Below are 55,491 nucleotides of genomic sequence, written 5' to 3'. Positions count from 1 at the left end.
CCGGCGGCGGCGGCAATTTCCCCGACATCAATGCCTCCAAGATCATCTACGAAGCGCCCGACACCAACCGCGACGTCATCGTTCGCTATATTGTGAGCCAGGGCACGATCAACCCGTCGGCCGACGGCAACTGGTCGTTCGCGCCGCTGCCGGGAACCAGCGTCGTGTTCGAGACGGGCGTCAAGGCAAAGGACTTCATCGCCGATGTGAAGTCGCTGAAGATCGAACCGGCGGGCGAGGGCGAAGCCGGTTTTGCCAGGTATCGCATCCTGCTTTGATCCGGTGGCCTGAAACGGTTCGGCATTTCAGGGAAACGCCGAACCGCTCCATCTCTCGATTGAAGGCAATTCCGGATCGTTTTCACCGGTTTCGGAATTTGCCTTGTTTCCCGGGATTGCTCCGGCCGGTGCGCATGGCGCGGCCCTTAGTTTTCGGGGGTCAGCGGCAGTGCCGTCGCGGGGGCTTGCGGGCTGACCGGCTGCGTCGGCTCGAGCGACATGCCAGTCGGGTCGCTGGGCACGGTCAAGGGCGTCATCCCGGCCGGAGCATGCACCTCGTGGATGGTCGAGGTTGGTGTGTTGTCGATGAGATCGCCGGCACCAGGCGTCGTGGTTGGACTGATGCTGGCACCCAGCGGATCGTTCATGACGGTCGGTGGGGTTATGCGCCGTGCATCGGCAGCGGATATCGCGGCAAGCAGGATGGCAATGGCGGTAAGTGTTCGCTTCATGGAAGCCTCCTATGGTCAGAGGCGCTCGGCGTAATCTTGGCGCGGGGCGTCCGATGCGTGAGAACGGCCGACGCACGATCGCGGTTTCATCACGTCGCATCAAGACGCCGCGATTGGCGCTTTGGCTTAACCTCGTAAGCTCGACGGTGCGGGGATGTTCACCAAAAGGCGGCCCACTGGCATATCGACCTACGCCTTGTAGACCACCTGGCGCACGTCGATGTAGCTGGCGCGGAAACCGGCTTCGCAATAGTGCAGGTAGAACTCCCACAGCTTCTTGAAGCGATCGTCGAAGCCGAGCGGTACGATCTTCTCCCACGACGCCCAGAAACGATGCCGCCATTCGGCGAGTGTGCGCGCATAGTCGTCGGGGAAAACGCGCTCACGCAGATGCGCAAGGCCATGATCCTTGCCGAGCGCCTTCAGGATCGACGGTGTCGGCAGCATGCCGCCGGGAAATACATAGCGCTGGATGAAATCCGGCCTGGCGCGATAGGTGTCGTAAGCGGCTTCGTTGATGGTGATGATCTGCAGACCCGCGGTGCCGCCGGGTTTCAGGCAAGCTTTCATCTTCGAGAAGAACACCGGCCAGTATTTTTCGCCGACCGCCTCGAACATCTCGATAGACGCAATGCGGTCGTAAGTCCCTGTTTCGTCGCGGTAATCCTGCAGCTTGATGTCGACCTTGTCGGCAAGCCCGGCCTTGGCGATGCGTGCCTTGGCGAAGTCGTGCTGTTCGCGGCTGATCGTCAGTCCCGTAACGCGGCAGCCGATTTCGCGTGCCGCGAATTCGGCAAAGCCGCCCCAGCCGCAGCCGATCTCCAGCACATGATCCTTTCCGCCGATACCCGTATCCCTGGCCAGTGCCCGATATTTGGCGGCCTGGGCGCTTTCAAGATCATTGGCGCCGTTGGCGTAGAGCGCCGAGGAATAGGTCATGCTCGGGTCGAGCCACTCCTTGTAGAAGGCGTTGCCGAGATCGTAGTGCGCCGAGATATTGCGCTTCGAACCGGTGCGCGTGTTCTCGTTGAACCAGTGGCGGATGCGCTGGACGGTATTGATGAGCCAGCTGGCGCCGCCGGCGACGCGTTCGCCGATCGCCGAATTGACCACGAACAATTCTAGGAAGCTGGTCACGTCAGGGCTTTCCCAATCGCCGTCCATATAGGATTCGGCAACGCCGATCGTGCCGCCGGAAAAGGCGCGGCCTGGCAGGCGCCAGTTCTTCAGCACCAACTCGGCGTCGGGGCCAGGCCCCTTGCCGCCGACCAGAACGGCGCGACCGTCCGGCATCCTGACCTTGAGCGAACCGCGCGGCAGGTTCATCGCCGCCGAAAGCACCATGCGCGCCTTGGCCGGCAGGCCCTTGACGATCTCGGCGAAATTGAATTCGTCGAGCCTGACTGCTTCGCTCAGCGCTGCGCTGTGATGTTCCCCATGTGCCATTTCACGCCCCTGGATTTTCGTGGTTTCGGCGCAAATTGCCGAGCCACGATTCTCTTGGATCATGCGCCAGGTTCGAACGCCCTTGCCTGGTCCCGTTAGCTCATGGGTTCGGCGCGAGGCGGGCTCGAACGAAAGCGCGTGCCTGTTAGCCAAAGCTTCAGCGCTTCCCAGCGAATGCCTGGTCACAATCTTCCACGTCATGAGGGGGAACTTCAAGAGGCAGGCCATTGGCTGGGCTGTGCCACGTGTCGCTTGGTATCTCTCCCTTGCGTCGAGTTGCTGCCCGAACTCAAAAACGGCTATGGCCGCCGCCACGCCTGTGCGATAGTTTTAGCCATGCGTTATGTAATCGTCATCGCCGCCATCGCATTCTTCCTGATCTGGGATGGCCTGTACAATCAGGGCCGGTATCTCGACATGTCGGTCAGGGAACTCTCCCATGTCGTTCGTTACGTCACCGGCAAGGCCTGAATAGTCCCTCCCAACCTGGACATTCCTTCCGAAGATCCGAGCCGTTCGTCATCGCGAGATGAGGTCCGGCACCGTGCGGGCGCGTCGCAAGGACGCGTGGCTCCATGAACGGTTGACGCCAGGGGACCGCCGTCACTAAAGACCCCTGCATTCAGATCGAGGAGGCGGAATTGATCCGGCATATCGTTTTCTTCAGCGCCCGGCGCAAGGAGGATGTGGAGGCTGTGCGCAGCGGGCTTTTGGCGCTCGGCAACATTCCTCATTCCAGCCTTTTCGAGGTCACTTTGAACACCAAGGTCGACCCGCTGTCGGATGAAGTTGATGTTGTCGTCTACGCTGAGTTTGCCGATGACGCGGCGCTGGCCGCTTACAAGGCGCATCCGCTCTATGCGCAGACCACCAGCAAGGTCAAACCCTTGCGCGAACTGCGCTATTCCGCCGATGTCGTGGCCGGCAGCTGATCAAGTGCCTGCTCCAGCAGGTGCCGTGGTCGACGCCCCATCAGATAACCCGGCAGTACATGAAGGCCGCCAGGCAGATTGGTGGCCTTCCGCCAGGCCTTCAACTCGGCCAGCACGACGCTGGAATGGCCCTGCGCCGCCGCTTTCAGCGCGCCGCGCACCGTCAGATAGTTGAGGATCGACCCGTAGCCGCTTCGATCGATAATCGGGACAGCGGAGCATCCCCCGCGCGGGGGGATGCCGCCGCGTCAAATCCTGCGGCGGCGGATGAGAAGAACCTTGAACGGTTTTGCGGAATGATGCACATCGCGCCTGCATGACCCGAACAACAGCAGCCGGCATTCATCCGCTCGATCATCTGGTGCTGCCGACGCAGAACCTCGATGTGGCGCGAGCCCGGCTCACTTCGCTCGGCTTCGTCGTCGCCCCGACCGGCATCCATCCCTTTGGAACGGAAAACTGTTGCGTTTTCCTCGCCGACGGTACCTATCTTGAGCCGCTTGCGATTGGCAGCGAACAGGCCGCGATCAAGGCCGCCGCCGAAGGCAATGTCTTCGTCGCGCGCGACCGCCTCTACCGCGAAAGCCACGGCGATGAGGGGTTTTCCGCGGTGGTGCTGGGGACCGACAATGCCGATGCCGATCATGCGCGCTATGTCGAGGCCGGCCTGTCGGCGGGAGGCACGCTGAGCTTTTCACGCGCTTTCACCGATACATCAGGCAAAAGCGACGTGGCGTCATTCAAGCTGGCCTTCGCCTCGGCCAATGACACAACCGATGCGTTCCTTTTTGCCTGCCAGCGCATCAATGCGCCTGATGTGGACCGCGCGGCTTTGCAGGCCCACGCCAATGGCGCGACAGGCATCGTGGAAGTGGTGGCGATCAGCGACCACCCAGCCGAACAGTCTCGGCTGATTTCCGTGGCGGTGGGGAATCCCGCTGCCGGCGTGCAGGGCTCAGCGTTTCATTTGCCAAATGCAACGCTGAGCGTGCTCGATCCCGTGTCTTTCGCCGAGCGTTTTGGTGTCTCGGCCGGTTTACCCACGAAGCTTCGCTTCGCGGCGGTCGTCTTCGCGGTCCGCAGCGCCAATGCCACATCGAGCCTGCTTGCAGCCAATGCCATACAGCACGATATAGCGGGGACTGACATTGTCGTGCAGCCCGCATCCGGACAGGGCGCGGCTTTCATCTTCCGGGAGATCCAATGAGCAAGCCCCAAGCGTCCAATTCGACGACGCCCAATTCGTCGGTAACGGTCGGCAATGTCGTCTTCGACAACAATGCGGCCTTGGCGCTGATCGCCGGCCCGTGTCAGTTCGAATCGCGCCAGCATGCCTTCGACATGGCTGGCGCGCTGAAGGAACTGACCGGCAGGCTCGGCATCGGCCTCGTCTACAAGACGAGTTACGACAAGGCCAACCGCACCTCGCTGTCGGCAACACGCGGCGCCGGCATGGATGCCGCGCTTCCCGTCTTTGACGAACTGCGCAAGGCGTTTTCGCTTCCCGTGCTGACCGATGTCCACACCGAGGAGCAGTGTGCGATCGTCGCTCCGCATGTCGATGTGCTCCAGATACCTGCCTTCCTGTCGCGTCAGACCGACATGCTGGTCGCCGCGGCAAGGACCGGCAAGGTCATCAACGTCAAGAAGGGGCAATTCCTTGCGCCCTGGGACATGAAGAACGTGGTCGCCAAGATCACAGGTTCCGGCAATGCCAATGTCCTGACCACCGAGCGCGGCGCGTCCTTCGGCTACAACACGCTGGTATCCGACATGCGGGCCCTGCCCATCATGGCCGAAATCGGGGCTCCGGTGATTTTCGACGCCACGCATTCGGTCCAGCAGCCGGGCGGGCAGGGCGGTTCGTCAGGCGGCGAGCGTCGCTTTGTCGAAACCTTGGCTCGCGCGGCCGTCGCCGTCGGCGTTGCCGGCGTCTTTATCGAGACCCACCAGGATCCCGACAATTCGACCTCTTCCGACGGACCGAACATGGTGCCGCTGAAGGACATGCCAGCGCTTCTCGAGAGACTGATGGCCTTCGACCGGATAGCCAAGGGCCGCTGAGCGGGCGCGTCCCGCCGCCGCTTGTGGTGGATAGGGGCCGGTTGTACGCTTGGCCGGCAAATGAGCGTCTTGGCAGGAGGAAAGCCATGTCTGTCGCCCGCGTCACCGAAATTACCTCGTCATCGAAGAAGAGTTTTCAGGACGCTATCGAGAAGGGAATCGCCCGCGCGGCGAAAACCCTGAAAAACGTGGAAGGCGCCTGGATCCAGGATCAGAAGATCGTCGTCGAGGACGGCAAGATTTCGGCCTACCGCGTCAACATGAAGGTGACTTTCATTCTCGCGGAGTGACTGTCCGAAGCATAGAAAGTCGGGAACTTTCGCCCGTCCTCCTCATTGTCAAAGCAGTGTTCAACGACAACGAGGAGCAGATCATGACAACACAGACAGGCCACACCGAAGCCATTGCCGCTTCGCGAGTCATCGGCACATCCGTCTACAACACAGAAGGCAAGAGCATCGGAAGCATCGAGGACATCATGCTCGACAAGACGTCGAACGGCATCATGTTCGCGGTGATCGGGTTTGGCGGCTTCCTTGGTATCGGCGAGAAGTATCACGCCGTTCCCTGGGCGAGTCTCGACTATGATGAAGACAAGGGCGGCTACGTCGTGCCCTTCTCGAAGGAGCAGCTGAAGGCGGCGCCCGCCTATTCCATCAATGAACTGGCCGGCGCGGACGGTGAAAGCGCGCGTGACGCGTCCTATGAGTATTATAAGGTCACGCCCTACTGGCATTGATCCCACAGGCAAAAAGGGCCCCGTTTCGACGGGGCCCTTTTTTGATTCCACATCGTCGTCACTCGTTGATGCTCAAGGCCGGCAAAGTAACAATGGCCTTTGGCGGCGACTGCTGATTGTCGCATGATGTCAGCAACGCGACCGCGATCAGAAACAGACTGACAATACCACTCAACTCGGACATGGCGAAACTCCTCCTGTTTCGCCCCGCGCGACAATAGCCATAACCCGAAATTGATGTCCGGGCGCATGACTTATGATGACAGAAATTTGCGCTTCGTGAATCGGGCCGGCGGCACTATTCGGCCATGGCTGGATTGCCTTTTGCGTCGCTTTGGCTAAGACGGGCGCGACCTTTCGTCAGATCAATCGGGGACATCGCAATGACCGCCATCATCGACATTGTCGGACGTGAAATCCTGGACAGCCGTGGAAACCCGACCGTCGAGGTCGATGTTGTACTCGAAGACGGTTCGATGGGCCGCGCCGCGGTGCCGTCAGGAGCCTCGACCGGCGCCCATGAGGCCGTCGAGCTTCGCGATGGCGGTGCGCGCTATCTCGGCAAGGGCGTGCTGAAGGCCGTGGAGGCGGTCAACGGCGAACTTTTCGAGGCGATCGGCGGCATGGAAGCCGAAAACCAGATCCACATCGACCAGACGATGATCGAACTCGACGGCACACCCAACAAGAGCCGGCTCGGCGCCAACGCCATTCTTGGCGTTTCGCTGGCGGTGGCCAAGGCCGCGGCCGATGCCGCCGGCCTGCCGCTCTACCGTTATGTCGGCGGCACCAAGGCGCATATCCTGCCGGTGCCGATGATGAACATCATCAATGGCGGCGCGCATGCCGACAACCCGATCGACTTCCAGGAGTTCATGATCCTGCCGGTCGGCGCGCCGACGCTGCGCGAAGGCGTGCGCTGGGGCTCGGAAATCTTCCACACGCTGCGCAAGAAGCTGAAGGATGCCGGCCACAACACTAACGTTGGCGACGAAGGCGGCTTCGCCCCGAACCTGAAGAGCGCGCCGGTGGCGCTCGATTTCATCATGGAATCGATCGAGAAGGCCGGCTTCAAGCCGGGCGAGGAGATCGCGCTCGGCCTCGATTGTGCCGCCACCGAGTTCTTCAAGGACGGCAATTATGTCTATGAAGGCGAGAAGAAGACGCGTGACCCCAAGGCGCAGGCCAAGTACCTTGCCAAGCTTGCCGCCGACTATCCGATCATCACGATCGAGGATGGTTTGGCCGAGGACGATTGGGAAGGCTGGAAATACCTGACCGACCTGATCGGCAAGAAGACGCAACTGGTCGGCGACGACCTTTTTGTCACCAACACGGCGCGCCTGCGCGACGGCATCCGCATGGGCGTTGCCAATTCGATCCTGGTCAAGGTCAACCAGATCGGCTCGCTGACCGAAACGCTCGACGCGGTCGAGACTGCCCACAAGGCTGGCTACACCGCTGTCATGTCGCATCGTTCCGGTGAGACCGAGGATTCGACCATCGCAGATCTCGCCGTCGCCACCAATTGCGGGCAGATCAAGACGGGTTCGCTGTCGCGCTCCGACCGCATGGCCAAGTACAACCAGTTGATCCGCATCGAGGAAGAGCTCGGCAAGCAGGCGCGTTACGCCGGCAAGTCGGTGATCAAGGGCTGATCCGAAAACACTGAACTCGGATGTTGCACGAAGGGCGGGATCATTCCCGCCCTTTTTCATTTCGTTGTCGCCGGGCAGGGCTCCGTAACCGTCCGTTAAGCACAATCGGGTGAAAAAGATCGTGAGCCGCCTGAGTTCGCGGCTGCGAGGAACGGGCGATGTGGACGCGTCAGCACAAGCAGAGAAATACCGGCCGGCTGATCATCCCTTCGCTTTGCGTCGTGTTCCTGACCTATTTCGGCTTCCATGCCTATCACGGCGAATTCGGCATCAATTCGAAATATCAGCTGGAAGCCCAGGCGGTCGCGCTGCAGGCGCAGCTTGATGCCGTCAAGGCGCGCCGGATGGAGCTCGAGCGGCGCGTTCGGCTTATGCATGACGGCACGCTGGAGAAGGACATGCTCGACGAGCAGGCGCGCAGGGCGCTCAATCTGTCCCAGGCCGATGAGATCACCATCATGTTGCCAGCTTCGGTGAAATAACCGTATTTCAGTTAATCAGCAATATTTTCAATGATTTTAATCGCTTAGGCGCATGCCAGCTATGCAAATTCGTCATGGCGCAACGCTGTAACGCGTGTTAGCCTTGCATAAATCGGTGGGGAGAGCTGATCTTCCCAGGGCGGATTCATCCTGCCCTAATGTCCGCCAAGAGACGCCAACAGGGAGTGATGCATGGCCACCGCAGCCAGAAAAGCGCCTGCCAAATCGAAATCCGACGGCAAATCGGGTCTTTCCGCGCCCAAGCCCGCTGAATTCACCAAGGACGAAGAGCTTGCCGCCTACCGGCATATGCTGCTCATCCGCCGCTTCGAGGAAAAGGCCGGCCAACTCTACGGCATGGGCTTCATCGGCGGCTTCTGCCATCTCTATATCGGCCAGGAAGCGGTCGTCACCGGCATGAAGATGGCGCTGATCGAGGGCGATCAGATGATCACCGCCTATCGCGACCACGGCCACATGCTGGCGATGGAGCTTTCACCGCGCGGCGTCATGGCTGAACTGACTGGTCGCCGTGGCGGCCTGTCGCGGGGCAAGGGCGGCTCCATGCATATGTTCTCCAAGGAGAAGCATTTTTACGGGGGCCACGGCATTGTCGGCGCACAGGTGTCGCTCGGCACCGGACTGGCCTTCGCCAATCGCTACCGCGACAACAACAATGTCTCGCTGACCTATTTCGGCGATGGCGCCGCCAACCAGGGCCAGGTCTATGAAAGCTTCAACATGGCCTCGCTATGGAAGCTGCCGGTGATCTACATCATCGAGAACAACCGCTACGCCATGGGCACGTCGGTTTCGCGCTCTTCCGCGGAGACGGATTTCTCGCATCGGGGTGCGTCCTTCAAGATTCCAGGTATCCAGGTCGACGGCATGGATGTGCGCGCGGTCAAGGCCGCCGGCGAACTCGCCACCGAATGGTGCCGTGCCGGCAATGGCCCGCTGATCCTCGAAATGCAGACCTATCGCTATCGCGGCCACTCGATGTCGGATCCGGCGAAATACCGCTCGAAGGAAGAAGTGCAGAAGATGCGCTCCGAGCATGACCCGATCGAGCAGGTCAAGGCGCGGCTGATCGAGAAGAAGTGGGCGACCGAGGACGAATTGAAGACCATCGACAAGGAGGTTCGCGACATCGTTGCCGACGCCGCCGAGTTTGCCCAGAACGATGCGGAGCCGGATCCGTCCGAGCTCTGGACCGATATCGTATTGTAAGGGAGGGCCAGGACATGCCGATCGAAATTCTCATGCCCGCTCTCTCGCCGACCATGGAAGAGGGCAATCTTTCCAAGTGGTTGAAGAACGAGGGCGACAAGGTCGTCGCCGGCGACGTTATCGCCGAGATCGAAACCGACAAGGCGACGATGGAAGTCGAAGCTGTCGATGAAGGCACTCTGGCCAAGATCGTGGTTCCAGCCGGCACTGAAGGCGTCAAGGTCAATGCGGTGATCGCCGTGCTTGCGGTTGAAGGCGAAGACACCGACAAGGCCGGCGAAGGCATCGGCGAAGAGCCCGCCAAGGCTGAAACGGCTGCACCGGCACCGGTTGCGGCCAAGAGCGCGGCCGCGGCACCAGTCGCGGCGGCACCGAAGACCGAGATCGCCACCGATCCGGATATTCCTGCCGGCACCGAGATGGTCTCGACCACGGTGCGCGAAGCGCTGCGCGATGCCATGGCCGAGGAGATGCGCCGCGACGGCGATGTCTTCGTCATGGGCGAGGAGGTCGCCGAATACCAGGGCGCCTACAAGATCACGCAAGGGTTGCTGCAGGAATTCGGACCGCGTCGCGTCGTCGACACGCCGATCACCGAGCACGGTTTTGCCGGCGTCGGCGTCGGTGCGGCGATGGCCGGGCTGAAGCCGATCGTCGAGTTCATGACCTTCAACTTCGCCATGCAGGCGATCGACCAGATCATCAACTCGGCCGCCAAGACGCTCTATATGTCGGGCGGCCAGATGGGTGCGCCAATAGTGTTTCGCGGACCGAACGGCGCTGCCGCCCGTGTCGCCGCCCAGCACTCGCAGTGCTACGCCGCCTGGTACAGCCACATTCCGGGCCTGAAGGTTGTGATGCCGTATACGGCCGCTGACGCCAAGGGCTTGCTGAAAGCAGCAATCCGCGACCCCAACCCGATCATCTTCCTCGAGAACGAAATCCTCTACGGCCAGTCCTTCGACGTGCCGAAGCTCGATGATTTCGTGCTGCCGATCGGCAAGGCGCGCATCCACAAGCAAGGCAAGGACGTCACCATCGTCTCGTTCGGGATCGGCATGACCTATGCGGTCAAGGCGGAGGCGGAATTGCGCGGCATGGGCATCGACGCCGAGATCATCGATCTCAGGACCATTCGCCCGCTCGACCTCGACACGATCATCGCCTCGGTCAAGAAGACCAATCGGCTGGTCGTGGTGGAAGAGGGCTTCCCGCAGAACTCGGTCGGCGACCACATCGCCAACCAGGTCTCGCAGCGCGCCTTCGATTTCCTCGACGCGCCGGTCATCACCATTGCCGGCAAGGATGTACCGATGCCTTATGCGGCAAACCTCGAGAAGCTGGCATTGCCGAATGTCGGCGAGGTCATCGAGGCGGTCAAAGCCGTCGCATATCGCTGAACCGGGCGGGAGGACAAAATGCCAATCAACATCACCATGCCGGCGCTCTCGCCCACGATGGAAGAGCGCAATCTGTCAAAATGGCTGGTCAAGGAGGGTGACAAGGTTTCGCCGGGCGATGTCATCGCCGAGATCGAGACCGACAAGGCGACGATGGAGGTCGAAGCCGTGGATGAGGGCACGGTCGCCAAGCTCGTCGTTCCGGCCGGCACCGAAGGCGTCAAGGTCAACGCACTGATCGCCGTCCTCGCGGCCGAAGGCGAAGACGCGGGCGCCGCCGCGAAAAGCGGTGGCGGTGCCGCACCGGCGAAAGCCGAGGCGCCGAAGGCGGATGCCAAGGCTGAAGCACCAAAAGCCGAGGCACCGAAGGCCGAGGCGCCAAAGGCCGAACCTGCCGCCCCCGCGCCCAAGGCGGCTCCGGCCGCCAATGGTCATGCGGCTGGCGAGCGCACCTTCGCCTCGCCGCTTGCGCGCCGTATCGCCAAGGAGGCCGGCGTCGATGTGTCTGGTGTGACCGGCACCGGCCCGCATGGGCGGGTGGTGAAGGCCGACGTCGACGCGGCGATTGCCGGTGGCGGCGCCAAGGCGGCGCCACCGGCCAAGGCTCCGGCCGGCGCGCCGGCTGCTGCTTCCGCTCCTGCCGTGAAGGCGATGTCGGACGACCAGGTGCTGAAGCTGTTCGAGGAGGGCTCCTACGACCTCGTCCCGCACGACAACATGCGCAAGACTATCGCGCGCCGCCTCGTCGAGGCCAAGACCACCATTCCGCATTTCTACCTGACGCTCGACTGCGAGCTCGACGCGCTGCTGGCGCTGCGCACGCAGATCAATGCCGCCGCCCCGGTGAAGAAGACCGACAAGGGTGAGGCGCCCGCCTACAAGCTGTCGGTCAACGACATGGTCATCAAGGCGATGGCGATGGCGCTGAAGGCGGTGCCGGATGCCAATGCGTCATGGACCGAGACCTCCATGGTCAAGCACAAGCATGCCGATGTCGGCGTCGCCGTCTCGATCCCCGGCGGCCTGATCACGCCGATCATTCGGCATGCCGACGAGAAGTCGCTGTCCACCATCTCCAACGAGATGAAGGATCTGGCGAGCCGTGCACGCAGCCGCAAGCTGAAGCCGGAAGAGTATCAGGGCGGCACCACGGCGGTGTCGAACCTCGGCATGTTCGGCATCAAGGACTTCGCCGCCGTCATCAACCCGCCGCATGCGACGATCCTGGCGGTGGGTGCCGGCGAGGAGCGGGCCGTGGTCAAGAACGGCGAGATCAGAATAGCCACCGTGATGTCGGTGACGCTGTCGACGGACCATCGTGCCGTCGACGGGGCACTTGGCGCCGAACTGCTGGTCGCCTTCAAGCGGTTGATCGAGAATCCGATGGGCATGCTGGTCTAGGCAAGGGGAGAGGCGGTGCGGAAATTCTTCACCAGCCTTTTCGCCTTCATCCTTTCCGGATTCGCCGGCGGCGTTGGTGGCGCAGCAACCGGCTGTCATCGCCAACGCACAGGAAGAGTACACCCTGGTGTTCTTGCTCTCAGCATTGGTAACGGTTGTCTCCACCCTCGTCCTCTCGTTGTGCGATGGCTTTTCGTGCGCTGGCGAGCAGGGCCCGGTTTGATTGAAGCAAGGACGGGTTGAACGGATGAAGACGGTGCTTTGCTACGGCGATTCTCTGACCTGGGGTTACAATGCCGAGGGTGGCCGCCATGCACTGCAGGATCGCTGGCCAAGCGTGCTGCAGGCTGGGCTTGGCGACGGCGTCCAGGTCATCGCCGATGGCCTCAATGGCCGCACCACGGCCTTCGACGATCATCTGGCTGGGGCGGATCGCAATGGCGCGCGGGTGTTGCCGACGGTGCTGACGACGCACGCACCGATCGACCTGATCGTCATCATGCTCGGCGCCAACGACATGAAGCCGTGGATCCACGGCAACCCGGTCGCGGCCAAGCAAGGCATCCAGCGATTGATCGACATCGTGCGTGGCCATGACTATCCGTTCGACTGGCCGGCGCCACAGATACTCATTGTGTCGCCGCCCGTTGTAAGCCGCACCGAAAATGCCGACTTCAAGGAAATGTTCGCCGGCGGCGATGATGCTTCCAGGCATCTGGCACCGCAATATGCGGCGTTGGCCGACGAAGTCGGCTGCGGTTTCTTCGATGCCGGCACCGTGGCGCAAACCACACCGCTCGATGGCGTCCATCTCGACGCCGAAAACACGCGAAACATCGGCAAGGCGCTGACACCGGTCGTGCGCGTCATGCTGGAATTGTGATTGAAGGAGAAAAACCGTGGCTGAGAACTACGACGTCATCATCATCGGCTCCGGCCCGGGCGGCTATGTCACGGCGGTGCGTTCCGCCCAGCTCGGCTTCAAGACGGCGATCGTCGAGCGGGAGCATCTCGGCGGCATCTGCCTCAACTGGGGCTGCATTCCAACCAAGGCGCTGCTGCGCTCGGCCGAGATCATGCACTATTCCGATCATTTGAAGGACTATGGCCTGAAGCTCGACGGCAAGGTCAGTGTCGACACGTCGGCTGTCGTCGACCGGTCGCGCAAAGTCTCGCTGCGGCTCAATGGCGGCGTTGCCTTCCTGATGAAGAAGAACAAGGTCGACGTCATCTGGGGCGAAGCCAAGCTGTCGAAGGCTCCTTCTGGCGACAAATTGGGCGAGATCGTCGTCTCCAAGACGGCCAAGAAGCCGATGGAGCCGCAGCCGCCAGTGCCGAAGGGCGTCAAGGGCGAGGGCACCTACACCGCCAAACATATCATCCTGGCGACCGGTGCGCGGCCCCGCGCGCTGCCTGGCATCGAGCCGGACGGCAAGCTGATCTGGACCTATTTTGAAGCCATGGTGCCGAAGGAGATGCCAAAATCGCTGCTGGTGATGGGCTCGGGCGCCATCGGCATCGAATTCGCTTCCTTCTACCGCACCATGGGTGCCGACGTAACGGTCGTCGAATTGTTGCCGGCGGTGATGCCGGTCGAGGATGCCGAAGTCTCGAAATTCGCGCAAAGACAGTTCGAGAAGCAAGGCATGAAGATCATCCTCGAGGCCAAGGTGACCAAAGTCGAAAAGGGAGCCAATTCGGTCACCGCGCATGTCGAGATGAAGGACGGCAAGGTCGAGAAGATCACCGCCGACCGCATGATTTCGGCCGTCGGCGTGCAAGGCAACATCGAGAATCTTGGGCTTGAAGCGCTTGGTGTGAAGACCGACCGCGGCTGCGTCGTCGTCGACGGTTACGGCAAGACCAATGTACCGGGCATCTACGCCATCGGCGATGTCGCCGGCCCGCCAATGCTTGCCCACAAGGCCGAGCATGAGGGCGTCGTATGTGTGGAGAAGATCGCGAATTTCCCCGGCGTGCATGCCATCGACAAGCTCAAGATCCCCGGTTGCACCTACTGCAATCCGCAGGTCGCCTCCGTCGGCCTGACGGAAGCCAAGGCCAAGGCCGAGGGCAAGGATATCCGCGTCGGCCGCTTCCAGTTCGCCGCCAACGGCAAGGCGATCGCGCTTGGCGAGGACCAGGGCTTCATCAAGACCATCTTCGACAAGAAGACCGGTCAGTTGCTCGGTGCCCATATGGTGGGCGCCGAAGTGACCGAGCTGATCCAGGGCTTTGTCGTGGCGATGAACCTTGAGACGACTGAAGAGGAGCTGATGCACACCGTCTTCCCGCATCCGACGCTGTCGGAGATGATGAAGGAAAGCGTGCTCGACGCCTATGGCCGCGCGTTGAACGCATGATAGATTCGCCGCAAGAGACTCAGCCGCGAAAGCCCTGGGAACTCGGCGGCAAGGCAGTTCATTTCCGGATGCATTTTTACGCGCGCAAGGAGAAGGCATATGCACTTGAACGGCGTGGGCTGGATCGCAGCCATCATCATTGGCGGCCTGGCAGGCTGGTTCGCCGAAATGTTCATGAAGAGCAACACCGGCATTTTCATGAACATTATCATGGGCATCGTTGGTGCGGTGGTATTGAACGCCATCCTGCAGGCGCTCAATTTCGGTCCATTCGGCGTCGGCTGGATTGCCTACCTGATCACCGGCTTCATCGGTGCCTGCCTGCTGATCTGGGTCGGACGCCTGGTGCGCCGTTAAAGGCATATCGTTGCGGCTATGCGAAAACGGTTGTAGCGGCATGCGCCGCTGCAGCCTTTTTCTTTGCGCCGAAAAGTCCTAGATGACGTTAAAGTGACGATCGCCGACAGGCGATCGCGAGAAAAGCCAAGGTTCAGATGGTCACGGTCCTCGACACGATCGCCAACGCGCCGCGGTTGCGGCACCCCGAGAAGGCGCACAAGCCCGACCAGGAAGTTTTGCGCAAGCCGGATTGGATCCGCGTCAAGGCGCCGGTCTCGAAGGGCTATGCCGAGACGCGTGAGATCGTCAAATCCCACAAGCTGGTGACGGTCTGCGAAGAGGCTGGGTGCCCCAACATTGGTGAATGCTGGGAAAAGAAGCACGCCACATTCATGATCATGGGCGAGATCTGCACCCGCGCCTGTGCCTTCTGCAATGTCGCCACCGGCATTCCAACCGCGCTTGATCCTGGTGAGCCTGCCCGCGTCGCGCATGCCGTCAAGCAGATGGGGCTCAGCCACGTCGTCATCACCTCCGTCGACCGCGACGATCTCGCCGATGGCGGCGCTCAGCACTTCGCCGACGTGATCCGGGCCATCCGGGCGGCAACGCCGTCGACCACGATAGAAATCCTGACGCCGGATTTCCTGCGCAAGGACGGTGCGCTTGAGATCGTCGTGGCGGCCAAGCCCGACGTTTTCAACCACAATCTCGAAACAGTGCCGTCCAACTATCTTAAGGTCCGGCCGGGTGCTCGCTATTTCCACTCGATCCGGCTGTTGCAGCGGGTCAAGGAACTCGATCCGTCGATCTTCACCAAGTCCGGCATCATGGTCGGGCTGGGCGAGGAGCGGAATGAAATCCTGCAGCTGATGGACGATCTGCGTTCGGCCAATGTCGACTTCATGACCATCGGCCAATATCTGCAGCCGTCGAAGAAGCACCACCCGGTGATCCGCTTCGTCACCCCGGAGGAATTCAAATCCTTTGAGACGATCGGCCGGACCAAGGGTTTTCTGCTGGTGGCATCGAGTCCGCTGACGCGCTCATCGCACCACGCCGGCGACGATTTCGCCCGGCTACGCGCGGCGCGGGAAGCGCAGCTCCAGAAATCGCTCTGATGCATGGCGCCCAAAGTGAGAACGACATGCATAAAAACGAAGATTCTGAAGCGCGTCGCGTGAATCCGTTTCGACGCGACCCGCTTTAGAGCTGGTTCATGCCGAAATTCGAAGCCACCCGCCGCGTTACCCATACGCCGCAGCAGATGTTTGCGCTGGTTGCCGATGTCGAGGCCTATCCGCAATTCCTGCCGCTTTGCGAAGCGCTGACGGTGCGCTCGCGCAAGGAGCGTGATGGGCGCACCGTTCTCGTCGCCGATATGAGCATCGGCTACAAGGCCATCCGCGAAACCTTCACGACGCAGGTGCTGCTGAAGCCCGACGAGAACGCCATCGACGTAAAGTACATCGACGGCCCGTTCAAATATCTGAGCAATGTCTGGCGTTTCGAGCCCAATGGCGCCGGCTGTGCCGTCCGCTTCTTCATCGACTATGAGTTCAAGAGCCGCATCCTGGGCGCGGTGATGGGCACCATGTTCGACCGTGCCTTTCGCATGTTCGCCGAGGCTTTCGAAAAGCGCGCCGACGTCATCTATGGGGTTGCGCCGCCGGCCTGATGCTGGCCGAGCGCACGCAGACCCAACTCCAGCGCTTGCCTGACCGTTTCGCGGCGGATGAAAGCACGGCCGTTGTCGGCGAACAGCTGGCGTTCGGCGGTCACCGTTTGCCCAGCAAGGCCGACGCCAAACCAGACCAGGCCGACAGGTTTTTCCGCCGAACCGCCGCCGGGCCCGGCGATCCCGGTAACCGCCAGGGTCAACCCTGCGCGCGAGCGGGAAAGCGCACCGGCGGCCATCTCGATCGCTGTCTCGCGGGAAACCGCGCCATGCGCGTCGAGCGTGGCAGCGGAAACGCCAAGCATGTCCATCTTGGCTTCATTGGAATAGGTGATGAAGCCGCGATCGACCACGGCGGAGGAGCCTGCAATGTCGGTCAGCGCGGCAATGATCATGCCGCCGGTGCAGCTTTCCGCCGTGGCCACCATGATGCCGCGCTCGCGGCAGGCCTCGAACAGGGCAATTGCCAGCTCGCCGTTGCTCATTCCGGCACCTCGCCGGGGAAAACCACGCTGGCGGTAGCGATCGCCGCGATGCCTTCCTCGCGGCCGACGAAGCCGAGTTTTTCGTTGGTTGTGGCCTTGATCGAGATGCGGTCGGCGGAAATCCCCAGCATCTGCGAAAGGGCCGATGTCATCGCCTCGCGGTGCGGGCCGACACGCGGCGCTTCACAGATAAGCGTGATGTCGGCATTGGCGATGCGTCCGCCGCGCTCGCGCACCACCCTCGCCGCATGTTCGACGAATATCCGCGACGCGGCACCCTTCCACTGTCGATCGGACGGGGGAAAATGCGTGCCGATGTCGCCGGCGCCGCAGGTCGCCAGCAGCGCATCGGTCAAGGCGTGCAGGCCGACATCGGCATCGGAATGGCCGGACAATTTCTTGTCGTGCGGAATGGCGACGCCGCACAGGGTCACGTGATCGCCAGCCTCGAAGGCATGGACATCATAGCCGTTCCCGGTGCGGATGTCTGGGAAGTGTATTCGTTCGCTGGAAAGTCGCTGGTGCGCCATGGCGATGTCCCGTGCCCAGGTGAGTTTGACATTGTCCGGCGAGCCCGGAACGAGCTTGACCGGAATATGCGCCCATTCGGCGATGGCCGCGTCATCGGTGAAATCGAGCTTGCCCAACTGATGGGCCTTGTCATGTGCGGCGAGGATCGGCCCGTAGGGAAAACCTTGCGGTGTTTGCGCCGCGTGCAGCCCGCTGCGGGAAACGGTTTCCGCGACCACGCCGGATGCCGACTCGCGCTTCAGCGTGTCGGCGACGGGCAGGGCAGGCAACGCCCCCTCGTGTTCGCTGATGGCGGCGATGGTGCGGTCGATCAAGTCCGCGTCGACGAAGGGGCGGACGGCATCGTGAATCAGAACCTGGCCCGGCGCGTGGCCCTTCAGCGCCAGAAGCCCGAGCCGGACGGACTCCTGCCTGGTCGGCCCGCCGATGACGGCGATGACACGCTGGGCCTGGGCACCCGCCGCCTGCCGGAACAGTTCGTGATCGTCGGCGTGGATGGCGACGACAATCTGGCCGGTTCGCGGATGGGCAAGAAACATCTCCAGCGTATGCGCAATGACCGCGCGGTCGCCGATGTTCTGGTACTGCTTGGGTCCGTTGGCCTGCCCGGCACGAGCGCCCCGGCCGGCGGCGACGATCACCACCGCAACCCCACCTGTCGCGCTCGAGTTTTCACTTCCGTCAGTCATGGCGATTGGCTTAGCGCACGATCCCCAAAAGTGTAATTGGTTTTCCGAAAAGATCGTGCGTCAAATATGAATTCCAAGGTGTCCCCGACGCGTCCTCAAGGACGCGGGGCGCCCGGGGTCGCGACAAAACCGAAGGGCCGGCATTTTCCCAATTGCGCCTTAATGTGGCGTCATTCCGCGTTGCACATTGCGGCGGTTCTGGCTAGAGAATGTGCAACGAATGGACGTGCTTGGTTTTTGTGCATGGTTAACCTGACCAAATTGGCCGCGCCTCTCGACGTTGGCGGCGTGGAAATCCGCAATCGCGTGTTCCTCGCGCCGATGTCGGGTATTACAGACGAGCCTTTCCGGCAACGCGCCCATGCGCATGGCGCTGGCCTTGTCGTGTCCGAAATGGTGGCAAGCGGCGAACTGGCCAAGGGCAGGGCCGGCTTCGACCTGCGCATACGTCATTCCGGGCTGCCCGTCCATATGGTGCAGCTTGCCGGCCGCGAGGCGGCCCATATGGCCGAAGGCGCGCGGATCGCCGCTGGCGAGGGCGCCGACATCATCGACATCAACATGGGCTGCCCGGCCAAGAAGGTTACCGGCGGCTATGCCGGTTCGGCATTGATGCTCGACCTCGACCATGCACTGTCTTTGATCGAGGCCGTGGTTGGCGCGGTGAAGGTGCCGGTGACGGTCAAGATGCGGCTTGGGTGGGACGAAGGTGCGCTCAACGCACCGGTCCTTGCGCGCCGTGCCGAGCAGGCGGGCGTCAGCATGGTGACGGTGCACGGTCGCACGCGCTGCCAGTTCTATCAGGGCAAGGCCGACTGGCGTGCCATCGCTCGCGTCAAGGAAGCTGTGTCGATTCCTGTCGTTGCCAATGGCGATGTCTGCTCCCCGGCCGAAGCGGCCACCATTCTAGAGCAATCCGGCGCCGACGCGGTGATGGTCGGCCGCGCGCATTATGGCGCGCCCTGGATCGCCGGTGGCATCGCAGCCGCGGCGGCAGGCGAAACGGCCGTCTACGTACCGCAAAATCCCGCGGCATTGGCCGACTATATTGTCGCCCACTACGAGGACATGCTGGCGCTTTATGGTGTCGAGAGCGGCTTGCGGCAGGCGCGCAAGCATCTGGGCTGGTATCTCGATCGCCATGCCGTTGGCGTTGCCGACGACGACCGGAAAGCCATCCTGACCACGTTCGAGCCGGACCGCGTCATTGCCTTGCTGCGAGATGTGTTCTCGCGCGATCCGCAACCCTTGATCCTGAGGAGCGCCGCATGAACGCCACCGCAGGCCAGGTCGCTGAAATGGCGGATGCCGCCCAGATCGTTCTCAACACCATCCGGCGTCCGGTGATCATGATCAGCGAGGAGGGGTTCATCACCTTCGCCAACGCCGATGCCGAGGACTTCTTTCGCTCCAGCGCGACCATGCTGGCGCGCAACACGCTGTCCAAGCTGATCCCCTTCGGCAGTCCGCTGCTGACCCTTGTCGACCAGGTGCGCGAGCGCCGGGCTCCGGTCAACGAGTATCGCGTCGATGTGTCGTCGCCACGCCTCGGCATCGAGAAGGTCGTCGATCTCTATGTCGCGCCGGTGCCGGAATTCCCTGGCTCCGTCGTGGTCATGTTCCAGGAACGCTCGATGGCCGACAAGATCGACCGGCAGATGACGCATCGTGGTGCGGCGCGCTCGGTGACCGGCCTGGCGGCGATGCTTGCCCATGAGATCAAGAACCCGCTCTCCGGCATTCGCGGTGCCGCCCAGTTGCTCGAACTGTCCGCCTCCGATGAAGACCGCGCGCTGACCCGGCTGATTACCGACGAGACGGACCGTATCGTGTCGCTGGTCGATCGCATGGAGGTGTTTTCCGACGAGCGGCCGATCGATCGATACCCCGTCAACATCCATGTCGTGCTCGACCACGTCAAGGCGATTGCCAAGAACGGTTTTGCAAAGAAAATCAAGATAATGGAGGACTATGATCCATCATTGCCTCCGGTATTCGCCAATCGCGACCAGCTGATCCAGGTGTTCCTGAACCTGGTCAAGAACGCCGCTGAGGCGATCGGCAGCGACCCGCAAGGGGAGATCGTGCTGTCGACCGCCTTCCGGCCGGGCATTCGCGTTTCGGTTCCCGGAACGCAGGACCGCGTATCGCTGCCGCTGGAATTCTGCGTCCGCGACAACGGCTCCGGCGTCTCGGAGGATATCCTGCCGATCCTGTTCGATCCCTTCATCACCACCAAGCCGAACGGCTCTGGGCTGGGGCTGGCATTGGTCGCCAAAATCGTCGGCGAGCATGGCGGCATCATCGAATGCGACTCGACCCCGCGCGGAACCACTTTCCGCATCCTGATGCCGGCCTGGAAGGAAACGCCGTTCGGCGCTGAAGAAGACGGTGAAGGAGACCGCAAATGACGGTTCGCGGCAATATTCTCGTCGCCGATGACGATGCGGCGATCCGCACCGTGCTCAATCAGGCCCTCTCTCGCGTCGGCCATGAGGTGCGCGTAACCTCCAACGCCTCGACCTTGTGGCGCTGGGTGGCGGCGGGTGAGGGCGACCTTGTCATCACAGACGTGGTGATGCCGGACGAAAACGCCTTCGACATGCTGCCGCGCATCAAGAAGGCGCGGCCGGAGCTGCCCGTTATCGTGATGAGCGCCCAGAACACGTTCATGACGGCGATCCGCGCATCCGAGACCGGCGCCTATGAATATCTGCCAAAACCGTTCGACCTGACCGAACTCCTCAACATCGTCAACCGGGCGCTGTCGGAGCCAAGGCGGCCGAAGATCGATGCGCGGCCGGATGAGCAGCCCGAAACGATGCCGCTGGTCGGCCGTTCGGCGGCCATGCAGGACATCTACCGCATGCTGGCACGCATGATGCAGACTGACCTGACGGTGATGATCTCGGGTGAATCCGGCACCGGCAAGGAACTGGTGGCGCGTGCGCTGCATGAATATGGCCGCCGTCGTGGCGGGCCGTTCGTCGCCATCAACATGGCGGCGATTCCGCGCGACCTGATCGAATCGGAGCTGTTCGGCCACGAGAAGGGCGCCTTCACCGGCGCCCAGAACCGCTCCACCGGCCGTTTCGAGCAAGCCGAGGGCGGCACCCTGTTCCTCGACGAGATCGGCGACATGCCTATGGAGGCGCAGACGCGCCTGCTGCGCGTCCTGCAGCAGGGCGAATACACGACGGTCGGCGGCCGCACGCCGATCAAGACCGACGTGCGCATTGTCGCCGCCACCAACAAGGATCTGCGCACCCTGATCAACCAGGGACTGTTCCGCGAGGATTTGTTCTACCGCCTCAACGTCGTGCCGCTGAGGCTGCCGGCATTGCGTGAGCGCTCCGAGGACGTGCCTGACCTCGTGCGCCACTTCTTCAAGCTTGGCGAGATGGAGGGTCTGCAGACCAAACGCATCTCTTCCGGCGGCATTGAACTGATGAAGCGTTACCCATGGCCCGGCAATGTGCGCGAACTGGAAAACCTCGTTCGCCGGCTCGCCGCGCTCTATTCGCAGGACGAGATCTCCGCCGAGATCATCGAGGCGGAGCTCAAGACCGGGGAACGGCCCGTGGTCCCCGGCGGCGGCAACCTCATCCCCGACGACCTCTCCATCGGCCAGGCGGTTGAGCATTTCCTGCAGCGCTATTTCGCCTCGTTTGCCGGCGAATTGCCGCCCGCCGGACTCTATCAGCGCATCCTGTCCGAAGTCGAATATCCGCTGGTCCTGGCCTCGATGACGGCGACTCGCGGCAACCAGATCAAGGCGGCGGAGCTGCTGGGCCTGAACCGCAACACGCTGCGCAAGAAGATTCGCGAACTCGGCGTCAATGTCTATAAATCATCGCGGCCAGGCTGAGCGCTGATCCGATCCCGCTCTTTTCAGGGGACTGAGCGGCGAAAGATTTCCGCCATTGTCACACTTGTTGCATAATCGCCACAATGCGTTGCATAGATCGGACGCAATCATTGGCTCCAAGGCGATATGGCTCCGCAGGCACCTGTACTCGACCAACCGCTCTTCAGCGAACCCGGCGCGCGCGACGGGCGCCGCTTGCTGGCGCTGCCCGGAGTGGTGGCGGTCGTCGGCGCGCTGGTCATGGCGGCCATCTCCTTCACCATCCTGGTCGGTGCGACGCCGATCGCGCCTGACGCCAGGACGACCTGGGCGCTGATCGCGCTCAACGCCGCTTTCGTGATCTTCCTCAGCGCCCTGGTTGGGCGCGAGGTGCATCGCATCGTCATGGCGCGCCGGCATGGCAAGGCGGCCTCGCGGCTGCATGTGCGCATCGTCGCCATGTTCGCGCTGGTTGCCGCCATTCCCGCCATCATGGTGGCGATCATTGCCTCGATCACGCTCGATATCGGCCTCGATCGCTGGTTCGAGATTCGCACCAAGACGATCGTCAATTCCTCGCTGTCGATCGCCGATGCCTATGTCCAGGAAAACGCCCGCAATCTGCAAGGCACGACGTTGTCGATGGCCTATGACCTCGATGCGTCGCGCACGCTCTACGGCCTTGACCGGACGGGCTTTCTCGACCTCCTCAACAAGGAGGCGGTGGGCCGGTCGCTGGCCCACGCGGCGCTGATCAAACCCGACGGCTCGTTCGTCATGAGCGCCCAGACCGATGCCGATTTCGCCATGCCGGAACCGCCGGAAGGCTCGGTCAGCAGCGCCACCGACGGCAGGCCGGTGCTGATAGAGCCGCGCACCCGCAACATCATGGGCGCCATCGTCAAGCTGCGTGAGATCGAGGGCCTTTACCTCTACACCATCCGATTGGTCGATCCCGAGGTGATCAAGGCGCGACAGATCGTCAGGTCCAACACGGACGAGTACCGCAATCTCGAAGACAACAGGCGCACCTCGCAAGTGGCCTTCGCGCTGCCTTATCTGTCGCTGACCCTGATCATCATCCTGTCGGCGATCTGGACCGGCATTGCCGTCGCCGACCGTCTCGTGCGGCCGATTCGCCAGCTCATCGGTGCCGCCGACGAGGTGGCGACCGGCAATCTCGACGTCGCTGTCCCCGTCAGGCCTTCCGATGGCGATGTCGCCTCGCTCGGCGACACCTTCAACAAGATGCTGCTCGAGCTCAAATCGCAACGCAACGAAATCCTGTCGGCAAAGGACCTGATCGACGAGCGGCGGCGCTTTTCCGAAGCCGTGCTTGCCGGTGTCACCGCCGGCGTCATCGGCGTCGATCCCTACGGCATCATCACCATCGTCAACCGTTCGGCCGAATCGATGCTGGCCATCTCCGCCAGTGCCGCGCTCGGACAGAACCTTTCCGCCATTCTGCCGCATGTCGGCCGCGTCTTCGAGATCGGCCGCCAGTCAGGCAAGCCCGTCTACCGCGAGCAGGTGACATTCTTCCGCGCCGGCACCGAGCGCACCTTCAACGTGCAGATCACCATCGAGGCGGGCGATGACGGATCGGAGGAGAAATCCTACGTCGTGACGGTCGACGACATCACCGATCTGGTTCAGGCGCAGCGTTCTTCCGCCTGGGCCGACGTGGCGCGCCGCATCGCCCACGAGATCAAGAACCCGCTGACGCCGATCCAGCTTTCGGCCGAACGCATCAAGCGCCGTTACGGCAAGGTCATCACCGAGGACCGCGAGGTTTTCGACCAGTGCACCGACACCATCATCCGGCAGGTCGAGGATATCGGCCGCATGGTCGACGAATTCTCCGCCTTCGCGCGCATGCCAAAGCCGGAGATGAAGGCCATCGATTTGCGCGAATCGCTGCGCGAGGCTTCGTTCCTGGTCGAAGTCAGCCGGGCCGACATCACGTTCGAGCGGATATTCGGCAACGAACCGCTCAAGGGCACGTTCGACAGCCGCCTTCTGGCGCAAGCTTTCGGCAATGTGATCAAGAATGCCGCCGAAGCGATCGATGGACTGGAACAGAAGGATGGTTCGCACGGCATAATCCGGATTCAAGCCGGCCGTCAGAATGGCGCGATTCGTATCGACGTCATCGACAATGGCAAAGGCCTGCCGCGGGAGAATCGCCAACGGCTGCTCGAGCCCTATATGACCACACGAGAGAAGGGCACCGGGCTTGGTCTCGCTATCGTCAAGAAGATCGTGGAGGACCATGGCGGCCGGCTGGAACTTCATGATGCACCTGCGGACTTCCATGGCGGGCGCGGCGCGATGATCAGCATCATCCTGCCGCCCGCGGCCGCCACGCCGCCGCGCGGTGAGGCCAAGACGGAACACGAAAGAGAAACTGAAAAGGTCGGTAATGGCGTCTGATATTCTCATCGTCGATGACGAGGAAGACATCCGCGAGCTCGTCGCAGGTATCCTGAGCGACGAAGGTCACGAAACCCGCACGGCGTTCGACGCCGACAGCGCGCTAGCTGCCATAGCCGATCGGGCGCCGAGATTGATTTTCCTCGACATCTGGCTGCAGGGTTCGCGTCTGGACGGGTTGGCGCTGCTGGACGAGATCAAGACCATGCATCCAACCTTGCCGGTGGTGATGATCTCCGGCCACGGAAACATCGAAACGGCGGTCTCCGCCATCCGTCGTGGCGCCTATGATTTCATCGAGAAGCCGTTCAAGGCCGATAGGCTGATCCTCATTGCCGAGCGCGCGCTCGAAACCTCGAAACTGAGGCGCGAGGTGTCCGACCTCAAGCAGCGCAGCGGCGAGACCTTCGACTTGATCGGCATGTCGTCGGCGATGAGCCAGTTGCGTCAGACCATCGAGCGCGTCGCGCCGACCAACAGCCGTGTCATGATCATCGGCCCGTCCGGCTCGGGCAAGGAACTGGCGGCGCGAGCCATCCACACGCTGTCGGCCCGCAAGGGCGCGCCGTTCGTGACGCTGAGCGCCGCCAACATCACGCCCGAGCGCATGGAGATCGAACTGTTCGGCACCGAATCGAACGGTGTCGAGCGCAAGGTCGGCGCGCTGGAAGAAGCCCATCGCGGCATCCTCTACATCGATGAAGTGGCAGACATGCCGCGCGAGACGCAGAACAAGATTCTGCGCGTGCTGGTCGAGCAGCAGTTCGAGCGGGTAGGGGGCACAAAGCGGGTCAAGGTCGATGTCCGCATCATCTCCTCGACCTCGCAGAATCTGGAAGCCATGATTGCCGACGGCCGTTTCCGCGAGGATCTTTATCATCGCTTGGCTGTGGTTCCCGTGATGGTGCCGGGACTGGCCGAGCGGCGCGAGGATATTCCCTATCTCGTCGACAATTTCATGAAGCAGATCGCCCGCCAGGCCGGTATCAAGCCGCGTCGCATCGGCGATGACGCGCTGGCCGTGCTGCAGGCGCACAACTGGCCAGGGAACGTCCGCCAGCTGCGCAACAATGTCGAGCGGCTGATGATCCTGGCGCGGGGCGACGACGTCGATGCGCCCATCACCGCGGACCTGCTGCCGTCAGAGATCGGCGATGTCATGCCGCGCACGCCGAATCAGTCCGACCAGCACATCATGGCGCTGCCGCTGCGCGAGGCGCGTGAGCAGTTCGAGAAGGACTATCTGATCGCCCAGATCAACCGCTTTGGCGGCAACATCTCGAAGACCGCCGAGTTCATCGGCATGGAACGCTCGGCCCTGCACCGCAAGCTGAAGTCGCTGGGAGTCTGACAGGCGCGATGTCTGTTCAGCCACGCCTGGGCCAAGCATTTGCCGGTTACGGCCAAGGCGGAATCGCATAAGAAAGCCCGAGAGTTCTCCAGGGGTCGCCAATGCCGCGCATTGCTTATGTCAACGGGCGCTACGTCGCTCACGCGGATGCTTCCGTGCATATCGAGGATCGCGGCTATCAATTCGCCGACGGCGTCTATGAGGTCTGCGAGGTGGCGCGCGGCTTCATCGTCGACATGCCGCGCCACCTTGCGCGGCTGAACCGCTCGCTGACCGAACTGTCGATCGCCTGGCCGGTCGCGCGCAACGTGCTGCCGCTCATCCTGCGCGAAGTGGTCAACCGCAACCATGTCGTCAACGGTCTGGTCTATGTCCAGGTGACGCGCGGCGTTGCCAGCCGCGACTTTGTCTTCCCGTCGGCGGACACCAAGCCGTCCCTGGTGGTGACAGCCAAGAAGGCCGATCCCGCCGCCGGTACAAAGCGGGCCGAAACAGGCATCGCGGTCATCACCGTGCCCGAGAACCGCTGGGACCGGGTTGACATCAAGAGCGTCGGACTGCTGCCCAATGTATTGGCCAAGCAGAAAGCCAAGGAAGCGGGCGCCCAGGAGGCATGGTTCGTCGACACCGACGGCAACGTCAAGGAAGGCGGGTCGTCGAACGCCTGGATCGTCACCAGGGACGGCGTCCTGGTCACCAGGCCGGCCGACCATGGCATCCTGCGCGGCATCACCCGCACGACCATGTTCGAGGTGGCGGCAAAGCTCGGTCTGAAGATCGAGGAGCGCGGTTTTTCCGTTGCCGAGGCCAAGGTGGCGCGCGAGGCTTTCATCAGTTCCGCGACCACGATTGCCATGCCGGTCGTATCGATCGACGGCGATCCGGTCGCCAATGGACACCCCGGCTCAATAACACTTTCGTTGCGGCAAGCCTTTTTTGACGTTGCGGAAAAAAGTCCAGCCTGATAACCGCACAGGTGGAATGAACATCAATATATCTCGTTCTGCTTGTCGTTACTGACGACAAGACGGTGTTTGCGTGCTTGACATGTGCCCGACAATTTGGCGCATTGGCTAGCAAACCGAAGGGGATCGGCGAAAGACAAGAACAATGGCGGAACGATCGCAAAACCTTCAGGACCTGTTCCTGAATTCAGTTCGAAAGAGCAAGAACCCGCTCACCATCTTCCTCATCAACGGCGTGAAGCTGACCGGCGTGGTCACTTCGTTCGACAATTTCTGTGTCTTGTTGCGCCGCGACGGCCACTCCCAGCTCGTCTACAAGCACGCCATTTCCACGATCATGCCGAGCCAGCCGGTTCAGATGTTCGATGGCGAGGAAAGCCAGGGCGCCTGATTGGCACGTGAGAAAGACGCGGACGCTACGGTTCGCGGAAAACCAGCACATCATCCCGGGACGGAAGCCAAGGGGCCGACCCGGGCTGTCGTCATTGTGCCCGTGCTTACCCGCCAGCCGCGCGGCGACGACGACACCAACCGTCCTCGGTTGACGCGGTCGGCTGAAGCCCGTCACGACGAGGCGGTCGGCCTTGCCCGGGCCATTAATCTCGACCCCGTCCATACGGCCGTCGTGACCGTCAACGACCCACGCCCGGCGACCTTGCTCGGCAGCGGCAAGGTCGAAGAGTTTGCCGAGATCGTCAAGGAGAAGGACGCGGAGCTGGTCATCGTCGACCATCCTCTGACCCCGGTGCAGCAGCGCAATCTCGAGAAGGAGCTGCATGCCAAGGTGTTGGACCGCACCGGATTGATCCTCGAGATCTTTGGCGAGCGCGCCCGCACCAAGGAAGGCACGCTGCAGGTCGAACTTGCCCATCTCAACTACCAGAAGGGCCGCCTTGTCCGCAGCTGGACCCACCTTGAACGTCAGCGCGGCGGTGCCGGCTTCCTCGGCGGCCCCGGCGAAACCCAGATCGAATCCGACCGGCGGCAATTGCAGGAAAAGATCATCAAGCTGAAGCACGAACTGGAAACGGTTCGTCGTACCCGCGATCTGCACCGCGCCAAGCGCAAGAAGGTGCCGTTCCCGGTGGTGGCGATCGTCGGCTACACCAATGCGGGCAAATCGACCCTGTTCAACAGGCTGACCGGAGCGGACGTGCTGGCGCAGGACATGCTGTTCGCCACGCTCGACCCGACGCTGCGCCGCGTGCGCCTGCCGCATGGCACGCCGATCATCCTGTCGGACACGGTCGGTTTCATCTCGGACCTGCCGACGCATCTGATCGCCGCCTTTCGCGCGACGCTGGAAGAGGTGGTCGAGGCCGATCTCGTCATCCACCTGCGCGACATTTCCGATCCCGACACGGCCGCACAGGCCGAGGATGTCGAACGCATCCTGGCCGACCTCGGTGTCGACGCCGGCGATACCAAGCGCGTGATCGAAGTCTGGAACAAGATCGATCTGCTCGACGAAGGCAACAGGAACCGCCTGCTTGCCGACGCCGCCGACGGCAACAAGGGGCCGCCGATCGCCGTATCTGCCGTAACCGGCGAGGGCATCGATGCGCTAAAGTCAATCATCGAGACACGCATGGCGGGCGAACTCGAAGACCTGACGGTGACGATCGAGCCGGCGCAGTTCGGTCTTGTCGACTGGCTTTATCGCAATGGCGATATTGTTTCGCGCACCGACAATAACGACGGCAGCGCCACCATCTCGCTCAAGGCGACACAAAGTGCGCGCGAAGAGATCGAGAGCCGATTGCGTCGTAAAAACAACGGGTAGCCCGGAGTAATTCCGGGAAAGCGTGCAGCGCACTCCGTCTGGTTGACAGGTCTACTTCGCGCTCTTCGCTTCCTGCCAGAGCGCTTCCATCTCGGCCAGGGTGGCCTTTTCCAGCGTATTGCCCGACTTTTCCAGGGCCTGCTCGACATAGTGGAAGCGTGAGCGGAATTTCTCATTCGTACCGCTCAGCGCCGCTTCCGAATCGAGCTTGAGATGCCGCCCGAGATTGACGACGGCGAACAGCATGTCGCCGAACTCGTCCTTGATCGACGCCGCGTCGCCCTTGGCAAGTGCCTCGCGCAATTCCCCGATCTCTTCCTCGATCTTGTCGAGGATGGGGGCCGCCTCGCTCCAGTCGAAGCCGACACGCGCAGCCTTCTCCTGAAGTTTTAGCGCCCGCGTCAAAGCTGGCAGGGCGACCGGAACACTGTCCAGAAACCCTTTGCCATTGTCTTCGGGGTCAAGACCGCGCGCGAGGCGGGCTTGCCGCTTCTCCGCCTTCTCCTCGGCCTTGATCTTTTCCCACATGCCCTTGGCCATGCCGGCGCTGCGGGCCTTTTCGTCGCCAAAGACATGCGGGTGGCGACGGATCATCTTGGTGGTGATGGCCTGGACCACGTCCGGGAAGGCGAATTCACCCGCTTCCTCGGCCATTTGCGCGTGATAGACGACCTGCAGCAGGAGATCGCCGAGTTCGTCGCGCAGGTCATCGAGATCACCACGGGCGATGGCATCCGCCACCTCATAGGCTTCCTCGATCGTGTAGGGGGCGATGGTCGAGAAATCCTGCTCGATGTCCCAGGGACAGCCTGTCTTCGGCGCGCGCAGCGCCGCCATGATCTCGATCAGGCGCGAAATGTCTTTCGATGGCGTCATGCGGCGCATGCTATCCTGCGGCCCGACGCGCGGCCAATGTTGTCAGCCGGCGAGGGGCCCTTGTCCACAGGTGAGCCGCTTCAGTCGAGTACGGAGACGATGGCCTTGGCGAGGTCGTCCATCCCATCCTCGGGCAGTCCGGCGACATTGATGCGGCTGTCGCCGACCATGTAGACGCCATGTTCGGTGCGCAGCCGTTCGACCTGCGCTTCCGTGAGGCCAAGCCGCGAGAACATGCCGCGATGGCTGGCGACGAAGTCGAAGCGGTCGGAGTTGGACTGCCGGCGCAACGCCTCGGCGAAAGCCACGCGAAGCCTCAGCATGCGCAGACGCATCTCCTCGAGCTCGGCTTCCCAGTCGGCACGCAGGCCAGCGTCTTCCAGCACGATGCGCACCGCCGCGGCACCATGGTCCGGCGGCATCGAATACATGGCGCGTGCAGCCGAGAGCATCTGGCTCATCGCCACATCCGCCTGGGCACTGTCCCTGGCCAGGACCATCGCCGCGCCGACACGGTCGCGATAGACGGCGAAATTCTTCGAGCAGCTTGACGCGACGACCATTTCCGGAACCTTCGCCGCCAGCAGCCGCAGGCCGAGAGCGTCGGCCTCGAGCCCGTCGCCAAAGCCCTGATAGGCGATGTCGACGAACGGCAGCAGACCGCGCTCGACGACGAGGGCGGTGACGGCCTCCCACTGCGCCGCATCCAGGTTGGCGCCGGTCGGGTTGTGGCAGCAGCCATGCAGCAGCACCACGTCGCCGCTCTTGGCCGTGCGCAACGCCGCCAGCATGTCGTCGAAACGAACCGCACCCGAGGCCGCATCGAAATAGGGGTATTCGCGGATCTGGAGGCCGGCGGCGCGCATCACCGGCATATGGTTCGGCCAGGTCGGGTCCGATAGCCAGACGGTGGCATCCGAGCGCGTCCGCTTCAGCAGTTCCGCCACCAGGCGCAGCGCACCGGAGCCGCCAGGCGCCTGTGCCGCCCGGATGCGCGTCATGTCCGCGCCCGGGCCGAAGGCGAGCTTGGCCATCACCGCGTTGAAGCCGACATCGCCGGCAAGGCCAAGATAGGTCTTGGTATCCTGGCTGCTCAGCAGCCGCTTTTCGGCCTCGCGCACGGCGCGCATGACCGGCGTCTTGCCGTCGCGATCCTTGTAGACGCCGACGCCGAGGTCGACCTTGTTGGGCCGCGGATCGGCGCGATAGAGGCCGATCAAGGCCAGGATCTTGTCGGCGGGAGCTGGCTGCAGGTCTTCGAACATCACTATGGTTCCGTTGGCGCGGCGGAGTGATACGCAAATCGAGCGTGATGCACCAGCGGTTTTAGTTTTGCGAAACAGAAGGCGGTATCCAAGGGTGTGGCCTTTCGATCGAAGCGACAGCCGCTATTCTAATCGCAGCGTATGCGCCGCTTCGAAAGCGGCTTGGGGATGACTGCTTCATGCTGGTACGGCTGACGATGATCTGCAGCGGCGCCACGGCCGCGACACGCCTGGGGGCGTTTCCTGCGGACGAGCCGTTGGAGGCGCGCTCGCTGACGCAGGCGAAGGCGATACGCGGAACGCTGCGTCGCGCCGAACGCGTGTGGACAGCGCCCTCGCTTCGTGCCCGGCAGACCGCCGAGGCGCTGGGGTTGGACGCATCGGTCGAACCCCTTCTGGCGGATCAGGATCATGGAAGCTGGGTCGGCAAGAGCTTTGAGGAGGTTCAGGCGGAGGCGCCCGAGGGCGTGGCTGCCTGGCTGACAGACCCCAATGGGTCGCCGCATGGCGGCGAGTCGCAGGCCGACGTTGCCCATCGGGCCTCCAACTTGATGAACCGGCTAATCGCCGAGCGTGGCCATACGATCGCGCTGACCCATGCCAGCGTCATCCGCACCGCGATCGTGCATGTTCTGGGTGCTCCGCTTGCCGCCTGTTGGAAGATCGACATCGAGCCGCTGAGCATCACCGATTTTCGCAGCGACGGCCGCAGATGGGTGTTGCGCGCCTGCGGCGTGACTACGCCCAAACCGGCAAAACCATTTCGCCCCTGAGAGCCGCGCTGGGCCAGGGTACTGCAACTATGTCCTCCGAAGAGCCCGTCGAAGAAAAATGGCAAGGTCGGGATTAAAATCCCCACATGCTCCGTAAACAGGGCATGAAACGGTCGATGCCACGCTTTGACATCATAGGACAGCTCGGATCGCTGCGGCGCTACGCGCAGTCGCTGACCCGCGACAGTGCGGATGCCGAGGATCTCGTGCATGACGCGCTGGTGCGCGCCTATGAGCGGCGCGGCACTTTCCGCTCCGGCGGAAACCTGCGGGCGTGGCTGCTCTCGATCGTCCACAACGCCTTTGTCGACCGCATGCGCTCGCGCCGATCGGAAGCGGCGCGCATCGAACAGGCCGGATACCTCGCCGACACCGCCACGCCAGCTCCGCAGGAGCATTCGGTGCGCCTGGCGCAGGTGCGGGATGCCTTTTTCAACCTGCCGGAAGAGCAGCGTTCGGCGCTGCATCTGGTCGCCATCGAAGGGCTTTCCTATCAGCAGGCGGCCAATGCCACGGGCGTGCCGCTGGGTACGCTGATGTCGCGCATCGGCAGGGCGCGCGCCGCCTTGCGCCAGATGGAAGACGCCGCCCCGGGGCGCGGCAAGAATCATCTCAGGATCGTGGGAGGTGAGCAATGACCGCTCTTGTCGACCCCGTTACGGACACCGACCTCGACGCCTATGTCGACGAGCAACTGGATGTCACCCGCCGCATCGAGGTGGAAGCTTTCCTGTCCACGCGTCCGGAGGCTGCCGCACGCGTGATGTCGGATCTGCGGACCCGCGACGAACTGCGCGTGGCGCTCGCCGGCTCCAAGGGCATGGCGCGGCCGGCGACCGCTGACGCGGCGCGGCGTCTGGAGAGGGGGCTTGCCCGCGGCCGCATCTTCGGCGTGTTGCAGCGCGCTGCCGCCGTTGCCGCCTTCGTTGCCGCCGGTTGGCTGGCGAACGGCATCATCGGGCCGATGTCTGTGACCAAGGTCGTCGCTTCGCCGCAGCCTCCCGCTTATGTCGACGAGGCGGTGCGGGCGCACAGGACGACGCTGGTGCGCGAAGCCATGCCCTCGCAGCCGGAAGCGCCCAATTACAATGCCGGAGAGATCCGCGCCGCCACAGCGATCGTCATGCCCTCGCTGCCCAAGGATTGGAAGGTGCGCGACGTGCAGATCTATCCGTCACGCTTTGGTCCGAGCGTCGAGATGGCTTTGGACACCAAGGATATGGGGCTGGTGTCGCTGTTTGCGATCCGGCCGGGAACCTTCGACGTGGTCAAGCCGACCGTCACGCCCTCGGGCGATATTTCCTCGGCCTATTTTCAGATCGGCGAGGTTGCCTACGCGGTGGTCGCAAAGAGCGGAGTTCATGACCTCGACCGCGCCGCCGAGACGCTCGCCAGAACACTTTACTGACCGATCCAAAGGAGACTGCAGATGAATACGCCCAATCTGGGATATCGCGTTGGCACCGGCGCCCAAACCGGAGCCGTCTTTGACGAGGGCCTGCGCCAGCACATGCTGCGCGTCTACAACTATATGGGCCTTGGCCTCGTGGTCACCGGCCTTGTCGCCTTCCTGGTGTCGTCGACGCCGGCGCTCTACGTGCCGATCTTCTCCAGCCCGCTGAAGTGGGTGGTGATGCTGGCGCCGCTCGCCTTCGTCATGCTGTTTTCGTTCAAGATGCAGACCATGTCGGCGGCCAGCGCCCAGATGATGTTCTGGGCCTTCTGCGCGGTGATGGGCCTGTCGCTCGCCTCCGTGTTCCTGGTCTTCACCGGAACCAGCATTGCCCGCACCTTCTTCATCGCCGCCACCATGTTCGGCGCCACCAGCCTCTATGGCTACACGACCAGGCGTGACCTGACGCAGTTCTCGTCGTTCCTGATCATGGGCCTGATCGGCGTGGTGATCGCCAGCATCGTCAACATCTTCCTTGGCTCGACCGCGCTGCAGTTTGCCATCTCGGTGATCGGCATCGCTGTCTTCATCGGCCTGACCGCCTGGGACACGCAGACGATCAAGGAACAGTATGCCGAGAATTTCGACGCGGAATCGCGCCAGAAGCTCGCCGTCTTCGGGGCCTTCTCGCTCTACCTGAACTTCATCAACATCTTCCAGCTGCTGCTGAATTTCACCGGCGAGCGGGAGTAACGACTGTCCGCTGTGGGCAAGGGTGGGGTTCTCGCCCTTGATGCGGAGAGGTGGCCGGAGGAGAAATCCTCCGGCCACAATTCGTTCCGGCCCAATCCGTTCAGGCAAGACCCGGCTTGAGTCCCTGGGAGCTTTTGCTAGTCTGCCGCCAGCTTCAACGCCGGCCCGCGAGGACATATGGCACAGGACAGCCAAACGCTTCGTGGCGACGGCATCTCGGCTGTCATAGTCGGGCAGGGTGCCGAACTGGTCTCGCTGCAGGATGCGCAAGGGTTTGAGTTCCTGTGGCAGGCCGGACCAGAGTGGCGGCGCCATTCGCCGGTGCTGTTCCCGATCGTCGGCCGGCTGAAGGGCGACCAACTGCGCCATCGCGGCCACACCTATCCGATGACACAGCACGGCTTCGCCCGCGACAAGCCATTCACCTGGGAGGAGAGGGGGCCTCGGTCCTGCACGCTGATCCTCACCGACGACGCCGACACGCGCGCGCACTATCCTTTCGCCTTCCGCCTCGCCGTGACCTACACGCTCGACCGCCAGCAGCTTGGCGTGACCTTCGAGATCACCAACACCGGTGACGAGCCATTGCCGGCTTCGATCGGTGCGCATCCGGCATTCAACTGGCCATTGCTGCCGGAATTGCCCAAGGAGGCCTATCGGCTGACCTTTGCGGAGGCCGAGCCAGCGCCGATCCGCCGGCTGAAGGACGGCCTTTTGCTCCCGGCACCGCGGCCGACACCCATCGAAGGCAAGACGCTTTCGCTGTCCGAACGCCTGTTCTATGACGACGCCGTCATTCTGGACCGGCCCGCCAGCACCAGCGTGCGCTACGCCGCCGACCACGGTCCGGCGATCGAGATGTCATGGCAGGGAGCAGAGGAACTGGGCATCTGGTCCAAACCGGGCGGCGCGCCGTTCCTGTGCATCGAACCTTGGCGCGGCATTGCAAGCCCAGCCGATTTCGACGGCGAGTTCAGCGAGAAACCTGGCGTGATGCTGATCGAGCCGGGAGCGAAGCGTTCTCTGGGTTACCGGATCAGCCTGGAGCAGGAGCGGCGGTGATCATGGACGGCCAACCGAAGAACCAACGCCGTGGGGCATCAAATGAAACTTGGCTTCATCGGCACAGGCACGCTCACGGCTGCCATCGTTAGCGGGCTCAAATCCGTAGCCGAAGATCCGGCTTCGGTCGTGTTGTCGCCGCCTGGACGGTGTCCATCGGCGCATCTCGGCGGCCGGCGCCACATAGCGGGTAAGCCTTGTGGTCACCGTCTATTTGACGGTCAATTGCGGCCTGCTTGCTCGAAACAGAGGAAAGTCGGTTTTCAAACCTGCCTGACGATTGCGCCGATCACATTGACGAGAAGACGCGCTGCGGTCAGGGCTGACATTCCGTCGATATCGGCGGGCGGATAGAGTTCGACAAGGTCGAATCCCGCGACCCTGGCCCGCTTGCCGAGGCCGGCGATCAGGTCGATCGCCTGCGTGTAGGTGAGGCCGCCCGGCGTACGCGCCGCCACGCCCGGCATGATGCCAGGATCAAGGCTGTCGCAGTCGAAGGTGACGACGACCCGCGCGCCTTCCGGAATGTGCCTGAGTGCCGCTTCCACGCCTTGAGCATGAATTTCGCGGGCGGTCACGAAACGGCTGCCATAGTGCCGCGCCGCTTCGATTTCAGCGAGGCGCGCGCTGCCGACGCTGCGCAGGCCGACCTGCACCATGCCCGCGACATGCGCCATCTCACTCGCCCGCCGCATCGGGCTCGAATAGCCGTAGCGTTCGCCATGCACCTCGTCGCGCCAGTCAATATGGGCATCGATCTGCAGGATCCAGATCGGTCCGTGATCGGCAAAGCCGGCAAGGAACGGAGTGACGACGGAATCGTCACCGCCAATCAGGATTGGCACGGCCGGCAAGGCCAAGACTTCACGCGTCTTGGCTTCGATCCGGACCCTGTTTTCGGCATTGTCGTGCAGGATGGTCGAAATGTCGCCGGCGTCGACGCAGCAGACCGGCTTGCCGTCGAACAACGGACCGCCGAGATCGAAATCCCAGTGCTCGACGAGCGGAGCATCGCCCTGGCTGGCCGCGCGTATCGCGAAGGCGGCCAAGGCATGCCCGCTGCTGTCCTTGCCGGGATAGGTGCTGCCATGGCCGGCTCCGAAGATCACCGCGCGGGGCGTGCGGCCGTCGGCGAGGCGATCGGGAAGGCCGAGGAATGATGACGACATCTTCTTGATGGTCCTGATGACACGGACCGGGAGGTTATCGCGTAACAGCGGCTGCCGCAAAGTGGGCCGTCTTTGGGATCGAGAAGCTCGACGCCTCGATCACCCCCTGAGCTTTTGCAATCGATTGTCGTGTCGTCGCTCTCGCGATGGATCTGTTCCACGCGCCTCTCGAAAGGCGGGCTACGTCATATTGGCGGCCTCTTGTGAACTCCTTCACATACAAATTCGTGCGTGGCGCACAACATATGCCAGAACAGAAATTTATCCGCCCTTGCGAATGGATCTTGCAGAAAAGAGATCAGATAAACGAGAGGGTAAGTCTTTTGCAAATAGGATAAATTTTCGTTCTATTCATAATAATTGTGGTGGAACCAAACAAAGGAGATCAAAATGTACAAGATAATTACAGTTGCATCGGCATTGCTTATGCTTACGGCGCCTTCGTTCGCGATCGACTCGACCTTCGTCCACAGCCTTCGTGCCGACAATGGCGACTTCGAGGCCCCGGGAGAGGTCAAGGGCCAACATCCATTGGCTTCAGAAGAAGCGGTGTATGGGTTCCAGACAGGATCGATCGGGTTGGCTGGTGGCGTTTCGAACTCCAATTGCATGGGGGTTAGCCCGCACCAGTATGACCCTGTCAGCCCCAATTGCCGCAACTGAGATACAAGTGGGGAGCGGTGGTCAGCGCCACCGCTCTCCCGCCTCAGGCGGGAATGACATCCGATTTGGTGGCCCTCATTCCACCCTTGTGAATTGGCGACATCAGTTGTCGTTCTGTGACTCGGCCAAATGACGAAGAGCGCCGAAATTGGTTATTCGCAGGCCGCCGCGCTTGATTGCGATGATCGAGCGGTTGCGCCAATTGTTAAGCGTCTTGTTGACGGACTCGCGCGTGGCGCCGAGGAACTCCGCCAATTCGGACTGGGAAATCGGTATCCAGCCTGACCCATCCGCCATTACGCCAGCCAGGAAGATCAGTCGCTTTGCCAGCCTCGCCTCAATGCCGAAGAAAGCATGATCCCCAAGTTCGCTGCTGATCCAACGCAGCCGTGCGCACAACAGCTCAATCATGGCACGTGCCAGCGATGGGTTTCTTTCAATGCGATCGAAGAGTTGCGTCCTGCCCAGCGAGGCCAGATCGCAAGCGGTGAGGCAGATGGCGGTTGCGGTGCGCGGGCGCCCGTCGAGTGCGCCAACCTCTCCCACCAGGCTGTGCGCAAGCTCGATATTGGCCACCAGCCTCTGGCCTCCCTGCGAATAGATCGAGATCTCCACCGTCCCGCTCATCACCCCGTAAATGCGATCGGATTGATCTTCCTGAACGAAGAGATGCTGACCAACCGCGTAGCGTTCGACCTTGCAGCCGCTGAAGAGAAGATCGAACAGGCGTGGGTCGATCCGTGCAAGGCGCGGCAGATCATTTCCATCATTCGCGCTGCCGGAGGCCATGTTGATTTCCCAATTGCCGCCTCGCTACCCCTGTTCGAGGATCTCCTCGATCGTGGATGGAAGAAGCGTGGCGCCATGCATGGCGGAGATGCCCATGACGGTTTCGTGCTCGGCTGTCAGGGGCAGGGCGTCGATCGTGCGGTAGAGCCGGTCGCGGTGTCCGGGATCGAGCTCACCGTGGTCGATGAGCGTCTGGAAAGCCGCATGCGGAAACCCCGTTGCGGAAATCAGCGTCTGGATCAGCGTCGGTGTCGGCGGGTGTCCCTCCATCAGCGCGACGAAACCAAGGAACGCGACAGGGTGATGGTGATGGATCCAGTAGTACTGCGCTCCCACAAGGCTCGCGACCGAGGGGGATGGTATGCGGCTCAGCGCCGTCGCCCGCTTCACACCTAGCAGTTCGAGGTCATCGAGCAGCAAGTCATCATGCCCCAACTCCTCCTTGACATGCTCCTCCAGATATCGGGCCAGACCGGACGCGATAGGGTCAGCGGCCGCCATTTTCTCGGCTCGCTCCGCTGCTACTTCCGTCAACGGCACCGTTGCACGAATGATCTGGTGCTGAGTGAGCAGGAACTGCGGCCAAAAGTCAGCAAGCCTAGGATGCGTCACAAGGGTGCGACATGACTTTGCGTATGGTTGCACCACAAGATTAATCTTCCGCCGGAGACGAACGCTCGGCGTACTAGCGGCCCCAACCTCGATCCCGTTCATGCCGGCATCCCGGTGGTTAAGAAGCAGCCCGGTGGTTAAGAAGCTCGGCTAGTGAACCTTGATGACGATGCCGACATCTGCTTCCTCCAGGTCCTTCCCCAGCTTCCTTAGAAGGGCTATCTCGCCCCCCGAGAGACTGGCAAATGTCTCCCACGCGTCCTCTGGGAGGGCATCCGCCGAGACCTCCATGTCGTCGAGATACTTTTTGACGTGTGGTGGCAATTCTACTGCCATCGCCCATCCTCCAGTTATCTTAGACCATCCTAAACTATCCTAGACTAAGATGGACCTGTCAAGAGGGCGGACTTGCCCTACGCAAGGCCTGGCCGTACAGTCCATGAGCACAATGAGATATGCTCTTGGGAGCTCGATCTGTTCGACATGCGGATCTGCCAATGCAGCCGAATTGCAGTTCTGTGCGTCCTGTGCATCGCCGCTGACCCAACGAGCTTCCGGTGCCGCCGATACGCGCAAGGTGGTCACGATCCTCTTTGCTGATATTGTCGGCTCGACGGCGTTGGGAGATGAGCTCGATCCCGAGTCGCTTCGCAATCTCATGACCCAGTACTTTCGGGAGATGGCCGCGGTAATTCGTGGCCACGGGGGGACAACCGAGAAGTTCATCGGGGATGCGATCATGGCGGTGTTCGGCATCCCGCTGCTCCATGAGGACGACGCGGTGCGTGCGGTTCGAGCCGCGGTTGCGATGCTTCATGCGCTGCATCGGCTGAATGATGAATTCGAGTCGCGTTGGGGCACCAGGATCGTGATCCGGATAGGTATGACCACGGGTGAGGTGATCGCCGGGGATCCGAGCCAGGGCGAAACTTTCGCGGTCGGAGACGCGGTCAACATTGCTGCCCGGCTCGAACAAGCTGCCGAGCCAGGGCAGATCCTGATCGGAGACGCGACATATCGGCTGGTCCGCGATGTCGCGATGACGTCACCGATCGAGCCGCTTCGCGTGAAGGGGAAGTCAGAGCTCTTAGCCGCGTGGAACCTCATGGATGTCGCCCCCGCGGCCCTCGCTGCCCATGGTCTTGAATCCCCTCTGATCGGTCGCGACAAAGAAATCGCCGAAATCGGAGAGATGTTCGAAAGGACGGTCAAGTCTCGAGTATGCGAGATCGTAACGGTGATGGGCCCGGCGGGAATCGGCAAGTCCCGGCTCACGCGTGAATTTCTTCCCCGACTCGAAAGGACAACGACAGTCGTGGCGGGGCGATGCCTGCCATACGGCGAGGGGATTACCTTTTGGCCCATCATCGAGGTGCTCAAGGCCGCGGCGGGCATCACAGATAGTCACTCGCCCGACGATGCTCGCGCAAAGATTGGCAAGCTATTGGAAGGCCCCGATGCCGCGCTGGTCGTCGAACGCCTGTCCGCACTCATGGGGCTGACCCGTGCGACGCCTGGCGTTCAAGAGACGTTCTGGGCCGTGCGCAAGCTGTTCGGCAAGCTGGCAACGCATCGGCCATTGGTCGTCGTGTTCGACGACATTCACTGGGCGGAGCCGACATTCCTCGATCTCCTCGAATATCTCGCCGATTCGTTGGACGGCGTGCCGGCGTTCTTCCTCTGCCTCGCTCGCCCTGAGCTGCTCGAGGTCCGCGCCGGCTGGATGACGTCGAAGGCGAACGCGTCCCTCATCACCCTGCGCTCGCTGAGCGACGCTCATACGGACGGCTTGATCCGGAACTTGCTCGGAGGCGCGGAACTCGCGAACGAGGACCGCGCGCGGATCGCCGATGCCGCCGAGGGGAACCCTCTCTTCGTGGAGGAGACGCTGCGAATGCTGATCGACGACGGTTTGCTCATCGCCGTCGACGGGACGTGGACGGCGGCTGACCATCTGTCGAGGCTGACGATTCCGCCCACGATCAACGCCCTTATCAACGCGCGTTTGGACCGGCTCGGCGGCGAGGAGCGCTCTGTGATCGAGCGAGCATCAGTGATCGGTCGCATCTTCTGGTGGGGGGCCGTCGAGGAGATGTCGCCGGAAGAGCAGCGGCCCCGCGTTGGCGGCCAGCTCCGGTCCCTGGCCAGAAAGCAGCTGATCCGCCCGGATCGCTCGGACCTGGAGGAGGAGGATGCTTTTCGCTTCACTCACAGCCTCGTCGGGGACGCGGCCTACAATGGCATTCCGAAGGGCGTACGAGCCAACATGCATGAGCGCTTCGCATCATGGCTGGAGGCAAGGATGCGCGAGCGGGCCCGAGAGTACGAAGAGATCGTCGGCTACCACCTCGAGCGGGCCTACAGGTCTCTCGCGGAGCTCGGTCTATCGAACGAGCGCGTCGAGTCGCTGGCACGACGTGCGAGCGTGCCGCTGGCTTCTGCCGGGCAGCGCGCCTTCGCGCGGGGTGACATGCCCGCCGCGGTCAACATGCTGTCGCGCGCCATCTCGCTCGGAGCTCGCGACGATCCTGGGCGACTGGCGCTCTTGCCGGAGCTCGCATTTGCACTGCTGGAAACCGGCGACCTCGAGCGCACGCGTGGCGCGATCGCCCAGATGCGTGAGGCAGCGACCGCCTCCGCCGATCGCAGACTGCAAGCGCATGCGCTCATTCTCGATCTGTGGGTGCGCTTCCTGTCAGAGCCAGAGGGGTGGGCGGACGAGGCCTACCGCGAGGCACGGCAGGCCATATCGATGTTCGAGCAGGAAAACGACGAGCACGGCTTGGCCAAGGGCTGGTCCTTGCTTGGCTTGTTTCACCTGACAAAGTGCAATTTCGGCGCCTCTGAAGAGGCGTGGGAGAGCGCGGCGGCGCATGCGTTCGCAGCGGGCAACGACAGAGAATGGCTCGAGTCGCTATCATGGGTGCCGCTTGTCGTGTGGGCGGGCCGTATGCCGGTCAAGGCGGCGATCGGCCGGTGCAAGGATGTGCTCGCCAGGGCACAAGGTGATCGCAAGGCGATGTCGGCGGCGCTCTTCAGCTGGGGGAATCTCGAGGCGATGCGCGGCCGATTTGGCGAGGCGCGGCAGTTGATAGCGCAGGCGCGGTCAACGGTCGAGGAAGTCGCACTGACCGTGTGGAGCGCGGGACCTCTCACCGAGATGAGCGCTCTGGCCGAGCTCTGGGCGGGCGACGCGGCAGCCGCCGAGCGGGAGCTTCGCTGGGGTGTAAGGACCCTTCAACGCACGGGCGAGTTCGCATGGTTGCCTACGATTGCCGGCATACTCGCCCAAGCCATCTATGTCCAAGGCCGGTACGAGGAGGCCGAAGCGTTCGTTCGGTTGGGCGAGGGGATCGCCGGCAGTGACGACACGTACTCGCAAGGCCTGCTGCGATGCGTTAGGTCAAAGATCTCGGTCCGTGTGGGCGATGTGGAGGGAGCTCTCCGTATGTCCCGGGAGGCTGTCGCGATCGCCGAGCCGACGGACTTTCTGTTCCTCCAGTCGTTCGTTCTCGACGGTCTTGGAGAGGTTCTCCACATCGCCGGCCTCCCGGAAGAAGCGGATGCGGCGCTTGCGGGCGCTGTTCGCCTGTGCGCGCAAAAAGGCTTCGTCGTCGGTGTACGACAGGCTCGAGGGCGACTAAGGAAGCCTCCGCGGTAACAGACTCCATGCGGCTGAAACTTACCCTATCCGGGATTGCCAGGGACGAAGCGTGCCCACACAAAAGTCGCATAAGATAGATTATGGAACTGATGGGAGCAGGCGGTGCGGTAATCAGGACAGCGCTTTCCGCATCGCGCCCGCCGATGATCACAGTCCTTGGCGTCGTCATCCTAAGCAGCAACTCACGCCAGGTCGGTTTGCCGCCGGTAATCCCAGCTTGAACGATTTCACGGCTCACAGCTCGCGAGAAATTCGATCTATCACTCTGATTCAAAAGGCATTTCGATCACCATGCCATCATAGGCCGGCACCACCTTGTCAGGCGTCTCGGCCATTACGGTGGCATAGTCGAGCGGCACGTGCATATGGGTTAGCACGGCCTGTTTCGGTGCCAGCTTTTCGATCCAGCCGAGCGCCTGGCCGAGCGACAAATGGCTGGGATGGGTTTTGTACTGCAGCGCGTCGATGACCAAAATCTCCAGGCCGCACAGCCGCTCGGCGGTGGTGTCGGGAAAGTCGCTGATGTCAGGGCAATAGGCCAGCGCTCCAATGCGAAACCCGAGCGAGATGATGTCGCCATGCACCTGCGGCAATGGTTCAAGGGTGAGGGCACCCCCCTCTCCTTCGATCACCACCGGCTTCGCGTGGTCGATGATATGGGCACTGACGATCGGCGGATAGGAACTGCCGGGTGGTGTCTCGAAGCAGTAGCCGAACGCCTGGCGCAGCCGCAGCATTGTCGGCTCGTCGGCGTGAATATCGATCCGCTGGCGCTGATCGAGGACGAAGCCGCGCAGGTCATCGATGCCGTGGATGTGATCGGCGTGTGGATGTGTGTAGACGACCGCGTCAATGCGCCTGACAGAGGCCATCAGCATCTGCTGGCGGAAATCGGGGCCAGTGTCGATGACGACGGTCGTGCGGTTGCCATTCGCCGCGATCCGTTCAACCAGGACGGCCGTACGCATGCGCCGGTTCTTCGGGTTGTCCGGGTCGCAATTGCCCCAGTCGCCGGTGATGCGCGGCGCACCTGGCGACGAGCCGCAGCCGAGAACGGTTAGACGCAGCCGGTCAGTCATCGGTCAGGCGCTCAACTCGGCAGGTCGCGGCATCTTCCCGAACAGTCGGAAGAAATTGTTCGTCGTCAGATCGGCGATTTCAGCTTCGCTGACACCAATCGTCTCCGCCAGCACCTTGGCGGTGTGCGCGACATAGGCCGGCTCATTACGCTTGCCGCGGAATGGGATCGGCGCCAGGTATGGCGCGTCTGTTTCAACGAGCAGCCGGTCATGCGGCACGTCGGCGGCGATGGTGCGCAATTCGGCTGAGTTCTTGAAGGTCAGGATGCCCGAGAACGACACGTAGCCGCCGAGCGAGACGCCCACCTCGGCCAGCCGGCGTCCGGAGGAGAAACAGTGCAGGATGAAGGGGAAGGCGCCCTTCCCTGTTTCGTCTTCGAGAATGGCAGCCATGTCGTCATCGGCATCGCGCGAATGGATGACCAGCGGCAGCCCGGTCACGCGAGCCGCCGCGATGTGATTGCGAAAGCCTTGCGCCTGCGCATCGCGCGGCGCCTTGTCGTAGAAGTAATCCAGCCCAGCCTCGCCGATCGCCACCACCTTAGGATGATCGGACAGACGAACAAGGTCCGCAGCGGTGACCTCGAGCTCTTCGGCGGCATTGTGCGGATGGGTGCCGACGGAGCAGTAAACTTCATCAAAAGTTTCAGCGATTTCAATGATTTGGTGAAGTCGCTTTACGCGGGTTGATATCGTCACCATGCGGCCGATACCAGCCGCTTTGGCGCGAGCGACAATGGCCGCCCGCTCCTCGGCGAAATCTGGAAAGTCCAGGTGGCAGTGGCTGTCGACGAGCATCAGGCGTTCGCGCCCGGCTGTTCGATGTAACGCGGAAATACCCCTTCCGGCACCGGCAAGGCAGTACCCGATACAAGCGCGTGGTCAGCGTGGACATGCACGAAGTCGCGCTTGTCGGCCGGCACGGCCAGCAGGTCGAGCAGCTTCGTGGCCGATCCCGGAATGAAGGGCTGGCACATCACCGCCACGCGCCGTACCACTTCGGCTGTCGTCCACAGTACCGTTTCCATACGCTCCGGGTTGGCCTTCTTCAGCGCCCATGGCTCCTGCCCGGCGAAATAGCGATCAGCTTCCGCCACCACCGCGAAGATCGCCGCCAGCGCCAGATGGATGCCTTGCTCAGCCATTGCCTTGCGGGCGGTGGCTAGAGCGGCCGCCGCCTGATCCAGGATCACGCTGTCGGCATCGGTCAGGTCACCGCGCTTCGGCACCACGCCGCCACAGTTCTTGGCAATCATCGACAGCGAGCGCTGCGCCAGATTGCCCAGGCCGTTGGCGAGGTCGGCGTTGGTGCGGTTGACGATCGCTTCATGGCTGTAGCTGCCGTCCTGGCCAAACGGCACTTCGCGCAGGAAGAAATAGCGCACTTGGTCGAGGCCGTAATGCTCGATCATGGTGAACGGGTCGATGACGTTGCCGACCGATTTCGACATCTTCTCGCCGCGGTTGAACAGGAAGCCGTGGCCGAAGACGCGCTTCGGCACCGGGATGCCGGCCGACATCAGGAAGGCCGGCCAGTAAACCGCATGGAAGCGCACAATGTCCTTGCCGATGATGTGCGCGTCGGCCGGCCAAAAGCGCCAATTGTCAGCCTTTTCATCGGGATAGCCGACGCCGGTGATGTAGTTTGTCAGGGCATCGACCCAGACATACATGACGTGCTTCTCGTCGCCCGGAACCGGCACGCCCCAGTCGAAGGTGGTGCGCGAGATCGACAGGTCCCTCAGTCCCGACTTGACGAAGCTCATCACCTCGTTGCGTCGCTCCGCCGGACCGATGAACTCGGGCTGGCTTTCATAAAGGGCAATGAGCTTGTCCTGGTAGGCCGAAAGACGGAAGAAGTAACTTTCTTCCTCGACCCATTCGACCGGCGTTCCCTGCGGCCCATAGCGGACATTGTCGGGGCGGACCTCCGTCTCCTCTTCGCCGTAGTAGGCTTCGTCGCGCACCGAGTACCAGCCGGCATAGCCGCCCTTGTAGATATCGCCATTGGCGTCCATCGCCTTCCAGATCGCCTGCGAGGAGGCGTAATGCCGTTCTTCCGTGGTGCGGATGAAATCGTCGTTGGACGCGTTGAGCGCGATCGCCATGCGCTTGAAATCGGCCGAGTTGCGATCGGCCAGTTCGCGCGCCGAAATGCCTTCGCGCTTCGCCGTCTGCAGCATCTTGATGCCGTGCTCGTCGGTCCCGGTGAGGAAGAAGACCTGCTTGCCGTCGAGCCGCTGGAAGCGTGCGAGCGCGTCGGTGGCGATCAGTTCGTAGGCATGGCCGATATGCGGCTTGCCGTTCGGATAGGAAATCGCGGTCGTGATGTAGAATGTGTCGCGTGACATGAATGAACCGTCATGAATGTCTGAATGGAAGCCGTGGCGGTGGATATCGCATCGGAATGGCGATTGCCATCCCGGTGCCGATGCATGCCGCCCAAAAGTGGCCCCGGTTTTGGGGCAACGGCATGCACCAAAAAGGCCGTCACATTCGCATCGCAGAATTCAGGCGGTCGATCATGGTCAAGGCGTGCTGCTTCTTGTCGAGATTGTAGGTGTCGGTCTCAGATATCGCGTCCAGCGCCTCATGCCAAGTGTCCGACAGCGTTTTCGCCCATGCGAGGTCGCCTGACAGCGCTGCCTGGCTTGCGGCATCCGACAACAGGTCGAGCGCGCGGCGGTTGAAGATATCGAACTGGATCGCCTGGTCTCGGCCGGCGACGGCTTCGGCGAGCCGATAGGCTCCGCCGATATCGGTCTTTCCCGCCGCCACCAGTGCATCGAGTGTCTGGGCGATTTCGAGCCCGCCATATTGCGTCAGCAGGATCGCGTTGCGCACACTGCCCCCTGCCCGTTCGACCAATGCCGCCCGTGCGGCCGGATCGTTCGGTGGCGGCGGCTCGGCGGTTTCCAGCACCGCCAGCAGCTCGTCGGCGCCGAGCGGTGTCAGGCGCACCATTTGACAGCGCGAGCGGATCGTCGGCAGCAGGCTGCCTGGCGCATGGACGATGAGAACGAACAGCGTTCGTGCAGGCGGCTCCTCAAGATTTTTGAGCAAGGCATTGGCGGCATTGGCATTCATGTCGTCGGCTGGATCGACGATGACCACCCGATAGCTGCCGTCATGCGAGGTCATCGACAGGAAGCGGCTGACCCGGCGGATCTCGTCGACGGTGACGACCGTCTTGAAGCTCTTGGTCTTGTCGTTCATCGGCCGGGTCAGGTGCAACACGCCGGGATGCGCCCCGGTCGCGATCTGGCGAAACAGCGACGAGGCCGGATCGGGAACGGCAAGGCTCTCCGGCGCCTGCGCGAAGTCCGGGTGCTTCAGCAGGTGATGTGCGAGATGAAAGGCCAGTGTCGCCTTGCCGATGCCGACCGGCCCCGCGAAGATCAGAGCATGTGGCAGCTTTCCGGATCGGTAGGCGGCGGCAAGCATCTCGGCTGCCTGCCCGTGCCCGACCAGACGAGGCGTCTCGGCCGGCTCGGGCACGCCGTCCAGCGTATCATGCTGTTCCGGCGCGATGCGTTCGAAGGTCATACTGGTGCGGCCTGCCTGTTGCGCGCGGGCGCCCTCGCCTCCAGTGCCGCGAACACGGCGGCGGTGACGACATGCTCCACCGTATCGGGATCGGCGGACGCGTCGACGACGATGCAGCGTTCCGGCTCGGCCGCGGCGATCGCCAGAAAGGCCTCGCGCCGGGCCTGATGGATGGCCAGCGTCTCCTTTTCGAAGCGGTCGGCGCCGGCGTCGCTGCCGCGCCGCAGGGTCGCGCGCCGGAGGCCCTCGGCCGGATCGATATCGAACACCAGCGTGATGTCGGGCATCATGCCGTTGATGGCGACCTGTTCCAGCGCAGCCATGAATGCCGGGTCGATCCCGCCGGTGACGCCCTGGTAGACGCGCGAAGAATCCAGGAAGCGGTCGCAAAGAACGATGGAGCCATGCTCGACCGCGGGCCGGATGACCTGCTCGACATGGTCGGAGCGGGCGGCGGCGAAGAGCAGTGCTTCCATCTTCGGCCCGAATGGCTCCGCGGCACCCGAAAGCAGCACATGCCTGACCGCTTCCGCGCCTGGCGAGCCGCCCGGTTCGCGGGTGACAAGGACGTCATACTTCTTGGCGCGCATCTTCCTTGCCAGCCGCTCGATCTGCGTTGACTTGCCTGCGCCCTCGCCGCCTTCGAAGGTGATGAAAGATCCGCGCGCCAATCGAAACGGCCTTTGTCCATGTTGGAGTGGATTGTTGCGCTCTAGATAGTCCGCGTTCAGGGAAACGTCCATGCCGTCAGATTTTTGCTTCTACGCATGTCGTTGTCTCAAAACCGTGGCCACTTTTGAGCGACATGCATTAGCGCAGCCAGCCGATTGCCAGTTCCTTGACGGCATCGAGCGCGCGCTGTGGCAGCGTGCCGACACCGATCGACTCGGCGGCGAAAAGCGGTGTCTCCTGGCTCAGCGTGTCGCCGATCCAGACACGCAGCGCACCCACTGGTTGGCCCTCCTCCACCGGTGCGGCGACCGGGCCGTTATAGACGATCCTTGCCGTCAGCTTGTCGCGGTTGGTGATCGGCAGGAAGATGGCGATCGGCCCTTTTGCCTTCAACGTCACACCGGATTTCGCACCGCCAAAAACCTGAGCCTCGCCAACCACCTCGTCCTTGGCGAAGATCTCGGTCTTCTCGAAGGACCGCGCGCCCCAGTCGAGCAGCTTTCGCGCCTCCTCGGCGCGTTCCTTGTCATTGGCGAACCCGCTCATCGCCGCGACCACCCGCGTGCCGTTGTGGGTGGCCGAAGCGACGATGCCGAAGCCGGACGCCTCGCTCGCACCGACTGCCAGGCCATCGGCACCGATGTCCATGGCCAGCAGCGGGTTGCGGTTCCTCTGCGAGATCTTGTTCCAGGTGAAATCCTTCAGGCCATAGTAGCGATAAAATTCCGGGTAATCGCGCCACAAATGCAAGGCCAACTGCGCCAGTTCGCGCACGGTCGTCTGCTGGCCATCGGCCGGCAGGCCGGTCGAGTTGACGAAGGTCGATGTCTTGAGGCCGATCTGGCGGGCACGCTCGGTCATCTGCGCGGCAAAATTCTCCTCTGACCCGGCCATGCCTTCGGCGATGACGATGCAGCCGTCATTGGCGGCCTGCACGGTCACGCCCTGGATCAGGTCCTCGAGCCGGATCGCCGATTTGAGCTTGGCAAACATCGTCGATGTTCCCGACGGCGCGCCACCCTTGCGCCAGGCGTTTTCGCTCACCACGAACGTGTCGTCGAGCTTGAGCCGCCCGGATTTGATGGCATTGAAAACCACTTCCATTGTCATCAGCTTGGCCATCGAGGCCGGCGGAATCGGCTTGTCGGCATCTTTCGAGAACAGCACCGTGCCGGTATCGGCATCGATCATGAAGGCTTGTGTGGCCTTGGTCTCGAAGAGCTGCGCGTGGGCCGGGGCAAGGGAAATCAGGAGACCGAGAAGAAAAAACCCGGCAAAAGGCTGAAGCAAGCGAAACTGCATGAAATTCGACCCGTTGGCCGGTCCCTCCGGCAAGCCCGCGAAACTATCGGGCTTTTTCCGGGGTGGATCAACTGTTCAGCGGAAAACCGGCTCGTGAATCAGTTGCGCACGGCCAGCGCATCGGGCGCGCCATGCGACCATGCGGCCTGCAGCAACTCGTCCAGGCCGCCATGGCCATTCGGATAGAGATTGACCGCATACCAATCATTGCCGTCGAGATCGGAACGCTGAATCTCCGTTCTGCCGAAGGGTTGAAGTGCTGCTGCCACGCGCTTGGCTTCCGCGGCGTCGTCGAACGTGCCGGCGGCGACATAGTCGGCGCTGGACGGCGCTGCCTGCGGATTGGACTTTTTCCACGACCGCAGGATGTCGGCGGGCGACATGCCGTTGTCGTCCAGTGCGGCAAAGACATCCCCGCGCCGCACGCGTTCATCCGCGTAGGACAGCGAGGCGATCGCGAAGGGAGACTGCGGCGGCAGGCCGATCTCCGGCCGCTCGGGAACGATCGGTCCGAAATCGGGCAGCGCCAAGTCGCCCAAAGCCGGTTCCTGCGCCGACAGAGCCGTCTGCGTGGCGGACGCCTTCCCGGAATTCGTCAACTGCCCCGGAAACGGTATGGCTGCGGCACCCACGGGCAAGCTTGGCGACGGTCCGTTCATGGCCACCATGACGCCGGTTGGCAGGCCATCCGACGGATCCGGAATCCGGTTGCCTGGATGGTAGGATGCCATCAGATACTGGTCGTCATTGCCATCGAGCGGCGCGCGGCCGACATATTCCACCTTCACCTCGGCGGTGCCGACATTGGCGTAGTCGAGCATCTGCGCCGCGCGCTCCGAGACATCGATGATGCGGCCCTCGTGATACGGCCCACGGTCGTTGACGCGCACGACGACGGAGCTGCCGGTCTTGAGATTGGTGACGCGGGCATAGCTTGGCAGCGGCATGGTCGGGTGCGCGGCCGTAAGATGCGTCATGTCGTAGACTTCGCCATTGGCGGTCAGCCGGCCATGGAAGGCGTCGCCGTACCAGGAAGCCAGGCCGACCTTGGCGTAATGCCGATCTTCCTTGGGATAGTACCACTTGCCACGAACCTGATAAGGCTTGCCGAGCTGGTCGCGACCGCCTCCGCGCCGCATGAAGTTGGCGCGCGGGCTCGCCTTCACGCCATATTCGGTCTCGGCGAAATATTCCTTGGAACGAGGCTTGGGATTTACCATTGCTTTCGGCTCGGGCTGCGACGCGCAGGCTGCCAGCAAGGCAGCCGACGCAGCAAGCAGCGTAAGCGTGGAAGCGCGACGAAGACGCGGACGCGTCGTAGCCTGCATTTTCCTGAAATCCCCTACAGTCTCAATCAAGATGCCGTTGTTTGAACAACAGAGGAGCCAAAGCACTCACTCGACGATATCAACGACGCCCTGAACCCCGATCCTTTGTGCGCAGGAATTGTTTATCACGATATTAACCGATTGTGGCCGGAACCGGGCAAGATTGTGACGGCGCTTGCTGCGTACGGCTTGAACAGTTTCATCCAGCCGGCCGCACTCATCCTGTAGTGCTCCATTGGATGAGCCAATTCTTCCCTGTGATATCCTGGACGACCCTCAAAAGGTAAGGGTCGCTAGGCGCTGCTCCGCTGTCCACCTAAGCCCGGCTTTAAAGGCCAGGCATGATCCACGGATTGGCGTCGTATCCCAGGCGCGGCTTTTCCGGCGTTGTTCCATCCGGCAATTTAGTCGTTCCGGTCAAGTTGCAGTCCAGCTCTGGCCTCGGCTTCTTGCTCGAATGTTTCGTAGAGCACAGGGTCGCGGCATCGCTGACCGTCACCTTCTTCTCCTTCGCAATGGCGACACCAGTCGCGGCGATCACGAGTGCCGCGCAAAATATGACCACTCTCATCGTACTTCCCCACGGTTGCGCATCCCCAAGATGCTGGGGAGTGACGTTACGTCACTTTTATATTAGCGCAAGCGAATATTTAGACCCTCGGTCCGCCGCTGCCACGCCTCCACGGTCTTCGCACACCCTCGCGACAAAGGTGCTTTCAGCCGGCGGTCACCCCAAGACAGCAGGCGAACGCCTGGGCCATCCGAACATCGGGATAACTCTAGACCTTCACTCCGACGTTATGCCCGGCATGCAGGCTGATGCAGCGGAGCAAGTTGACGTTGCGCTTCAGGCCGCTATAAGCAGCGAGCGAAAAGGCAAACAGTTGCAAACTGCGTAGCAACGGGCATTCCATGGCCCCGCGCAAATTGTCAAAAACGCAATGATTGCAATTGCTTGGAGGGATGGCCGAGCGGTTTAAGGCACCGGTCTTGAAAACCGGCGTGGGCGCAAGTTCACCGTGGGTTCGAATCCCACTCCCTCCGCCAACTTATTGAGCTACTCGGCGGCCTCGTGCAGGCGCATTGCAATCAACCCGACACCCGACACGCCGCGACAGAGCTGGGCTGGACCGCGCAAACGACATTGCGCACGGGCTTGCAGGAAACGGTTCAATGGTTGGGGAAAGATCGCGATCGTCTCGATTTCTATAGAGAGAATCTTGACCTGGCGGGCAGACGGCATCGACAACCGCCGGCGTCGGACTGCGGATAGAATGGCCAATCGCGCCGGACGGCTTCACCTTCGCCCATCGTTGGTTGCGCGACAACGATCATGTCGGTTTGTCTGGCGGCGTATCCGCGCCGATGGGCGCGTGGTTCCTGAAATAGAAAACCCCGCCGGCAGGGAACCGGAGGGGTTAGTCCTGGGAGGACGCGCGACGCGCTGCGTTCGCTACCGCGCGCTACAAAGGTATCGCCCGGTTGCGACGCCGGTGTGACACGCCGGCGAGCGCCTCCCTCACCTGCCCGGCTGCAAAGACGAAAGTCGCCATCAAGCCTTTGGAAAGGAGAAATATGGTTCTGTCCGGAAGCTGAAGTGCGAGCGGGTGCTGCCAAAGGCTGGGCAATAGAGGCGGGCGAATGGATATTTTTGGCATCAAGGCGCTGTTGATCTCCGCGTTGATATTCATTCCGTTCGAACATCTGTTCCATGAACGGCCCCAGAAGACCTTCCGCAAGGGCTTGGGTGTCGATCTGATCTACGTGCTGTTCAACGGCTTTATCATAAAAGTAGCCATCGTCCTGATAGCGGCCTACACGCTTGACGTCGCCGCAATCGTGGTCCCGCAATCAATGATGCGCGCCGTCGGCGGTCAGCCCGTCTGGTTGCAGGTCGCGGAAATCATCTTGATCACCGACATCGGCGTCTATTGGGCGCACCGGGCCTTCCACAAAATCCCTGCGCTTTGGAGGTTCCACGCGGTACACCACGGCATTGAGGAGCTGGACTGGCTCGGCGCTTTCCACTCCCATCCGGTCGACGCGATTGCCACAAAGGCAATATCGTTGACGCCGATCTTTTTCCTCGGATTCTCCGAAGCCTCGATCGCCGCCTTCTCGGTCATATATTTTTGGCACACGCTGCTTGTGCATTCAAACCTGCGGGTTCCGTTTGGTCCCTTGAAATGGCTGATCGCCAGCCCGCAATTTCATCGCTGGCACCATGCCAACCAGCGCGAGGCTTATGACAAGAACTTCGCCGGCCAACTCCCCCTCCTCGACATGGTGTTCGGCACCTACAATGCCACCGGCAACAAGGTGCCGGAAAAATACGGTGTCGATGATCCGATCCCGTCCAGCTACTTTGGTCAGGTCGGTTACCCGCTCGTGCCTAGCAGTAAGCGATCGAAACGGTCGGTGGCGCGCACGGAAGCCTGACGGCTAATATCAATGGCGTCCGCCATGTGCCGCTCGAAATGGCACTGTTGCCTGGTAGCGGAGATTGCGTCGTGGGTTGGTTTTGGCGGGCACCAGCAATAATTATAGGTGCTTCGCGTTGGCCTCGAGGCGTTTTCGGCATGGACTATCAAGACGACGACCTCAGCAGATTCGAAGCGCATGGCGCCGCGCCCCTGACGGCCGCAAGGGACGAAGGCCGGGTCGAAAACCAGGGCGCGAAAATCTGGTACGCCACGTTTGGGGCCGGCTTTCCCGTAGTCTTGTTGCATGGCGGCCTCGGTCACAGCGGCAATTGGGGATTTCAGGTTCCCGAGCTGGTCAAGGGTGGTTATCGGGTCGTGGTGATCGACAGCCGTGGCCACGGGCGCAGCACCCGCGACGGGCGACCGTACAAATACGAGCTGATGGCGTCCGACGTCCTGGCCGTGATGGATACACTGCAATTGGAAAAGGCGACTGTGGTGGGTTGGAGCGATGGCGCGTGCGTCGCGCTCATCCTCGGCATGAACGCCGCCGATCGGATCACGGGTGTGTTCTTCTTCGGCTGCAACATGGATCCGAGCGGCACCAGGGAATTCGAGCCCAGTCCGGTCATCGATCGGTGTTTCAGCCGGCACGCCAAGGACTATGCCGAACTATCGGCAACGCCAGGCCAGTTCGATGTATTTGTCAAAGCCGTCGGCCTGATGATGAAGACCGAACCCAATTATTCCGCCGCCGACCTAGCGCGGATGCGCGTGCCCGTGGCGATCGTTCAAAGTGAACATGACGAATTCATCAAGCGGGAGCACGCGAACTATCTGTCTCAAAACGTCCCAGGATCGGAATTGATCATCCTGCCTGACGTCAGCCATTTCGCGCCGCTGCAACGGCCTGGGCAGTTCAACAGCGCGCTGCTGACCTTCCTCGGAAACATTCATTCTTGAACATCGGGTGCGCCGCCCCCTAAAGCCGGAAGGCTTTTTCTCGTCGAATCGGCTAAGCCTCAAGGCATGAACGAGACCTCACTCTACGCGCCGGTGAAGCGGTTCCTCGAAAGTCTCGACTTTGTCGTGAAGGGTGAAATCGGCGGCTGCGACATCGTCGCGCTGCGCGAGGGCGAGCCGCCGGTTGTCGTCATCTGCGAACTGAAATTGCAGTTCAACCTCGAACTGGTGCTGCAAGGCATCGACCGCGCGGCCGCTTGCGATGAAGTGTGGCTGGCGGCGCGTATGTCGGCACGAGGCAAGGGGCGCGAAAGCGACGCCCGTTTCCGCAACCTCTGCCGCCGGCTCGGCTTCGGCTTGCTCGGTGTGACCGCGAATGACAAGGTCGAAGTGCTTGTCAGCCCGGCCGCGCCTGAGCCACGCAAGAATGCGCGGCGGCGCTCTCGCCTTGTCGACGAACACCAGCGCCGACGCGGCGATCCTGTCGCGGGCGGAGGATCGCGCAATCCGATCATGACCGCCTACCGCCAGAGCGCCCTCACCTGTGCCGCCGCGCTTGTCCACGGACCCAAACGGCCGCGCGATTTGAAGGCGCTGACGCCGATCGCCCCGAAGATCCTGCAGCACAACGTCTATGGCTGGTTCGCGCGCGTGGACCGCGGCCTTTATGATCTCACGGATGCCGGCCGCGCCTCGCTGGTGCGTTGGCCGCAGGCCTCGCACGAGGATGTCCGACACGAGATTTTGATTGCGTCGCCCCGCTGAATGCGGCCGCTTGCCCGGCATGAAGCGCCCCTCTTGGTTGATTTTTCAGACAAAATATGCTGCTTGTCCCGCCCATGAAGACACTCTGCATGATGGCCATGGCGTCCCTGACGCTAGCTTTCCCGGCCCGCGCAATGGACAACGCCTTGCGTGCCGGGCTGATGAAACTTGATCCGCAAACACGCCTCGAGCAGCGGTGCGATGCCGAAATCCTGGACCGGATCACCCATGACGATCGCAAGTTCAAGGCCGACCGTGTCGTCGCCTACGCCTTCGCCACGCCTGAGATGAGCGCCGATGCAATCAGGAGCCCCGGTGCGGCGTTCCGCAGCAAGGGGCAATGGTACCGGCTGAAATTCAAATGCCAGACGGGGCCGGACCATATGGAAGTTCTCCAGCTTCGCTACCGGATCGGCGATGAGATTCCGGAAGCCGACTGGGCAAAATACAATCTCTACGACTAGTTTTTTCGCGAGCTTGTGTGGGCTTCGGTTCACGAGCCGGCGACGGCTGAAAATCTCCTGTAATGCCACTGCCACGAAGGTGGTTTTCCAGCGTTGTCCAATGCTGCGTCTTGACGGCAGCGGACCATGCCTTTAGGCCCGTCGGAATAGCCGACGACGAACACTCGGCGAAGGGCTTCCAGGTCGATGGAAATATTTACCGCCGCGGGCCTATCGGCCCTTCTTCAGGTCATCGCCATCGATCTTGCGCTTGCGGGCGACAATGCCATCGTCATCGGCCTCGCCGCGGCCGGACTGCCGGCAAGCCAACGCAAACGGGCCATTCTCGTCGGCATCGCCGCCGCCACCGTCCTTCGCATTTTCTTCGCCTTGATCACGCAATGGCTGCTCACCATTGGGCCCATGTTGCTTATCGGCGGCGGCCTGCTCTTGCTGTGGGTCTGCTGGAAGATGTGGCGCGAATTGCGCGTTAGCCACGAGCAGGAGCGTGACGCCACGGAAGCGCTGTCGAACGGCGACTTCGACAAGGATGGGGTCATCGGCGGCAAGGGGCCAAGCAAGACCTTCTCGCAGGCAGCCTGGCAGATTGTCATTGCCGACGTTTCGATGTCGCTCGACAATGTTCTGGCCGTAGCCGGCGCGGCCATGAACCATCCGACGGTGCTGATTGTCGGGCTGGCCCTGTCGATCGCCCTGATGGGCTTTGCCGCGTCGTTCGTCGCGCGCCTGCTGCACAAATACCGCTGGATTGCCTATCTCGGCCTGGTGATCATCCTCTATGTTGCGGTCAAAATGCTGCTTGACGGAGCCGTGCAGCAATTCCCCGAACACTTCGCTTTCCTGGCACCCTGGTTCGGATCCGGAGGCCACTGAGCCATCCTTATGGCGCGGGCCGGCCTGTCGCCGGTTTGCTTGATTGCGGAAGCCATGCTATTGCGCCGCCCGTATCGGCTCCAGCCGCGCGCCACAGACCGACATTTACAGCGACTTGAGGCCGGATCAGCGTTCGGCCCGTACCCCCATTGGAAACTAGCCTATGTCCGCCCCTCGCGTCAGTTTTGTCAGCCTTGGATGCCCGAAGGCGCTCGTGGATTCCGAGCGTATCATCACGCGCCTGCGCGCCGAAGGCTATGAGATCGCCCGCAAGCATGATGGCGCCGATCTCGTTGTGGTCAACACTTGTGGTTTCCTCGATTCCGCCCGTGACGAGTCGCTCAATGCCATCGGTTCCGCGCTTTCAGAAAACGGCAGGGTGATCGTCACCGGCTGCCTTGGTGCCGAGCCGGACGTGATCCGCGAGAAGCACCCCAACGTGCTGGCGATCACTGGACCGCAGGCTTACGAGAGCGTGATGGCCGCCGTGCATGAGGCAGCCCCGCCTTCG

At 62.2% G+C, this 55,491-nt stretch carries 58 protein-coding genes and 1 tRNA gene (2 of these 59 running past the window's edge); 39 read left to right on the top strand and 20 right to left on the bottom strand.

The window, feature by feature from the left end:
• Positions 1-278, top strand: partial view of a bifunctional 2',3'-cyclic-nucleotide 2'-phosphodiesterase/3'-nucleotidase gene (locus tag EB231_RS21395; protein ID WP_172350609.1) — the end only. 1,702 nt of this gene lie to the left of the window's left edge; 278 of the gene's 1,980 nt are visible here — the last part of the coding sequence; its start codon lies off the left edge, out of view; its stop codon occupies positions 276-278.
• A gap of 146 nt (positions 279-424) precedes the next feature.
• Here EB231_RS21395 and EB231_RS21390 read toward each other — a convergent pair whose 3' ends face one another.
• Both EB231_RS21390 and EB231_RS21385 read right to left on the bottom strand, forming a co-directional pair.
• Positions 425-730, bottom strand: coding sequence for a hypothetical protein (locus tag EB231_RS21390; protein ID WP_172350608.1), 306 nt, complete (start codon positions 728-730; stop codon positions 425-427).
• Positions 731-919: 189 nt separating this feature from the next.
• Positions 920-2,176 (bottom strand): SAM-dependent methyltransferase, encoded by a 1,257-nt coding sequence (locus tag EB231_RS21385; protein WP_172350607.1) that lies wholly within the window; start codon positions 2,174-2,176, stop codon positions 920-922.
• A gap of 336 nt (positions 2,177-2,512) precedes the next feature.
• Between EB231_RS21385 and EB231_RS35550 the strand changes: the two genes are divergently transcribed.
• The 6 genes from EB231_RS35550 to EB231_RS21360 all read left to right on the top strand — a co-directional run bounded on the left by EB231_RS35550 (position 2,513) and on the right by EB231_RS21360 (position 5,911).
• The gene (locus tag EB231_RS35550; protein ID WP_275451202.1) at positions 2,513-2,647 is read left to right on the top strand and encodes a hypothetical protein; all 135 of its coding nucleotides are present in this window, start codon (positions 2,513-2,515) and stop codon (positions 2,645-2,647) included.
• A gap of 170 nt (positions 2,648-2,817) precedes the next feature.
• A complete protein-coding gene (locus EB231_RS21380; RefSeq protein ID WP_140773883.1) occupies positions 2,818-3,108 on the top strand; it encodes a Dabb family protein in 291 nt (96 codons plus the stop codon).
• Between the two features lie 316 nt (positions 3,109-3,424).
• Entirely contained in the window at positions 3,425-4,315 is an 891-nt protein-coding gene (locus tag EB231_RS21375; RefSeq protein ID WP_172350606.1) for a VOC family protein, read from the top strand.
• Complete coding sequence (gene kdsA / locus EB231_RS21370) at positions 4,312-5,172, top strand: 3-deoxy-8-phosphooctulonate synthase (protein ID WP_172350605.1); 861 nt, start codon at positions 4,312-4,314, stop codon at positions 5,170-5,172. Before EB231_RS21375 ends, kdsA begins: the two co-directional genes overlap by 4 nt.
• Before the next feature lie 86 nt (positions 5,173-5,258).
• Positions 5,259-5,462: a dodecin family protein gene (locus EB231_RS21365; protein ID WP_172350604.1), complete on the top strand. Its 204-nt coding sequence runs from the start codon at positions 5,259-5,261 to the stop codon at positions 5,460-5,462.
• An 83-nt stretch (positions 5,463-5,545) separates the two neighbouring features.
• The gene (locus EB231_RS21360) at positions 5,546-5,911 is read left to right on the top strand and encodes a PRC-barrel domain-containing protein (RefSeq protein ID WP_140773880.1); all 366 of its coding nucleotides are present in this window, start codon (positions 5,546-5,548) and stop codon (positions 5,909-5,911) included.
• A gap of 58 nt (positions 5,912-5,969) precedes the next feature.
• Here the strand turns inward: EB231_RS21360 and EB231_RS35545 are convergent, their stop codons facing one another.
• Complete coding sequence (locus EB231_RS35545; RefSeq protein WP_281411399.1) at positions 5,970-6,095, bottom strand: hypothetical protein; 126 nt, start codon at positions 6,093-6,095, stop codon at positions 5,970-5,972.
• A gap of 199 nt (positions 6,096-6,294) precedes the next feature.
• On the opposite strand from EB231_RS35545, the gene eno reads away from it, so the two are divergent.
• The 10 genes from eno to EB231_RS21310 all read left to right on the top strand — a co-directional run bounded on the left by eno (position 6,295) and on the right by EB231_RS21310 (position 16,462).
• Entirely contained in the window at positions 6,295-7,569 is a 1,275-nt protein-coding gene (gene eno, locus EB231_RS21355) for a phosphopyruvate hydratase (protein ID WP_172350603.1), read from the top strand.
• Positions 7,570-7,727: 158 nt separating this feature from the next.
• On the top strand, positions 7,728-8,051 hold the full coding sequence (locus tag EB231_RS21350; RefSeq protein ID WP_172350602.1) for an FtsB family cell division protein: 324 nt from the start codon (positions 7,728-7,730) through the stop codon (positions 8,049-8,051).
• A 192-nt stretch (positions 8,052-8,243) separates the two neighbouring features.
• Positions 8,244-9,281 carry a pyruvate dehydrogenase (acetyl-transferring) E1 component subunit alpha gene (gene pdhA / locus EB231_RS21345; protein ID WP_056567938.1) on the top strand — a complete coding sequence of 346 codons (1,038 nt, stop codon included), beginning with the start codon at positions 8,244-8,246 and terminating at the stop codon, positions 9,279-9,281.
• A gap of 14 nt (positions 9,282-9,295) precedes the next feature.
• Positions 9,296-10,681 carry a pyruvate dehydrogenase complex E1 component subunit beta gene (locus EB231_RS21340; protein WP_172350601.1) on the top strand — a complete coding sequence of 462 codons (1,386 nt, stop codon included), beginning with the start codon at positions 9,296-9,298 and terminating at the stop codon, positions 10,679-10,681.
• 18 nt (positions 10,682-10,699) lie between these two features.
• Positions 10,700-12,082, top strand: a complete 1,383-nt coding sequence (locus EB231_RS21335; protein WP_172350600.1) for a pyruvate dehydrogenase complex dihydrolipoamide acetyltransferase — start codon at positions 10,700-10,702, stop codon at positions 12,080-12,082.
• 247 nt (positions 12,083-12,329) lie between these two features.
• The gene (locus EB231_RS21330; protein ID WP_172350599.1) at positions 12,330-12,965 is read left to right on the top strand and encodes an SGNH/GDSL hydrolase family protein; all 636 of its coding nucleotides are present in this window, start codon (positions 12,330-12,332) and stop codon (positions 12,963-12,965) included.
• A gap of 16 nt (positions 12,966-12,981) precedes the next feature.
• On the top strand, positions 12,982-14,445 hold the full coding sequence (lpdA, locus tag EB231_RS21325) for a dihydrolipoyl dehydrogenase (RefSeq protein ID WP_172350598.1): 1,464 nt from the start codon (positions 12,982-12,984) through the stop codon (positions 14,443-14,445).
• Positions 14,446-14,544: 99 nt separating this feature from the next.
• Entirely contained in the window at positions 14,545-14,802 is a 258-nt protein-coding gene (locus EB231_RS21320; protein WP_091586392.1) for a GlsB/YeaQ/YmgE family stress response membrane protein, read from the top strand.
• Between the two features lie 137 nt (positions 14,803-14,939).
• The gene (lipA, locus tag EB231_RS21315) at positions 14,940-15,905 is read left to right on the top strand and encodes a lipoyl synthase (protein WP_172350597.1); all 966 of its coding nucleotides are present in this window, start codon (positions 14,940-14,942) and stop codon (positions 15,903-15,905) included.
• 98 nt (positions 15,906-16,003) lie between these two features.
• Positions 16,004-16,462, top strand: coding sequence for a type II toxin-antitoxin system RatA family toxin (locus EB231_RS21310; protein WP_172350596.1), 459 nt, complete (start codon positions 16,004-16,006; stop codon positions 16,460-16,462).
• Here the strand turns inward: EB231_RS21310 and EB231_RS21305 are convergent.
• Both EB231_RS21305 and EB231_RS21300 read right to left on the bottom strand, forming a co-directional pair.
• A complete protein-coding gene (locus tag EB231_RS21305; RefSeq protein WP_172350595.1) occupies positions 16,438-16,947 on the bottom strand; it encodes a CinA family protein in 510 nt (169 codons plus the stop codon). The two genes, EB231_RS21310 and EB231_RS21305, sit on opposite strands and share 25 nt — an antisense overlap.
• Positions 16,944-18,167 carry a bifunctional 2-C-methyl-D-erythritol 4-phosphate cytidylyltransferase/2-C-methyl-D-erythritol 2,4-cyclodiphosphate synthase gene (locus tag EB231_RS21300; protein WP_172350594.1) on the bottom strand — a complete coding sequence of 408 codons (1,224 nt, stop codon included), beginning with the start codon at positions 18,165-18,167 and terminating at the stop codon, positions 16,944-16,946. The genes EB231_RS21305 and EB231_RS21300 overlap by 4 nt, the downstream gene beginning before the upstream one ends.
• A gap of 243 nt (positions 18,168-18,410) precedes the next feature.
• Here EB231_RS21300 and dusB point away from each other — a divergent pair, with 243 nt between their 5' ends.
• From dusB to hflX, 8 genes are all read left to right on the top strand, one after another.
• The gene (gene dusB / locus EB231_RS21295) at positions 18,411-19,439 is read left to right on the top strand and encodes a tRNA dihydrouridine synthase DusB (RefSeq protein ID WP_172350593.1); all 1,029 of its coding nucleotides are present in this window, start codon (positions 18,411-18,413) and stop codon (positions 19,437-19,439) included.
• Positions 19,436-20,578, top strand: a complete 1,143-nt coding sequence (locus EB231_RS21290) for a two-component system sensor histidine kinase NtrB (RefSeq protein WP_172350592.1) — start codon at positions 19,436-19,438, stop codon at positions 20,576-20,578. The genes dusB and EB231_RS21290 overlap by 4 nt, the downstream gene beginning before the upstream one ends.
• Entirely contained in the window at positions 20,575-22,035 is a 1,461-nt protein-coding gene (gene ntrC, locus EB231_RS21285) for a nitrogen regulation protein NR(I) (protein ID WP_019858034.1), read from the top strand. Before EB231_RS21290 ends, ntrC begins: the two co-directional genes overlap by 4 nt.
• Positions 22,036-22,161: 126 nt before the next feature.
• Complete coding sequence (locus EB231_RS21280; protein WP_172350591.1) at positions 22,162-24,447, top strand: sensor histidine kinase NtrY-like; 2,286 nt, start codon at positions 22,162-22,164, stop codon at positions 24,445-24,447.
• A complete protein-coding gene (gene ntrX / locus EB231_RS21275; protein ID WP_010909346.1) occupies positions 24,437-25,798 on the top strand; it encodes a nitrogen assimilation response regulator NtrX in 1,362 nt (453 codons plus the stop codon). The genes EB231_RS21280 and ntrX overlap by 11 nt, the downstream gene beginning before the upstream one ends.
• Before the next feature lie 101 nt (positions 25,799-25,899).
• Positions 25,900-26,763, top strand: coding sequence for a D-amino-acid transaminase (locus EB231_RS21270; RefSeq protein WP_172350590.1), 864 nt, complete (start codon positions 25,900-25,902; stop codon positions 26,761-26,763).
• A gap of 145 nt (positions 26,764-26,908) precedes the next feature.
• On the top strand, positions 26,909-27,154 hold the full coding sequence (hfq, locus tag EB231_RS21265; protein WP_006202172.1) for an RNA chaperone Hfq: 246 nt from the start codon (positions 26,909-26,911) through the stop codon (positions 27,152-27,154).
• Positions 27,155-28,546 carry a GTPase HflX gene (gene hflX, locus EB231_RS21260; protein ID WP_172350589.1) on the top strand — a complete coding sequence of 464 codons (1,392 nt, stop codon included), beginning with the start codon at positions 27,155-27,157 and terminating at the stop codon, positions 28,544-28,546.
• Positions 28,547-28,597: 51 nt separating this feature from the next.
• On the opposite strand, the gene mazG is transcribed toward hflX, so the two are convergent.
• Together mazG and EB231_RS21250 are read right to left on the bottom strand one after the other, a co-directional pair.
• Positions 28,598-29,422 carry a nucleoside triphosphate pyrophosphohydrolase gene (gene mazG / locus EB231_RS21255; protein ID WP_172350588.1) on the bottom strand — a complete coding sequence of 275 codons (825 nt, stop codon included), beginning with the start codon at positions 29,420-29,422 and terminating at the stop codon, positions 28,598-28,600.
• 80 nt (positions 29,423-29,502) lie between these two features.
• A complete protein-coding gene (locus EB231_RS21250) occupies positions 29,503-30,687 on the bottom strand; it encodes an amino acid aminotransferase (protein ID WP_172350587.1) in 1,185 nt (394 codons plus the stop codon).
• Between the two features lie 179 nt (positions 30,688-30,866).
• On the opposite strand from EB231_RS21250, the gene EB231_RS21245 reads away from it, so the two are divergent.
• From EB231_RS21245 to EB231_RS21225, 5 genes are all read left to right on the top strand, one after another.
• Entirely contained in the window at positions 30,867-31,460 is a 594-nt protein-coding gene (locus EB231_RS21245) for a histidine phosphatase family protein (protein ID WP_172350586.1), read from the top strand.
• An 86-nt stretch (positions 31,461-31,546) separates the two neighbouring features.
• Positions 31,547-32,098, top strand: a complete 552-nt coding sequence (locus EB231_RS21240) for a sigma-70 family RNA polymerase sigma factor (RefSeq protein WP_172350585.1) — start codon at positions 31,547-31,549, stop codon at positions 32,096-32,098.
• Entirely contained in the window at positions 32,095-32,868 is a 774-nt protein-coding gene (locus EB231_RS21235) for an anti-sigma factor family protein (RefSeq protein WP_172350584.1), read from the top strand. Before EB231_RS21240 ends, EB231_RS21235 begins: the two co-directional genes overlap by 4 nt.
• A gap of 21 nt (positions 32,869-32,889) precedes the next feature.
• Positions 32,890-33,606, top strand: a complete 717-nt coding sequence (locus tag EB231_RS21230; RefSeq protein ID WP_056577346.1) for a Bax inhibitor-1/YccA family protein — start codon at positions 32,890-32,892, stop codon at positions 33,604-33,606.
• A 177-nt stretch (positions 33,607-33,783) separates the two neighbouring features.
• Positions 33,784-34,668 (top strand): aldose 1-epimerase family protein, encoded by an 885-nt coding sequence (locus EB231_RS21225; RefSeq protein ID WP_172350583.1) that lies wholly within the window; start codon positions 33,784-33,786, stop codon positions 34,666-34,668.
• Between the two features lie 263 nt (positions 34,669-34,931).
• On the opposite strand, the gene EB231_RS21220 is transcribed toward EB231_RS21225, so the two are convergent.
• The gene (locus EB231_RS21220; protein ID WP_172350582.1) at positions 34,932-35,837 is read right to left on the bottom strand and encodes an agmatinase; all 906 of its coding nucleotides are present in this window, start codon (positions 35,835-35,837) and stop codon (positions 34,932-34,934) included.
• A gap of 390 nt (positions 35,838-36,227) precedes the next feature.
• On the opposite strand from EB231_RS21220, the gene EB231_RS21215 reads away from it, so the two are divergent.
• Positions 36,228-36,500: a hypothetical protein gene (locus EB231_RS21215; RefSeq protein ID WP_172350581.1), complete on the top strand. Its 273-nt coding sequence runs from the start codon at positions 36,228-36,230 to the stop codon at positions 36,498-36,500.
• Between the two features lie 102 nt (positions 36,501-36,602).
• Here EB231_RS21215 and EB231_RS21210 read toward each other — a convergent pair whose 3' ends face one another.
• Genes EB231_RS21210 through EB231_RS21200 form a run of 3 tightly spaced genes read right to left on the bottom strand, consistent with a single transcriptional unit; the run spans position 36,603 to position 38,237 of the window.
• Complete coding sequence (locus tag EB231_RS21210) at positions 36,603-37,289, bottom strand: Crp/Fnr family transcriptional regulator (protein WP_172350580.1); 687 nt, start codon at positions 37,287-37,289, stop codon at positions 36,603-36,605.
• 24 nt (positions 37,290-37,313) lie between these two features.
• On the bottom strand, positions 37,314-38,003 hold the full coding sequence (locus EB231_RS21205) for an iron-containing redox enzyme family protein (RefSeq protein ID WP_246740693.1): 690 nt from the start codon (positions 38,001-38,003) through the stop codon (positions 37,314-37,316).
• A 48-nt stretch (positions 38,004-38,051) separates the two neighbouring features.
• Positions 38,052-38,237 (bottom strand): hypothetical protein, encoded by a 186-nt coding sequence (locus EB231_RS21200; RefSeq protein WP_172350579.1) that lies wholly within the window; start codon positions 38,235-38,237, stop codon positions 38,052-38,054.
• Between the two features lie 172 nt (positions 38,238-38,409).
• Between EB231_RS21200 and EB231_RS21195 the strand changes: the two genes are divergently transcribed.
• On the top strand, positions 38,410-41,562 hold the full coding sequence (locus EB231_RS21195) for an ATP-binding protein (RefSeq protein WP_172350578.1): 3,153 nt from the start codon (positions 38,410-38,412) through the stop codon (positions 41,560-41,562).
• Between the two features lie 263 nt (positions 41,563-41,825).
• Here the strand turns inward: EB231_RS21195 and EB231_RS21190 are convergent, their stop codons facing one another.
• The 8 genes from EB231_RS21190 to EB231_RS21155 form a co-directional block, all read right to left on the bottom strand.
• Entirely contained in the window at positions 41,826-42,644 is an 819-nt protein-coding gene (locus EB231_RS21190; protein WP_172350577.1) for an MBL fold metallo-hydrolase, read from the bottom strand.
• 3 nt (positions 42,645-42,647) lie between these two features.
• On the bottom strand, positions 42,648-43,442 hold the full coding sequence (locus EB231_RS21185; protein ID WP_172350576.1) for a TatD family hydrolase: 795 nt from the start codon (positions 43,440-43,442) through the stop codon (positions 42,648-42,650).
• Complete coding sequence (gene metG, locus EB231_RS21180) at positions 43,442-44,995, bottom strand: methionine--tRNA ligase (protein WP_172350575.1); 1,554 nt, start codon at positions 44,993-44,995, stop codon at positions 43,442-43,444. Before metG ends, EB231_RS21185 begins: the two co-directional genes overlap by 1 nt.
• A gap of 139 nt (positions 44,996-45,134) precedes the next feature.
• A complete protein-coding gene (locus tag EB231_RS21175) occupies positions 45,135-46,190 on the bottom strand; it encodes a DNA polymerase III subunit delta' (protein WP_172350574.1) in 1,056 nt (351 codons plus the stop codon).
• Positions 46,187-46,861, bottom strand: coding sequence for a dTMP kinase (gene tmk, locus EB231_RS21170; RefSeq protein ID WP_172350573.1), 675 nt, complete (start codon positions 46,859-46,861; stop codon positions 46,187-46,189). Before tmk ends, EB231_RS21175 begins: the two co-directional genes overlap by 4 nt.
• 139 nt (positions 46,862-47,000) lie before the next feature.
• Positions 47,001-48,164 (bottom strand): D-alanyl-D-alanine carboxypeptidase family protein, encoded by a 1,164-nt coding sequence (locus EB231_RS21165; RefSeq protein WP_172350572.1) that lies wholly within the window; start codon positions 48,162-48,164, stop codon positions 47,001-47,003.
• Positions 48,165-48,262: 98 nt separating this feature from the next.
• A complete protein-coding gene (locus tag EB231_RS21160) occupies positions 48,263-49,492 on the bottom strand; it encodes a septal ring lytic transglycosylase RlpA family protein (protein ID WP_172350571.1) in 1,230 nt (409 codons plus the stop codon).
• 328 nt (positions 49,493-49,820) lie between these two features.
• Positions 49,821-50,063 (bottom strand): hypothetical protein, encoded by a 243-nt coding sequence (locus tag EB231_RS21155; RefSeq protein ID WP_206681850.1) that lies wholly within the window; start codon positions 50,061-50,063, stop codon positions 49,821-49,823.
• 386 nt (positions 50,064-50,449) lie between these two features.
• Between EB231_RS21155 and EB231_RS21150 the strand changes: the two genes are divergently transcribed.
• A tRNA-Ser gene (locus tag EB231_RS21150) sits at positions 50,450-50,539 on the top strand.
• A 10-nt stretch (positions 50,540-50,549) separates the two neighbouring features.
• Here the strand turns inward: EB231_RS21150 and EB231_RS21145 are convergent.
• The gene (locus EB231_RS21145) at positions 50,550-50,735 is read right to left on the bottom strand and encodes a hypothetical protein (protein ID WP_172350570.1); all 186 of its coding nucleotides are present in this window, start codon (positions 50,733-50,735) and stop codon (positions 50,550-50,552) included.
• A gap of 398 nt (positions 50,736-51,133) precedes the next feature.
• Here EB231_RS21145 and EB231_RS21140 point away from each other — a divergent pair, with 398 nt between their 5' ends.
• The 6 genes from EB231_RS21140 to rimO form a co-directional block, all read left to right on the top strand.
• On the top strand, positions 51,134-51,931 hold the full coding sequence (locus tag EB231_RS21140) for a sterol desaturase family protein (protein WP_172350569.1): 798 nt from the start codon (positions 51,134-51,136) through the stop codon (positions 51,929-51,931).
• 140 nt (positions 51,932-52,071) lie between these two features.
• A complete protein-coding gene (locus EB231_RS21135; protein WP_172350568.1) occupies positions 52,072-52,878 on the top strand; it encodes an alpha/beta fold hydrolase in 807 nt (268 codons plus the stop codon).
• 66 nt (positions 52,879-52,944) lie between these two features.
• Positions 52,945-53,643 carry a DUF2161 domain-containing phosphodiesterase gene (locus tag EB231_RS21130; protein WP_172350567.1) on the top strand — a complete coding sequence of 233 codons (699 nt, stop codon included), beginning with the start codon at positions 52,945-52,947 and terminating at the stop codon, positions 53,641-53,643.
• Positions 53,644-53,699: 56 nt separating this feature from the next.
• Positions 53,700-54,107, top strand: coding sequence for a DUF930 domain-containing protein (locus tag EB231_RS21125; protein WP_172350566.1), 408 nt, complete (start codon positions 53,700-53,702; stop codon positions 54,105-54,107).
• A gap of 186 nt (positions 54,108-54,293) precedes the next feature.
• Positions 54,294-54,980: a TerC family protein gene (locus EB231_RS21120; protein ID WP_172350565.1), complete on the top strand. Its 687-nt coding sequence runs from the start codon at positions 54,294-54,296 to the stop codon at positions 54,978-54,980.
• A 163-nt stretch (positions 54,981-55,143) separates the two neighbouring features.
• Positions 55,144-55,491: the beginning of a 30S ribosomal protein S12 methylthiotransferase RimO gene (gene rimO, locus EB231_RS21115; protein ID WP_172350564.1), read on the top strand. 966 nt of this gene lie beyond the right edge of the window; only the first 348 of its 1,314 coding nucleotides appear in the window; its start codon is at positions 55,144-55,146; its stop codon lies off the right edge, out of view.

The organism is Mesorhizobium sp. NZP2298, from assembly GCF_013170825.1.
Taxonomy (GTDB): domain Bacteria; phylum Pseudomonadota; class Alphaproteobacteria; order Rhizobiales; family Rhizobiaceae; genus Mesorhizobium.
This window is presented reverse-complemented; position numbering and strand designations above follow the sequence as displayed.

What these genes read in the sequence shown, in the direction of transcription:
- EB231_RS35545 (WP_281411399.1), bottom strand. Translation starts at nt 6,095, where the DNA reads ATGTCCGAGTTGAGTGGTATTGTCAGTCTGTTTCTGATCGCGGTCGCG.
- eno (WP_172350603.1), top strand. Translation starts at nt 6,295, where the DNA reads ATGACCGCCATCATCGACATTGTCGGACGTGAAATCCTGGACAGCCGT.
- EB231_RS35550 (WP_275451202.1), top strand. Translation starts at nt 2,513, where the DNA reads ATGCGTTATGTAATCGTCATCGCCGCCATCGCATTCTTCCTGATCTGG.
- EB231_RS21190 (WP_172350577.1), bottom strand. Translation starts at nt 42,644, where the DNA reads ATGACTGACCGGCTGCGTCTAACCGTTCTCGGCTGCGGCTCGTCGCCA.
- EB231_RS21225 (WP_172350583.1), top strand. Translation starts at nt 33,784, where the DNA reads ATGGCACAGGACAGCCAAACGCTTCGTGGCGACGGCATCTCGGCTGTC.
- EB231_RS21140 (WP_172350569.1), top strand. Translation starts at nt 51,134, where the DNA reads ATGGATATTTTTGGCATCAAGGCGCTGTTGATCTCCGCGTTGATATTC.
- ntrX (WP_010909346.1), top strand. Translation starts at nt 24,437, where the DNA reads ATGGCGTCTGATATTCTCATCGTCGATGACGAGGAAGACATCCGCGAG.
- mazG (WP_172350588.1), bottom strand. Translation starts at nt 29,422, where the DNA reads ATGACGCCATCGAAAGACATTTCGCGCCTGATCGAGATCATGGCGGCG.
- EB231_RS21220 (WP_172350582.1), bottom strand. Translation starts at nt 35,837, where the DNA reads ATGTCGTCATCATTCCTCGGCCTTCCCGATCGCCTCGCCGACGGCCGC.
- EB231_RS21310 (WP_172350596.1), top strand. Translation starts at nt 16,004, where the DNA reads ATGCCGAAATTCGAAGCCACCCGCCGCGTTACCCATACGCCGCAGCAG.
- EB231_RS21245 (WP_172350586.1), top strand. Translation starts at nt 30,867, where the DNA reads ATGCTGGTACGGCTGACGATGATCTGCAGCGGCGCCACGGCCGCGACA.
- EB231_RS21390 (WP_172350608.1), bottom strand. Translation starts at nt 730, where the DNA reads ATGAAGCGAACACTTACCGCCATTGCCATCCTGCTTGCCGCGATATCC.
- EB231_RS21280 (WP_172350591.1), top strand. Translation starts at nt 22,162, where the DNA reads ATGGCTCCGCAGGCACCTGTACTCGACCAACCGCTCTTCAGCGAACCC.
- pdhA (WP_056567938.1), top strand. Translation starts at nt 8,244, where the DNA reads ATGGCCACCGCAGCCAGAAAAGCGCCTGCCAAATCGAAATCCGACGGC.
- EB231_RS21200 (WP_172350579.1), bottom strand. Translation starts at nt 38,237, where the DNA reads ATGGCAGTAGAATTGCCACCACACGTCAAAAAGTATCTCGACGACATG.
- EB231_RS21185 (WP_172350576.1), bottom strand. Translation starts at nt 43,442, where the DNA reads ATGCTCGTCGACAGCCACTGCCACCTGGACTTTCCAGATTTCGCCGAG.
- EB231_RS21330 (WP_172350599.1), top strand. Translation starts at nt 12,330, where the DNA reads ATGAAGACGGTGCTTTGCTACGGCGATTCTCTGACCTGGGGTTACAAT.
- metG (WP_172350575.1), bottom strand. Translation starts at nt 44,995, where the DNA reads ATGTCACGCGACACATTCTACATCACGACCGCGATTTCCTATCCGAAC.
- EB231_RS21250 (WP_172350587.1), bottom strand. Translation starts at nt 30,687, where the DNA reads ATGTTCGAAGACCTGCAGCCAGCTCCCGCCGACAAGATCCTGGCCTTG.
- dusB (WP_172350593.1), top strand. Translation starts at nt 18,411, where the DNA reads ATGGTTAACCTGACCAAATTGGCCGCGCCTCTCGACGTTGGCGGCGTG.
- EB231_RS21335 (WP_172350600.1), top strand. Translation starts at nt 10,700, where the DNA reads ATGCCAATCAACATCACCATGCCGGCGCTCTCGCCCACGATGGAAGAG.
- EB231_RS21155 (WP_206681850.1), bottom strand. Translation starts at nt 50,063, where the DNA reads ATGAGAGTGGTCATATTTTGCGCGGCACTCGTGATCGCCGCGACTGGT.
- EB231_RS21130 (WP_172350567.1), top strand. Translation starts at nt 52,945, where the DNA reads ATGAACGAGACCTCACTCTACGCGCCGGTGAAGCGGTTCCTCGAAAGT.
- EB231_RS21340 (WP_172350601.1), top strand. Translation starts at nt 9,296, where the DNA reads ATGCCGATCGAAATTCTCATGCCCGCTCTCTCGCCGACCATGGAAGAG.
- EB231_RS21240 (WP_172350585.1), top strand. Translation starts at nt 31,547, where the DNA reads ATGCTCCGTAAACAGGGCATGAAACGGTCGATGCCACGCTTTGACATC.
- lipA (WP_172350597.1), top strand. Translation starts at nt 14,940, where the DNA reads ATGGTCACGGTCCTCGACACGATCGCCAACGCGCCGCGGTTGCGGCAC.
- EB231_RS21270 (WP_172350590.1), top strand. Translation starts at nt 25,900, where the DNA reads ATGCCGCGCATTGCTTATGTCAACGGGCGCTACGTCGCTCACGCGGAT.
- ntrC (WP_019858034.1), top strand. Translation starts at nt 20,575, where the DNA reads ATGACGGTTCGCGGCAATATTCTCGTCGCCGATGACGATGCGGCGATC.
- EB231_RS21205 (WP_246740693.1), bottom strand. Translation starts at nt 38,003, where the DNA reads ATGAACGGGATCGAGGTTGGGGCCGCTAGTACGCCGAGCGTTCGTCTC.
- EB231_RS21385 (WP_172350607.1), bottom strand. Translation starts at nt 2,176, where the DNA reads ATGGCACATGGGGAACATCACAGCGCAGCGCTGAGCGAAGCAGTCAGG.
- EB231_RS21290 (WP_172350592.1), top strand. Translation starts at nt 19,436, where the DNA reads ATGAACGCCACCGCAGGCCAGGTCGCTGAAATGGCGGATGCCGCCCAG.
- EB231_RS21145 (WP_172350570.1), bottom strand. Translation starts at nt 50,735, where the DNA reads ATGCCGTCTGCCCGCCAGGTCAAGATTCTCTCTATAGAAATCGAGACG.
- EB231_RS21175 (WP_172350574.1), bottom strand. Translation starts at nt 46,190, where the DNA reads ATGACCTTCGAACGCATCGCGCCGGAACAGCATGATACGCTGGACGGC.
- EB231_RS21350 (WP_172350602.1), top strand. Translation starts at nt 7,728, where the DNA reads ATGTGGACGCGTCAGCACAAGCAGAGAAATACCGGCCGGCTGATCATC.
- EB231_RS21135 (WP_172350568.1), top strand. Translation starts at nt 52,072, where the DNA reads ATGGACTATCAAGACGACGACCTCAGCAGATTCGAAGCGCATGGCGCC.
- EB231_RS21235 (WP_172350584.1), top strand. Translation starts at nt 32,095, where the DNA reads ATGACCGCTCTTGTCGACCCCGTTACGGACACCGACCTCGACGCCTAT.
- EB231_RS21320 (WP_091586392.1), top strand. Translation starts at nt 14,545, where the DNA reads ATGCACTTGAACGGCGTGGGCTGGATCGCAGCCATCATCATTGGCGGC.
- EB231_RS21160 (WP_172350571.1), bottom strand. Translation starts at nt 49,492, where the DNA reads ATGCAGGCTACGACGCGTCCGCGTCTTCGTCGCGCTTCCACGCTTACG.
- EB231_RS21230 (WP_056577346.1), top strand. Translation starts at nt 32,890, where the DNA reads ATGAATACGCCCAATCTGGGATATCGCGTTGGCACCGGCGCCCAAACC.
- EB231_RS21165 (WP_172350572.1), bottom strand. Translation starts at nt 48,164, where the DNA reads ATGCAGTTTCGCTTGCTTCAGCCTTTTGCCGGGTTTTTTCTTCTCGGT.
- EB231_RS21300 (WP_172350594.1), bottom strand. Translation starts at nt 18,167, where the DNA reads ATGACTGACGGAAGTGAAAACTCGAGCGCGACAGGTGGGGTTGCGGTG.
- kdsA (WP_172350605.1), top strand. Translation starts at nt 4,312, where the DNA reads ATGAGCAAGCCCCAAGCGTCCAATTCGACGACGCCCAATTCGTCGGTA.
- hfq (WP_006202172.1), top strand. Translation starts at nt 26,909, where the DNA reads ATGGCGGAACGATCGCAAAACCTTCAGGACCTGTTCCTGAATTCAGTT.
- EB231_RS21305 (WP_172350595.1), bottom strand. Translation starts at nt 16,947, where the DNA reads ATGAGCAACGGCGAGCTGGCAATTGCCCTGTTCGAGGCCTGCCGCGAG.
- EB231_RS21210 (WP_172350580.1), bottom strand. Translation starts at nt 37,289, where the DNA reads ATGGCCTCCGGCAGCGCGAATGATGGAAATGATCTGCCGCGCCTTGCA.
- EB231_RS21215 (WP_172350581.1), top strand. Translation starts at nt 36,228, where the DNA reads ATGTACAAGATAATTACAGTTGCATCGGCATTGCTTATGCTTACGGCG.
- EB231_RS21360 (WP_140773880.1), top strand. Translation starts at nt 5,546, where the DNA reads ATGACAACACAGACAGGCCACACCGAAGCCATTGCCGCTTCGCGAGTC.
- EB231_RS21365 (WP_172350604.1), top strand. Translation starts at nt 5,259, where the DNA reads ATGTCTGTCGCCCGCGTCACCGAAATTACCTCGTCATCGAAGAAGAGT.
- EB231_RS21120 (WP_172350565.1), top strand. Translation starts at nt 54,294, where the DNA reads ATGGAAATATTTACCGCCGCGGGCCTATCGGCCCTTCTTCAGGTCATC.
- EB231_RS21125 (WP_172350566.1), top strand. Translation starts at nt 53,700, where the DNA reads ATGCTGCTTGTCCCGCCCATGAAGACACTCTGCATGATGGCCATGGCG.
- EB231_RS21375 (WP_172350606.1), top strand. Translation starts at nt 3,425, where the DNA reads ATGACCCGAACAACAGCAGCCGGCATTCATCCGCTCGATCATCTGGTG.